The organism is Ectobacillus polymachus (assembly GCF_048159605.1).
Classification (GTDB): domain Bacteria; phylum Bacillota; class Bacilli; order Bacillales; family Bacillaceae_G; genus Ectobacillus; species Ectobacillus polymachus.
The window spans coordinates 461371-519041 of record NZ_JBLREB010000002.1; the positions used below are offsets into that span (position 1 = coordinate 461371).

Annotated in this window: 53 protein-coding genes and 2 pseudogenes (2 of these 55 only partly in view); 45 read left to right on the forward strand and 10 right to left on the reverse strand. The window is 38.8% G+C overall.

Annotated features, from left to right (window positions below):
- The 8 genes in view from ACM5BR_RS12880 to ACM5BR_RS12915 are tightly spaced (at most 41 nt apart) and all read left to right on the forward strand, a layout consistent with a single transcriptional unit that may run on beyond the window.
- On the forward strand, window positions 1-1704 hold the 3' portion of the coding sequence (locus ACM5BR_RS12880; protein ID WP_416828365.1) for a hypothetical protein. Its footprint begins 249 nt before the window's first position; the window shows 1704 of its 1953 coding nt (coding positions 250-1953); its start codon lies beyond the left edge, outside the window; the stop codon is at window positions 1702-1704.
- 41 nt (window positions 1705-1745) lie between these two features.
- Window positions 1746-2909, forward strand: coding sequence for a carboxylate--amine ligase (locus ACM5BR_RS12885; RefSeq protein WP_416828366.1), 1164 nt, complete (start codon window positions 1746-1748; stop codon window positions 2907-2909).
- Window positions 2910-2921: 12 nt separating this feature from the next.
- The gene (locus tag ACM5BR_RS12890; protein ID WP_416828367.1) at window positions 2922-3770 is read left to right on the forward strand and encodes a polysaccharide deacetylase family protein; all 849 of its coding nucleotides are present in this window, start codon (window positions 2922-2924) and stop codon (window positions 3768-3770) included.
- Between the two features lie 16 nt (window positions 3771-3786).
- Entirely contained in the window at window positions 3787-5151 is a 1365-nt protein-coding gene (murJ, locus tag ACM5BR_RS12895; RefSeq protein ID WP_416828368.1) for a murein biosynthesis integral membrane protein MurJ, read from the forward strand.
- Window positions 5144-5872: a glycosyltransferase family 2 protein gene (locus ACM5BR_RS12900; RefSeq protein WP_416828369.1), complete on the forward strand. Its 729-nt coding sequence runs from the start codon at window positions 5144-5146 to the stop codon at window positions 5870-5872. The genes murJ and ACM5BR_RS12900 overlap by 8 nt, the downstream gene beginning before the upstream one ends.
- The gene (locus ACM5BR_RS12905; RefSeq protein ID WP_416828370.1) at window positions 5869-6234 is read left to right on the forward strand and encodes a DUF2304 domain-containing protein; all 366 of its coding nucleotides are present in this window, start codon (window positions 5869-5871) and stop codon (window positions 6232-6234) included. Before ACM5BR_RS12900 ends, ACM5BR_RS12905 begins: the two co-directional genes overlap by 4 nt.
- Window positions 6227-8086, forward strand: coding sequence for an HD-GYP domain-containing protein (locus ACM5BR_RS12910; RefSeq protein WP_416828371.1), 1860 nt, complete (start codon window positions 6227-6229; stop codon window positions 8084-8086). The genes ACM5BR_RS12905 and ACM5BR_RS12910 overlap by 8 nt, the downstream gene beginning before the upstream one ends.
- A complete protein-coding gene (locus ACM5BR_RS12915) occupies window positions 8086-8889 on the forward strand; it encodes a hypothetical protein (protein ID WP_416828372.1) in 804 nt (267 codons plus the stop codon). The genes ACM5BR_RS12910 and ACM5BR_RS12915 overlap by 1 nt, the downstream gene beginning before the upstream one ends.
- A gap of 107 nt (window positions 8890-8996) precedes the next feature.
- On the opposite strand, the gene ACM5BR_RS12920 is transcribed toward ACM5BR_RS12915, so the two are convergent.
- Both ACM5BR_RS12920 and ACM5BR_RS12925 read right to left on the reverse strand, forming a co-directional pair.
- A complete protein-coding gene (locus ACM5BR_RS12920) occupies window positions 8997-10187 on the reverse strand; it encodes a hypothetical protein (RefSeq protein ID WP_416828373.1) in 1191 nt (396 codons plus the stop codon).
- A 296-nt stretch (window positions 10188-10483) separates the two neighbouring features.
- Entirely contained in the window at window positions 10484-12406 is a 1923-nt protein-coding gene (locus ACM5BR_RS12925) for an LTA synthase family protein (RefSeq protein WP_416828374.1), read from the reverse strand.
- A gap of 380 nt (window positions 12407-12786) precedes the next feature.
- On the opposite strand from ACM5BR_RS12925, the gene ACM5BR_RS12930 reads away from it, so the two are divergent.
- From ACM5BR_RS12930 to ACM5BR_RS12950, 5 genes are all read left to right on the forward strand, one after another.
- Complete coding sequence (locus tag ACM5BR_RS12930) at window positions 12787-13029, forward strand: hypothetical protein (protein ID WP_416828375.1); 243 nt, start codon at window positions 12787-12789, stop codon at window positions 13027-13029.
- A gap of 93 nt (window positions 13030-13122) precedes the next feature.
- Window positions 13123-13608 carry a metal-binding protein gene (locus tag ACM5BR_RS12935; protein ID WP_416828376.1) on the forward strand — a complete coding sequence of 162 codons (486 nt, stop codon included), beginning with the start codon at window positions 13123-13125 and terminating at the stop codon, window positions 13606-13608.
- 62 nt (window positions 13609-13670) lie between these two features.
- Window positions 13671-14096, forward strand: a complete 426-nt coding sequence (locus ACM5BR_RS12940; protein WP_416828377.1) for a hypothetical protein — start codon at window positions 13671-13673, stop codon at window positions 14094-14096.
- A 262-nt stretch (window positions 14097-14358) separates the two neighbouring features.
- The gene (locus tag ACM5BR_RS12945; protein WP_416828378.1) at window positions 14359-14832 is read left to right on the forward strand and encodes a MarR family transcriptional regulator; all 474 of its coding nucleotides are present in this window, start codon (window positions 14359-14361) and stop codon (window positions 14830-14832) included.
- Window positions 14833-14937: 105 nt separating this feature from the next.
- On the forward strand, window positions 14938-16518 hold the full coding sequence (locus ACM5BR_RS12950; protein ID WP_416828379.1) for an MFS transporter: 1581 nt from the start codon (window positions 14938-14940) through the stop codon (window positions 16516-16518).
- Between the two features lie 42 nt (window positions 16519-16560).
- On the opposite strand, the gene ACM5BR_RS12955 is transcribed toward ACM5BR_RS12950, so the two are convergent.
- Complete coding sequence (locus tag ACM5BR_RS12955; RefSeq protein WP_416828380.1) at window positions 16561-17586, reverse strand: cytochrome d ubiquinol oxidase subunit II; 1026 nt, start codon at window positions 17584-17586, stop codon at window positions 16561-16563.
- The gene (locus tag ACM5BR_RS12960) at window positions 17583-18929 is read right to left on the reverse strand and encodes a cytochrome ubiquinol oxidase subunit I (protein WP_416828381.1); all 1347 of its coding nucleotides are present in this window, start codon (window positions 18927-18929) and stop codon (window positions 17583-17585) included. The genes ACM5BR_RS12955 and ACM5BR_RS12960 overlap by 4 nt, the downstream gene beginning before the upstream one ends.
- A gap of 227 nt (window positions 18930-19156) precedes the next feature.
- Between ACM5BR_RS12960 and ACM5BR_RS12965 the strand changes: the two genes are divergently transcribed.
- A complete protein-coding gene (locus ACM5BR_RS12965; protein ID WP_416828382.1) occupies window positions 19157-19312 on the forward strand; it encodes a hypothetical protein in 156 nt (51 codons plus the stop codon).
- A 113-nt stretch (window positions 19313-19425) separates the two neighbouring features.
- Here ACM5BR_RS12965 and ACM5BR_RS12970 read toward each other — a convergent pair whose 3' ends face one another.
- From ACM5BR_RS12970 to ACM5BR_RS12980, 3 genes are all read right to left on the reverse strand, one after another.
- The gene (locus tag ACM5BR_RS12970; protein ID WP_416828383.1) at window positions 19426-20589 is read right to left on the reverse strand and encodes an acyltransferase; all 1164 of its coding nucleotides are present in this window, start codon (window positions 20587-20589) and stop codon (window positions 19426-19428) included.
- Window positions 20590-20801: 212 nt separating this feature from the next.
- A complete protein-coding gene (locus tag ACM5BR_RS12975) occupies window positions 20802-21560 on the reverse strand; it encodes a polysaccharide deacetylase family protein (RefSeq protein ID WP_416828384.1) in 759 nt (252 codons plus the stop codon).
- A gap of 153 nt (window positions 21561-21713) precedes the next feature.
- Window positions 21714-22781, reverse strand: a complete 1068-nt coding sequence (locus ACM5BR_RS12980; protein WP_416828385.1) for a glycosyltransferase family 4 protein — start codon at window positions 22779-22781, stop codon at window positions 21714-21716.
- Between the two features lie 669 nt (window positions 22782-23450).
- On the opposite strand from ACM5BR_RS12980, the gene galU reads away from it, so the two are divergent.
- The 7 genes from galU (at window position 23451) to ACM5BR_RS13015 (ending at window position 30041) form a co-directional block, all read left to right on the forward strand.
- Window positions 23451-24329, forward strand: a complete 879-nt coding sequence (galU, locus tag ACM5BR_RS12985) for a UTP--glucose-1-phosphate uridylyltransferase GalU (RefSeq protein WP_416828386.1) — start codon at window positions 23451-23453, stop codon at window positions 24327-24329.
- A gap of 132 nt (window positions 24330-24461) precedes the next feature.
- On the forward strand, window positions 24462-25706 hold the full coding sequence (locus ACM5BR_RS12990; protein WP_416828387.1) for a flippase: 1245 nt from the start codon (window positions 24462-24464) through the stop codon (window positions 25704-25706).
- Between the two features lie 16 nt (window positions 25707-25722).
- Entirely contained in the window at window positions 25723-26805 is a 1083-nt protein-coding gene (locus ACM5BR_RS12995; RefSeq protein ID WP_416828388.1) for a glycosyltransferase family 4 protein, read from the forward strand.
- 249 nt (window positions 26806-27054) lie between these two features.
- Window positions 27055-28377 (forward strand): UDP-glucose dehydrogenase family protein, encoded by a 1323-nt coding sequence (locus tag ACM5BR_RS13000; protein WP_416828389.1) that lies wholly within the window; start codon window positions 27055-27057, stop codon window positions 28375-28377.
- Between the two features lie 122 nt (window positions 28378-28499).
- On the forward strand, window positions 28500-29615 hold the full coding sequence (gene wecB / locus ACM5BR_RS13005; protein ID WP_416828390.1) for a non-hydrolyzing UDP-N-acetylglucosamine 2-epimerase: 1116 nt from the start codon (window positions 28500-28502) through the stop codon (window positions 29613-29615).
- The gene (locus ACM5BR_RS13010) at window positions 29605-29856 is read left to right on the forward strand and encodes a hypothetical protein (RefSeq protein WP_416828391.1); all 252 of its coding nucleotides are present in this window, start codon (window positions 29605-29607) and stop codon (window positions 29854-29856) included. The genes wecB and ACM5BR_RS13010 overlap by 11 nt, the downstream gene beginning before the upstream one ends.
- Before the next feature lie 2 nt (window positions 29857-29858).
- Window positions 29859-30041, forward strand: coding sequence for a hypothetical protein (locus tag ACM5BR_RS13015; RefSeq protein WP_416828392.1), 183 nt, complete (start codon window positions 29859-29861; stop codon window positions 30039-30041).
- A gap of 144 nt (window positions 30042-30185) precedes the next feature.
- On the opposite strand, the gene ACM5BR_RS13020 is transcribed toward ACM5BR_RS13015, so the two are convergent.
- Together ACM5BR_RS13020 and ACM5BR_RS13025 are read right to left on the reverse strand one after the other, a co-directional pair.
- On the reverse strand, window positions 30186-31133 hold the full coding sequence (locus tag ACM5BR_RS13020) for an LCP family protein (RefSeq protein WP_416828601.1): 948 nt from the start codon (window positions 31131-31133) through the stop codon (window positions 30186-30188).
- A gap of 47 nt (window positions 31134-31180) precedes the next feature.
- On the reverse strand, window positions 31181-31819 hold the full coding sequence (locus ACM5BR_RS13025) for a YigZ family protein (RefSeq protein ID WP_416828393.1): 639 nt from the start codon (window positions 31817-31819) through the stop codon (window positions 31181-31183).
- Window positions 31820-32031: 212 nt separating this feature from the next.
- Between ACM5BR_RS13025 and ACM5BR_RS13030 the strand changes: the two genes are divergently transcribed.
- The 17 genes from ACM5BR_RS13030 (at window position 32032) to ACM5BR_RS13110 (ending at window position 51566) form a co-directional block, all read left to right on the forward strand.
- On the forward strand, window positions 32032-32874 hold the full coding sequence (locus tag ACM5BR_RS13030) for a DegV family protein (protein WP_416828602.1): 843 nt from the start codon (window positions 32032-32034) through the stop codon (window positions 32872-32874).
- A gap of 128 nt (window positions 32875-33002) precedes the next feature.
- On the forward strand, window positions 33003-33317 hold the full coding sequence (locus ACM5BR_RS13035; protein ID WP_416828394.1) for a winged helix-turn-helix transcriptional regulator: 315 nt from the start codon (window positions 33003-33005) through the stop codon (window positions 33315-33317).
- A 277-nt stretch (window positions 33318-33594) separates the two neighbouring features.
- On the forward strand, window positions 33595-34746 hold the full coding sequence (locus tag ACM5BR_RS13040; RefSeq protein ID WP_416828395.1) for a C40 family peptidase: 1152 nt from the start codon (window positions 33595-33597) through the stop codon (window positions 34744-34746).
- 135 nt (window positions 34747-34881) lie between these two features.
- Window positions 34882-36249 (forward strand): ATP-dependent helicase ComFA, encoded by a 1368-nt coding sequence (locus tag ACM5BR_RS13045; RefSeq protein WP_416828396.1) that lies wholly within the window; start codon window positions 34882-34884, stop codon window positions 36247-36249.
- Window positions 36249-36959: a ComF family protein gene (locus tag ACM5BR_RS13050; protein ID WP_416828397.1), complete on the forward strand. Its 711-nt coding sequence runs from the start codon at window positions 36249-36251 to the stop codon at window positions 36957-36959. The genes ACM5BR_RS13045 and ACM5BR_RS13050 overlap by 1 nt, the downstream gene beginning before the upstream one ends.
- Before the next feature lie 99 nt (window positions 36960-37058).
- Window positions 37059-37256, forward strand: coding sequence for a cold-shock protein CspD (cspD, locus tag ACM5BR_RS13055; protein WP_416828398.1), 198 nt, complete (start codon window positions 37059-37061; stop codon window positions 37254-37256).
- 283 nt (window positions 37257-37539) lie between these two features.
- Window positions 37540-38082, forward strand: coding sequence for a ribosome hibernation-promoting factor, HPF/YfiA family (hpf, locus tag ACM5BR_RS13060; RefSeq protein WP_416828399.1), 543 nt, complete (start codon window positions 37540-37542; stop codon window positions 38080-38082).
- A 426-nt stretch (window positions 38083-38508) separates the two neighbouring features.
- Window positions 38509-41025: a preprotein translocase subunit SecA gene (gene secA / locus ACM5BR_RS13065; protein ID WP_416828400.1), complete on the forward strand. Its 2517-nt coding sequence runs from the start codon at window positions 38509-38511 to the stop codon at window positions 41023-41025.
- Between the two features lie 95 nt (window positions 41026-41120).
- Window positions 41121-42222, forward strand: a protein-coding gene (gene prfB / locus ACM5BR_RS13070) for a peptide chain release factor 2 (RefSeq protein ID WP_416828401.1) whose coding sequence is annotated in 2 segments (ribosomal slippage) — window positions 41121-41192 and window positions 41194-42222 — 1101 coding nt in all. Because the reading frame shifts where the segments join, the coding sequence is not laid out codon by codon here.
- Window positions 42223-42496: 274 nt separating this feature from the next.
- Entirely contained in the window at window positions 42497-43363 is an 867-nt protein-coding gene (locus tag ACM5BR_RS13075; protein ID WP_416828402.1) for a YitT family protein, read from the forward strand.
- 91 nt (window positions 43364-43454) lie between these two features.
- Window positions 43455-43787 carry a cytochrome c551 gene (gene cccB / locus ACM5BR_RS13080; protein WP_416828403.1) on the forward strand — a complete coding sequence of 111 codons (333 nt, stop codon included), beginning with the start codon at window positions 43455-43457 and terminating at the stop codon, window positions 43785-43787.
- 281 nt (window positions 43788-44068) lie between these two features.
- Entirely contained in the window at window positions 44069-44755 is a 687-nt protein-coding gene (gene ftsE, locus ACM5BR_RS13085; RefSeq protein ID WP_416828404.1) for a cell division ATP-binding protein FtsE, read from the forward strand.
- Window positions 44745-45638, forward strand: coding sequence for a permease-like cell division protein FtsX (gene ftsX, locus ACM5BR_RS13090; RefSeq protein WP_416828405.1), 894 nt, complete (start codon window positions 44745-44747; stop codon window positions 45636-45638). Before ftsE ends, ftsX begins: the two co-directional genes overlap by 11 nt.
- Before the next feature lie 122 nt (window positions 45639-45760).
- Window positions 45761-47194, forward strand: coding sequence for a S41 family peptidase (locus ACM5BR_RS13095; RefSeq protein WP_465245458.1), 1434 nt, complete (start codon window positions 45761-45763; stop codon window positions 47192-47194).
- Window positions 47195-47328: 134 nt separating this feature from the next.
- On the forward strand, window positions 47329-48519 hold the full coding sequence (locus ACM5BR_RS13100) for a PDZ domain-containing protein (RefSeq protein ID WP_416828406.1): 1191 nt from the start codon (window positions 47329-47331) through the stop codon (window positions 48517-48519).
- A 275-nt stretch (window positions 48520-48794) separates the two neighbouring features.
- Window positions 48795-49181 carry an ArsR/SmtB family transcription factor gene (locus ACM5BR_RS13105; protein ID WP_416828407.1) on the forward strand — a complete coding sequence of 129 codons (387 nt, stop codon included), beginning with the start codon at window positions 48795-48797 and terminating at the stop codon, window positions 49179-49181.
- 27 nt (window positions 49182-49208) lie between these two features.
- The gene (locus ACM5BR_RS13110) at window positions 49209-51566 is read left to right on the forward strand and encodes a heavy metal translocating P-type ATPase (RefSeq protein ID WP_416828605.1); all 2358 of its coding nucleotides are present in this window, start codon (window positions 49209-49211) and stop codon (window positions 51564-51566) included.
- A 138-nt stretch (window positions 51567-51704) separates the two neighbouring features.
- Here ACM5BR_RS13110 and ACM5BR_RS13115 read toward each other — a convergent pair.
- Window positions 51705-51997: pseudogene (locus ACM5BR_RS13115) on the reverse strand (ApeI family dehydratase); the annotation flags it as partial.
- 138 nt (window positions 51998-52135) lie between these two features.
- Between ACM5BR_RS13115 and ACM5BR_RS13120 the strand changes: the two are divergent.
- From ACM5BR_RS13120 to ACM5BR_RS13150, 7 genes and pseudogenes are all read left to right on the forward strand, one after another.
- A pseudogene (locus ACM5BR_RS13120) lies at window positions 52136-52293 on the forward strand (IS1595 family transposase); the annotation flags it as partial.
- Between the two features lie 10 nt (window positions 52294-52303).
- The gene (locus ACM5BR_RS13125; RefSeq protein WP_416828408.1) at window positions 52304-52549 is read left to right on the forward strand and encodes a hypothetical protein; all 246 of its coding nucleotides are present in this window, start codon (window positions 52304-52306) and stop codon (window positions 52547-52549) included.
- A 93-nt stretch (window positions 52550-52642) separates the two neighbouring features.
- Window positions 52643-53863, forward strand: coding sequence for an ROK family protein (locus ACM5BR_RS13130; protein WP_416828409.1), 1221 nt, complete (start codon window positions 52643-52645; stop codon window positions 53861-53863).
- Window positions 53864-53878: 15 nt separating this feature from the next.
- Complete coding sequence (locus ACM5BR_RS13135) at window positions 53879-54754, forward strand: carbohydrate ABC transporter permease (protein WP_416828410.1); 876 nt, start codon at window positions 53879-53881, stop codon at window positions 54752-54754.
- Window positions 54755-54790: 36 nt separating this feature from the next.
- The gene (locus ACM5BR_RS13140; RefSeq protein ID WP_416828606.1) at window positions 54791-55609 is read left to right on the forward strand and encodes a carbohydrate ABC transporter permease; all 819 of its coding nucleotides are present in this window, start codon (window positions 54791-54793) and stop codon (window positions 55607-55609) included.
- A 25-nt stretch (window positions 55610-55634) separates the two neighbouring features.
- The gene (locus ACM5BR_RS13145) at window positions 55635-56906 is read left to right on the forward strand and encodes an ABC transporter substrate-binding protein (RefSeq protein WP_416828411.1); all 1272 of its coding nucleotides are present in this window, start codon (window positions 55635-55637) and stop codon (window positions 56904-56906) included.
- Between the two features lie 80 nt (window positions 56907-56986).
- A protein-coding gene (locus ACM5BR_RS13150; protein WP_416828412.1) for a glycoside hydrolase family 31 protein crosses the window boundary here: on the forward strand, window positions 56987-57671 show its 5' end (the start). It continues 2669 nt past the right edge of the window; 685 of the gene's 3354 nt are visible here — the first part of the coding sequence; its start codon is at window positions 56987-56989; its stop codon lies beyond the right edge, outside the window.

The following is a 57671-nucleotide window of genomic DNA, read 5'->3' on the forward strand; positions in this document are numbered from 1 at the left end:
CATAAGAAACAAAGAGAGGGCAAGGAAGCAACGAAGGTTATGAGCTATTATTTGAAAAAGCTGTTTGATTTTTTAGATGGGCTCGTGAAATTTAACCGAAGTGTATGTATGAAAGCTGTAAAGAGCAAGTTCGAAGAATATCGTTTTAAAATACAAGAAAGTTTTAGTTGGTCAGGGGTATTGGAAGGATTAGCACTTATAATTATTATAGGTGTGTCTTCCTATCTACGATTTTATGATACATTTGCCCATGCGGCACCGCCTATGTCAGATAGCTATGTTACGCTGGCATGGATGAAATATATTGATTCACGCAGTCTTTTCCATGATGGGATTTACCCGCAAGGTTTTCATATTTATTTAGATACGTTATTTAAATATGCAGCGATTGATCCATTATTTATCCTTCGATATACGGGCCCATTAAATTCTATATTTACGATGTTAGGATTTTATTTCATCGTTCGAAAACTAACGAAAAATGGTATCGGTGCTTTACTAGCAGCATGGCTGTATGGAATATTTTATGTTATTCTCCCTTTTTCTGACGTTGAAAGACAAGCGGCAACGAATTCACAAGAATTTGCGTTTGTATTTGTCTTTCCAGCTATATATTTTTTACTTAACTATTTGATAAGGAAAAGGAAAGAGGATCTGATTGTCGGTTTGGCCTGCCTTACCATATTAGGATTGGTGCATACCTTGGCATTAGCACTTGCTGGTATATTACTAGCTGTCATGATTGTTTGTGCACTCGTAACGCTGAAAAACCGTCTGAAAGAGGTATTACATATCTGTCTTGGAGCAATGATATCGGTTGTCCTATCACTCCTTCCTATCGGTGCAGGTTTCTTGCTTGGGAAGGATGTCAACGCTTCATCTGCTGATTATTTAGTGTCTAAAAACGTATTCAGTTATCCAAAGTTAACGGAGTTAGACTATGTTTCACTTGGATTAATTGCTTGCCTTCTTTTCATGCTAGTAAGGAAAGGGATAGCAAGAGAAGTTCGGTTTATCGCGCTGTTTACTCTATTAGCTGGAGGTAGTATTTTCTTTCTTTATTATGCAGGCGGAGTTGTTACGCAAAGTACAGTGATTGCGTCACGGTCCGTAGATTTATGGGGATTAACGATCCCGTTTTGTGTTGGAGTCTCCTGCTCGTATCTTCTTAAAAGCAAGAACCGATACTGGAATGTCTCTCTTTCGATTTTATCGATACTATCTTTGCTTGTTACGCTATTCCTATACAAGCCCGTGCCAATCATTCCTTACAAATTAGAGCATGATGCGAATATTGAACAATATTTACGTATAAGGAATACATTTGGACCTAAGACATGGATGATGGTTTCGCAGGAGGAAGGATATTCAGTCGCGCTTGGTGCTGGGTACCATATGCATTTAGGAGACTTTCTTAAAACCTATGATCCAAAAGGAGAATCGTTAACGAAAATAAGTGATGGTAAGATTGATAAAAATATATCTCCTAATATATTCATTTTTCAGGAGAAAAATATTTTTGAGGTATCGAAGACAAATGGTATTTATTCGATAGAAGAACCAATCTATCAAAGAAGAATGACAGAATATAAACAATTGACGGAGTGGATCAACATACACAAAGATGCCGGATTTAAGGTGGAGACCTATTATGAAGATCAAAATATAATTGTGTATTATCTACACGCAAAAGTGGATTATTAAGATATTCAAATTAATTCTTGCAAGTGGATTGGGGGTAGCTTATGGATTTGGTTTTTGTTACAGACGGATTATTAAGAAAATCATTGTCAGCCACAAGATCATTAGGGAAAAAAGGGATAAAAACAATAGTTGGGGAAAAAACTTGGTTCTCTCCAAGTGGTTTTTCAAGGTACTGTACGAAACGAGTAAAATATCCTGATCCTGTGACAAATCCGCGTCGTTTCCTAGAATGGCTATTTCAAGCATTAAGGAAGCATCACAATCCCATATTCCTTCCCATGGATGATGCAATAATGGACATTGTGATGGAACATGTAGAAGACATTAAGAAAATTAGCAAGTGTATCCTGCCATCTAAATATGCATATGATATAGCTTCTAATAAATATGAAACGATGAAACTTGCAGAAGAGAGTAAGATTAACCACCCTATCACTTATTCTGTCAATAGTAAGGATGATTTACAGAAAATCGTTAATCCTCAGTTTCCGTTGATTATTAAACCGTGCAAAAGCAGCGGCTCGCGAGGAATTCGCAAGGTGAATAATCAGGAAGAATTGATGCAAACCGTACAAGAAATTCAGCAAGAATATTCGAATTTACTTATTCAGGAGTTTATTCCTCTTGGAGACCGCTATGATGTCTGTTTGCTTTATAACACAAATCATGAAGTAAAAGCGACCTTTGTTCAAAAAGAGCTTCGGCATTTTCCAATTAAAATGGGGCCTAGTACGGTTCAGGAAAGTGTCCAATATGATGAATTAATTGATGTGAGTATACAGTTATTAAGGCCATTAAACTGGAGTGGAATTGTTGAGGTGGAATTTATGGTGGATTCCAGAACGAATCGGCCGGTATTAATGGAAATTAATCCTCGTTTTTGGAATTCATTGGATTTGGCAGTAACGAGTGGAACGGATTTTCCTTATATGCTCTATCAATTATGTGCAGGTCAGGATATTCGTTATGAAAAGAAGTATGAAATAGGGAGAAGAAGCAGATGGTTTTTTCCAGGTGATCTTCTTCACTTTGTATGTAATCCAAATCGATTTTCTATGAATCCACCTTTATTCGCTAGTAAAAAACATCGAATACACGATGATACGTTTATCTTGTCCGATCCAGTTCCAGGGTTAATCCTACTATTAACTGTATTCCGTTTCGTTTTTTCGATTCATGCATGGAAAATGTTCTTTTTAAGATAGGAGATGGTTATGATGTTGAACGCATTAACGGTTGATGTTGAAGATTGGTATCATACGAATGGTTTGAATATACCAAAGAGTAAATGGAATGATCTGTCTCCGACAGTTTACCAGAATACATTAAAATTATTGGATTTATTTGATGAATATAAAGTGAAAGCAACCTTTTTCATCCTTGGTGATGTAGCAAAAAAAAATCCTTCCCTTGTGAAAGAGATTGATAGAAGAGGTCACGAGATTGGTTCTCATGGAATGTATCATCAACTCATCCATCAACAATCAATGGAAGAATTTAAACGTGACTTTCTTGAGTCGATTGAAATACTTGAACAATTAACCGAGAAAAAAATAAGGTTGTACCGTGCACCATCTTGGTCGATTTCAAAAGACAAGTTAGACGTGCTTTTGTTTTTGGAAGAAAGTGGTATCGTGTATGATTCGAGCTTGCAGCCTTTCCAAACGCCACTGTCAGGCATCAATGGAATACCTACGGAACCATTTCAGCCTATTTTAAAGAATAAGCAGCTGCATTTAGTTGAATATCCTCCGACTGTAATGGAACTTGCCAAAGGACTTACCTTTCCTTTTTCCGGAGGTTTCTATTTACGATTTTTCCCAGTTTCCATCATTTCCTATTTGCTAGGAAGAGTAAATAAGAAAAGACCGGGGATGGTTTACGTGCATCCTTGGGAAATAGATCCAAATATTCCGAAATGGAAGACAAGCTGGTTAATTAAAATTATTCAATATTATCGGTTACAATCTACAGAACGTAAGCTAAGAAGGTTATTCAAACAGTTTCATTTTGCCCCAATTGGCGAAGTGATGAAACAGTATAAAGTTATACAAAGAGAGATTTAGAAGGGTGAGAAGGAAGTTGGAGGAGTTTTCTAAAAAACAAAAGCTATTCAATACAGTGCAACTTCTTATTTTCTTTAACTTATTACTTGCCTTAATTGCCTTTATTAAAGATATTGTTTTAGCTTCTTACTTTGGGACGAGTGAGACTGCGGATGCCTTTAGCCTTGCATTCTTTCTTCCGGATATGTTAGGGAATAATCTGATTGGTGCTGCTGTAGCCGTATCCTCTATTCCTGTTTTTACGAAACTAGCTTTACTAGGCGATCGATTTCATTATGATGAAATCTTACAAAAGCTGGGGGCTATGCTGCTTACAGGGACATTGATTCTATTTATTTTCTTGCTTTTACTTGCTGACCCTTTTTTTCACTTTTTTCATTTTAATACGGATAGCACGATTTCAACTGTCATTCCATATTTCTATATCATGGCTCCCATTGTTTTGATTGCACCGCTATGGTTAATGGGATCATCTGTATTGCAGGCTTCCAGCAAATTTGTTGTACCAGCCCTTACACCAATCGTGTTCAATTGTATTCTGCTTCTTTCTTTATTGTGGTGCCAATGGGCGGGTATTCCGCAAAAACTTGGGGGGGAAATATTCTCCTTCGTAACTACATTTGCTACTTTATGTGCATGTATCATCACTTGGTATTATGTGATGAAACGACAGAAAATAAAATGGTCGTTTCAGTCTTTGCAAATGACAAAGAATAAAGAAATACAAAAATTAGCATCTGTATTTGGGGCTTACTCCCTCATCTTGCTATTTAGCCAAGCTTCACTTTTTGCGGAAAGATTGTTTGCCAGCTCCCTTGAAACGGGCAGTATTGCTGCATTGACCTACGCCTATCGTATCTCGCAGTTTCCTTTATGGGTATTCATTGCTGCCATTAATACCTTTATCTTACCAACGATAAGTGCTCATTTAGAAAAAAAAGATTTCTTTTCATTAAAACGGGATTTGTATATGTCATCTTTTTTTGTCATTGGAACAGCTATCCTGATTTCACTCGTTTTGGTAATTTTTTCAAAGCCTTTATTAAGTATCATTCTAGCAAGAGGTTCTTTTACCCTGCATTCCGTCCAATTAACGAGTGATATATTAAAAGGCTATGGATTATCCATAGTCGGACAAAGTTTATTTGTATTTTGTACAAGGTACTATATTGCTAAGGGTAGGATGATGCCTCCGCTTCTTATTGGAATGCTAGGAAGCTGTGTAAATATTGCGCTATTATTCTTTTTTGTACCAAGATTTGGGTTAATCGGAATCGGTTATGCCGTTACGGTAGCGTCCTCCCTGAGCGGCGGATGGTTACTTATTCATTTTATTAAGAGTCTATTTTCAGTAGAAAAACGAGGTGTATCCTTTGAATGATTTCTTAGTTGTTGTCCCAGCATTTAACGAAGAACAGAATCTTAAGCAAGTGATACCATTATTAAAACGGCTGCAAATGCCGATGGACATTGTCATTATTAATGATGGTTCGAGTGATAAGACCGAGCAAACTGCGAGAGAATTGGGTGCTCGTGTAGTTAGCCATCCAACAAATTTAGGATATATGGCTGCTGTTCAGACAGGATTTAAATATGCAAAGAAGCAGCATTATCCCTATATCCTCTTCTTTGATGGAGATGGCCAACATGATCCGAACTGTATTAAGGATATGATGAAAGCAATACAACAAGAAGATGTAGATGTTGTAATTGGGTCAAGATTTCTTCAAAAGAGTGATATGGAGATTGGGGTTTTAAAATTAGCAGCCGTTCAATTTTTTCGATTTATTATTTTCCAGATTACGAAGAAACGAATAACGGATCCTACCTCAGGTTTTAAAGCATATAAAGCGAAAGCATACAGTCGATTTACGAATACCAATACTTTTAATTATGACTTGCCTGATAGTAATTTTATTATTGATATTTTGCTTCAAAACTTGAAGATTTTAGAGATACCAGTAAACATGTATGATCGGCAGCATGGAGAAAGTAAAATTCATCAAACTGGTTTGAAGCCACTTATTTATATTTCTCAAGTTTTATTAAGTATTCTTATTGTCACGATTAAGAATAAAGTAAAAGGAGGGAAAACAAGATGAATGGTATCCTACAAATCTTTGTGTTCGTATGTGCGTTGGTGTTTTCCTTTGTTGTCATACGATTATTGTTAAAAAACAGAATAAGTGAAAGAAATTCTGTTATTTGGCTTGGGGGAGCTATTGCGATTTTGCTTATCTCAGGTAATGCAGCTTTCGTAGATCATGCAGCGAGATGGTTAGGAATTGATTATCCTCCTACGCTATTATTCTTACTTTCTACCCTTGTCTTATTATTATTTAGCCTTTACCAAACGATACAAATTACAAAGCTGTCTAGTAAAATTAAAGATATTTCACAATATTTAGCTCTTCATCCAATAGACGAAAAACAAGATGCACAGGTGGGAAAAGAACATGAATGAAATGATGAACCGTTATGGACCTATTTTTCTAATCTTGGCACTACTGTTTGCTGTCTTCGCTTGTATTTTATTGATTGTTGTTCGCTTGAATAAGAAGAAGCATAAAGCGCAAATGAACCTATTGCAGTCATTAATCTTTCATATAAAGCCAGCGCTAGGTACGGAGAGAAATCTAGATTTCATTCTTCTTAAATTGCAAGCTTTGGTGGAAGCTCCAAATTACGCTTTTTATATTTATAATGCTACGAATCAGCATTACACATTAAAGGCTGTGAGGCAATTAACAAGTGACATGAAAATTGCCCCATCTTATAGTGGACTATTACCCTATGAGAAGGAAACATTTGAACCTCCTCTTGAATTACAGGTTGATCGCTTTCCGTCTAAATCAGCAATTGTGACGGTAGGAGAAGTACCCGTATTAGCTATTCCGATAAAAGGTGAAAAAGGGTTAATTCATATTGGCCCAATCAAAACACTTTCTAAAAAACAGATGAAACTCTTAGATGAACTAGGGATGTTATTAGACGTTCCGTTAGCAAATCTACTAGAAGAAGAAGCGCAAAAAAGGAATTACGAGGTACTCGAAACATCTGCAAAAGCAGTGAAATGGATTACTCGTTTATTTGTTCATGAAGTAGAATATTTAAAATTATTAATCCAAAATTGTACAAATACGATACATCCTTTGTCCTGTTTATTATTTCAAACGAGCGCAAGCCTTTCACAAGTAGCATATGCCAAGGGCATTAGTCAACAAAGCATTCAAACGATAAACAAAAATTCAGAACGTCTTACGAGTGTAATAAAGATGCTAGGTGAAAAACCATATACTATTGTTTCAAGTTCAAGTCCTATTCATAGTCAGCTTAAGGATATGTTGAACATACATGTCGGCCAGTATATGGGAATCGCACAATTTATGTTGCTGGAGAAGCGGTATGTATTACTGTTTTCTTTTGACCCTGGTTCGGAGAAAATGGAAAAAGATAGAAATCAGCATATAAAAACGTTAATGAATCATATCCAGCAGTTTATTAAAATAAAACAAACGACAAAACAAGTTTCTCTCTCTTACATTGAGTTATTAAAAAGCTTAGCAGATATGATGGATCAAATGTCACCATATACAGTAGGATATTCGAAATTGATGTCACGTTATAGCATCGCGATTGCTAGACAAATGGGACTAAGTGAATTTCATGTGCAAAGTGTTGGTTTAGCAGCCTATTTAAGCAATATTGGGACGATCGGATTATCTGACGGGTTATTAAATAAAGAAGGAAAGTACTCGGATGAAGAGTATGAACAAATGAAGCTTCATAGTGAAGTTGGTGCAGCAATCATTGAGAATACAATTGCTCAGGAAGAAGTAGCTCTTTATGTGAAATATCACCATGAACGAATGGATGGAAATGGTTATCCTTCCAGGTTAGTAGGAGAGGAAATCCCTGTTGGTGCTCGGATTCTAGCAGTTGTTCAAACCTTTCTTGCTAAAATAAAAGGGCGTTCGTACCGAGACCCTTTGCCATTTGATGATGCACTGGAGCTGCTGCAAAAGTCAGCTGGTTCCCAGTTAGATTCTGAAATTGTTTCTACCTTTATTCATTGGTATACACGTAAACGAGTCCAGCTGGAGAATAGGAATAAAGCCCTAGGAAATTGCTGGGAGCTGTGTTGTACACCGTCTTTTATTTGTTCGCAGTGTCCTGCATATGGAAACAGGAATATAAACTGCTGGGAATCAGAAAGCAATAACTGCCGAGCTCACGGTAAAACGTGTCAAACTTGTTTTGTATATACAGAAGCAATGGGTAGAGTAAAGAAAGATAAAGAGGTTGTAAATCAGTAATGACGGAGATGTTTAGAAGTTTTCGAAAAGATCGGCTGCTATTAGCGAAAAACTATTGCTTATACGATGGAACGGGAAACATAGAAGAACTTGCGCGCTATGATGTGATGATTGTAGAACCAAAGATGTTACGTATCGGTGAAGTAAAGCAAGTAAAGGCTCGGAATACGGTAGTGCTAACGTATTTAAGTGTAGCCATGGTTCATCCGACTGAAGCGATTTTTCAAGAATTATCAGCAGAGGACTTCTTATTTGTAGAGGGAAAACCAGTTATAAATGAACGCTTCGGTACCTACTTAGTAAATTTACAATCCAAAAAATGGGTGGATTATGTATTAAAGGAAGTTCATCGGCATCTTCTCGTTTTAGATAGTGATGGTTTATTTTTTGATACATTGGGGGATCTTGAACTTACTACGATACCGTTATCCTTACGAGATAAGCAACTAGAGGCTGCAGGTAACTTATTGTCCGTTTTAAAGCTGCTATACCCTCAATATGTAATAATTCAAAACAATGGTTTAAAGAGAGTATGCTTGCATACGGCTCCCTATATAGACGGAATATGCTGGGAAAATCCGTCCCTTTCTGTACCTGACGATAAAGAATCTGTAGAAGCCATTACGCACAGATTGCGGGCGTTAGGGAAACAATATGAATTAAAAATCTTTCTTCTGTTAGAGGAGAATACAGAAAAAAGCCCAAATCCCTATACAGCAGCTAAGAAATTTGCTCGAGAACAAAATTTTCTATTATACTATGCTCCCAGCAATACGATTACGAGAGTTCACTCGTATCGATAAAAAGGCTAGGCGTGTAATGTTAAGAGAAAGCCAGGCATAAAAAAACTACACCTCCAATTGTTAGTTGTGTCTAACAATTGGAGTGCAGTTCAGAGAGAAGTTTCACTTTATTTATTTGCTTCGTTTATGGCGCTAAGCGAATTGTCAAGTGAAGTTTTGCACTTGCTGGCATCAGGGTTTTTTGAGCGAACATCTGCTAATACAATGTCAATCGTTCCATCAATTTTTTTCCATGTTTTGTTATCAATTTTTCTAAGTTTAGACGCCGATTTGTCCCATTCATGTTCCAAATCGTTAGCCCCTTGTTTCGCCGAAGTAAAGTCATTTGAGTTTACTTGGTTTAGCATATCACTTTCGATTTTAGCAAAATCTGTTAATTGTCCTGATAATGTAGTTTGTGCAGTTTGCGGTGCTATATTATTACTGCACCAACCATAACCGCCTATACCAACAACTAAGAAAATGCACAATACCACAATGGTTTGTATCAAAACATTTTTCTTACTTCCATTTGTTTCTGCTGTTTCACTTTTTGCCTTTGTATCAATTTTTGTAACAGCAAGAAAAACAATGATTGCTAGAATAGCTATAAGAAAAATTACACTAGTAACGGTTGTCCCCAAACCTAACCCGCCATTATTTGTTGGTTGAGATAGGTAATCTCCTAATGATGCCCCGAGTGGACGAGTAAGAATATACGCAATCCAAAACGCTAATACCGCATCCAGTTTCAAAAATTTATGTGCCAAATATACACAAGCTATGATAATAACGACTGTTATTCCGGTATTAAAATAACCAAGACCAAGTTGTTCGGAATATAAATCGCCTACTGCTGTTCCAAGTGCAAATGTGAAAAGAATGGTAAGCCAATAGAAAACCTCTCTTTTTCTTGTATAAATTGAGTGTATCGAAAGTGTTTTTTCACTAAGATACCAAAAAAGAAAAGTTAAACCTAGCAGCACGGAGAAAACTACCGTACTAACCTCAAGAGGTACTCCCAAATTGTCTGACAAATTATCAGTTACCAACGTTCCAAATACACTTATAAGAACAACGGTTAGCCAATAAATGCTTGGAATATATTTACTTGCTCTGAATTGAAAATACAATACAATGAAAAACGCTATTCCCATAATTACTGTAGTGAGAGTTAAACCAAGTCCAAGGTTGAGATTTATGAAATCAGCAAATGTTTCACCGACAGTCGTACATAAAACTTTGATTATCCAGAAGAAAATAGTGACTTCTGGTACTTTGCTAAGTAAAAATTCCGTTTTATTTTGGTTCGCTTGCATATATAACTTCCTTCCTCATAGTGGTGTGTGTAGATATCAAGGAATTATAAAGTTATGTTCTTAATTATTTATTAAAAACCTATTAATAATTTGTAAAAATTCTGTTGGTTTTTTGTTAATTTTATTAGAATATTCTGCTTCTGAAAGGTTTTGGATTGTTTCGGTTTAGGGTGATTAAACTGATCCATTTCCCGAATTTCAATAAGCAATATATATAAAAAGTGCTCAGAACTTTATTATTCTGGCACTTTTTTTAAAAATCGAACCCGTTCAACTTATCATGTGGGGTTTCTTTGTCATTCATTGTTATTTTCTTTAATCACCGTTTTTACCGTTCCGGTTTTGATTTTATTTCCATCATAGAAGCGGAGCAGGTCGCCTTCGATGATTTTGTCAGACATACGTAATTCATTTTGGGCTTTATCGGTTAATTCTTTTGCTTCGTTTGCTGGCGGGGTTACTTGTTCACCCGTTAAGCGGTCATAGAAAATATTATTGTAGTAGAAATATTTATCTGTAACAAAGCTACCATCTCGTTCGACGACGAATGGTTTGCGGTCTGGTGAGAATAGGTCATGACCAAATTCGATGTCGTTCGCTGTATTGACTCCTAGTAAGTGGAGTACAGTTGGTTTGATGTCCATTTCACCAGCAGGTTTAGATATCGTTTTTCCTTCTTTTTGTCCAGGCAAATGAATGAACAGTGGTGTACGCTGTAAGTTCATTTGGTCATACGGTGTTATTTCTGATTTTCCTAAAAACTGAGCCATTGCTTTGTTGTGGTTGTCAGAAATGCCGTAGTGATCGCCGTAGAAGATAATAACGGAATTATCGTAAATACCTGTATCCTTTAAACGTTGAATGAAGGTTTTTAATGCTTCGTCTTCATAGCGTGCTGTTACGAAATAATTGTCCACTGTTTCATCGCCAGAGTTAAATGGCTCAATCATTTTGATGCTATCGTCATAGGAGAATGGATAATGATTGGTTAAGGTAATAAAGCGTGTATAGAACGGTTGCTTAATGGATTGCATCATGTTAACGGATTGCTCGAAGTAGTCTTTATCCTTTAAGCCCCAGCCGAGTTTATTATCCGATGTAATATTATAATCTAATTCATTATAGAACCGATCGTAGCCAAGTGCCGGATACATCATATTGCGGTTCCAGAAGGTAGCATTGTTTGCGTGGAACACAGCTGTGTAATATCCTTTCTGGCGTAGAATTTCGGGTGTTGCTACATACTCATTCTGTGCTTGCGTAAAGAAAACGGCACCGCGGTCTAATGGATACAAAGAATTATCAATCATAAACTCTGCATCAGACGTTTTCCCTTGTCCCGTTTGATGGAAGAAATTATCAAAATAATAGCTTTCCTTCGTAAATTGGTTTAGGAATGGTGTCACTTCCTGACCGTTTACTTTTGAACCGATTAAGAATTGCTGTGTGGATTCCAAGGAAACAATGATGACATTTTTCCCCTTTGCCGAGCCGTATAGTTTTGAATCGGGTTTCGTTTCATTCGATTTTATATAGTTTTGCGCTTCCTGTAGTTTATTTCCATCGGCAAATACCTTTTGCGAGTTGGCCTTTGCTTGCAGCGAAATATCGTATACTTGGTGTACATACAGACCTAGGTTTTTCACGATCATTACGCGGTCAAAGGAACGTGTGAGTAATTCAGGACGCTCTATTTCAGCCAGTCCTAAATTGACAAAGAACACGACCGCTCCTATGAGAAAATATAAGGATTTAACAGGGATCGAAATTCGTTCTGTTTTTGCAAAGCTTTTTTTCTTCCGAGCGATGTACAAAAGTACGATGAAATCAGCAAATATTGCTAGTACTTGAAAGCTAAGTAAATGCCGTGCACTAGAGCCGAGATCGCCGAAATTCGAGGTTTGCATTAAAACAGGTAAGGTAACAAAATCATTAAAGAAGCCATAGAAGGCGACATTTCCGACTAATATAATCGTTAAGATAAAATCAATGAGAATGGCAATATAGTTGCGCTTTGCACCTTTTGCAAATAACGCAAGTCCAACTAGCAATAAGGAAGATGCTAACGGGCTGATAAATAGAATAATCTCTTGAAACATAGAATCAATTTTTAAATCGAAGCTTACACGTGTCACAATGTATGTTTTTAACCATACGAGTATGGCGACGAGCAACGTAAATCGTACATTCTGAAATTGCTTTCGCAAGGATTCCTTCATCCAGTTTCACCCTTTCTCTCTACAGACAAAAAAGGAGCCGTGCATACAAAAAAACATAGCATAAGAACATGGACGATTGTCATGCTCTGTTCGTAACTATGTGTGTCCGTCATGTATATTTATCTAATAGTTTGCTCCTAAAACATTGGAATCGTATACACGTATCAAAAGAATCGATTATGTATAGTATTCGCAATGAACCATGTATCATTCGTCTTTATACTCATAAACTTTTTTACATAAGAACAATATACTAAAATGTTAAGTAAAAATAAAGGAATTGTAAATTTTTCATAAAGTTTTTTGCATATCTTTTCATAATCCAACATTTTCAAAGATTTCGCGAAGTCTGCTATAATCTACCAAAAAGGGGAATGGATATGGAACAGAAGTTTTCGAAGGAGGCATTTTGGACAAAGGTGAAGCATGCAGCCAAGAAAGCAGGTGCGTTCGTTATCTACTCCTTCCCTATTGATTCCAAAATGAATGTATTATCGAAACCAGCTTGTTTATTATCGAAAATAACAATTTACCATTTTTCAACGTATCTCGCACATACTTCATCCGAAACAATCGGATTACCACAAAATTCCCCTTTTGAGATATCCTCTTTTTTGCTATGAAAAAGTAGATTAGCCGAAGCAAATAGGTTGCAGCGAAGCAGAAAAACTGCGAAAATTGTTTCCTTACTATATATAGGAAAGGATTTTTCTAGAATGCCATCAGGAAAAACACATACGAAGCTGAACATCGTTTCACTTCCCATTTTGCTCTTTTTATTTGTTACATACGGAATGACAAATTCTACTGCTCTACTTGCATTTGCAGTTGGATTTTTACTTGGAACCTATTTTCTAAGTCCAGATTTAGATACGAAAAGCGGACCTTACCGAAAATGGGGGTTACTGCGAGTTTTTTGGTATCCGTATCAAAAACTTATGCCGCATCGTTCTGTCCTGACACATTCGTTTATTATTGGAGACCTGATTCGCCTTGCTTATTTAGTTGCAATTGTTTCGCTTGTTTTTTCTGTTATCCATAAGCAATGGCTGGATAAGCTTTGGTTTGCAGCCGATGCACATATTCCGTTTCTTGTCATCGTCATTATCGGAATTATGTCCGCAAGCGCTCTTCACATTGCTGCTGACTTCCTTAATACGAAGCGGAAACGTCTCATGCACCGTAAGCGAAGAAGAAGATAGCTGCTAGCTTATATGATTAAACACCATCTTTATTTCCTATAATAGGAAATAGAGGTGGTGTTATGAAACGGATCGTTTGCAGTATTTTTATCGTAATCTTGTTTGCTGGATGTAATGTCATATCAGATGAGCCTGTCTTTTCTCTCTCTTCTGAGGATTTGTTTCAAAAGGCAGAGGATGGTTGGCGTGAAGCAGGGTACGCACTTATGCAAAAGGCGGAGCCCTCGCCCATTGCCCTTGCCACGCCGGAACGATATTATGATGCCCCGAATGGGGATACTCTTGCAATATATGTATTTCCTACTGGTTTAGAGGCGTCTGAAGCAAAGATACAATTGCAAAGTCATGCGCTCAAATGGGATGTAGTTCCTGTTTATGGGTTAAAGGGGAATGTGCTGTTTATTTATTTTACCTCTGTAACGAATGCTAAGCTGATTTTATCGGAGCAGGTGGAAAAGGTTGTTTCGAGTATTAATTTTAGTAAATGAGAGGTTTATCCCGCTATTTAAGGGCAGTAAGACCCCCACTTCAAAACTTAGAGAAATCAGAGAAGGATAAGTGGGGGACAGCTGCCCGTAAAAGTCCGAATTGGGCGGGCTAACCTTCGGTGGGGGACGAGAAAACACCCCCCACCGAGAGAAGTTTCACTTTATCATTTCGTTCACGATAGGTTTGCTTGAGTTTCCTGCTAGTAGAACATACAATATTTGTATAACACAAGTGTAGTAAAGATGAAGGAGATGCAGGGGAATGGGTGATTTTACTATAGATAACACGTCTCACCAGGAGTTAAGTGAACGTGACAAACGGCTGTGGCAGTTATATATGCATGTGGTACACGGAGCAGGTGTAGGAGATGTGGAAGCATGGATTCAGTTGGATGTAAGTATGACACAGTTGAAGGTACTTATGCTGTTAAATGCGCATGGAGAAATGTCAGTGAGCACGCTGGCTGAGTATATGAAAACGTCTTTGTCAAATATGACGGGTATTATTGACCGGCTGGAGGGACTTGATTTTGTACAGCGGATTCATGGCACAAATGATCGTCGTGCTGTTATTGTTTCGCTGACGAGTAAGGCGAGCACGCTGTTTCAAAATTTGACAAAGTCTGGTCATGAAAAACTGCAACGTGCGATGTCTTTCATGAATGAAGAGGAACGACGCACGGTAGAGGCGGGGCTTGAAATTCTTACACGATCCTTGCACAAAGCAGGAAAATAAGTGATTTAATAAATTGACATCTGCATATAAAAAGTTCATTATAATAAATAGTTGAGGTGAAATGAACTATTCATGTCAACAGAATGAAAATCGAGGTGATCGTATATGACAGATGCAAAGCAAAATCAGCGCTGGGCCATTATTCTATTTTCTATTGGAGTATTTATGGCTGCCCTCGACAACGGGATTATCAGCGCTGCGTTAACAACGATTAATCGAAGCTATAACGTATCTGCTTCTTGGGGAGCATGGGGGATTACCCTGTACACGCTCGGACTTTCTGTTAGTGTACCGATTATTGGGAAGCTCTCTGACCGTTATGGACGAAAAAAGCTGTTTATGGTAGAAGTATTTTTATTCGGACTTGGGTCGCTTTTAGTCGCATCTAGTTTCTCTTTTCCTATGTTTTTAGCATCACGTTTGGTTCAATCATTAGGCGGTGGCGGTATTTTTATTATTGGTAGCTCTCATATTTTAAGTACACTGCCTAAAGAGCAACAAGGGAAAGCACTTGGAGCACTAGGCGGTATGAATGGGATTGCATCCGTTCTTGGACCGAATATTGGTAGCTTCTTGCTTTTATGGACGGGAAATTGGCATTGGCTTTTCCTTATTAACCTTCCAATTGCCATTACACTTATCATTCTTGCAGCCCGTTTCATTACAGAGACGAAGGATCCGAAAAATGCACCTCTTGATTTAAAGGGGACTGTATTGTTAGCACTAGCTATTTTAAGTATTATGTACGGTATTACCAACTTAAATGGTACAGATGTATGGAAGAGCTTTATGAATCCATCATTCTTTGGTTTTATCTTAGTTGGTATTGGTTTATTTATCGCATTGTTACTATTTGAAAGCCGCTTGGAAAAACGCGGGGGAGATCCAGTTCTTCCATTCTCTTTATTACGTACTCCCGTTTATTTATGGACACTTGTAATTGGGGCATTTTCCGGAGCTCTTATTGCAGCAATTATTTTCGTTCCATCCTTTGTTGAACAATATTTAGGAATATCTGCTGCAGAGTCAGGCGTCTGGATGACTCCGCTTGCTATTGCTGCTGGTATTGGAGCTGGCCTTGGCGGTGCCTTCACAGATAAGAAGGGGCCTGTTGTTACAGTCGTTATATCTAGTATTGTAGCGTTTGTCGGCTTCTCTTTATTCCCATTTTGGGTAACGACAGCATGGCAATTTTTCATTGCAAGCTGCATAGCTGGCTTAGGCTTCGGTATGACGCTTGGTGCTCCTGTTAATGTGCTAGCAACAGAGGGTGCTGGTAGAGATAAAGGATCTGCACTTGGAACGTTGTCACTTTCTCGCCAAATCGGTCTTACCATTGCACCGACTATTTATGCAGGTTTCCTAACGAGAAACTTCCAAACCATTGGCGACCAAATTGTGACGAACTTACAAGCTGCAGGAGTGAATCCAAAAATGATTCCTTCAAGCCTCTTTAGCTCACTCTCGCAAAATGCCAGTGTGAACGATATCATTCAGAGTATCCAAAAAATTCCGGATCCAAAAATTAAAGAAATCATTACCTCTACGATTCATACCGTAGTAGGAAACGGATTCGGCGCACTCTTCTTATCTGCGGCTGTTATATCAGCTCTTATGTTGGTAGCTGTCTTTATCATCAGCCTATTACGCGGCAAAGAGAAGCACGTAACAAAAGCAGAAGAATAAGAAAACGAATAACAAAGAGGCTGCTCGTGGCAGCCTCTTTGTTTATTTTTCCTTCAAAAACGCACGATCCTTTAAAAAGAGATTCCAGAAGAAGATGAAACCGGGCAGAAGGATCGCAATACCCACCGCATATAGAATAAGCAGGGCGTAGAACGTTTCCTTCGTTGTAAAGCTTGTATCAACTGTCACGTTCGGATAGACGATGTACGGGAGATGTGCTTTGCCATAGGCGTAGCTAGCAAGTGCATATTGAACAATTGTAGCTAGAACCGCGATGCGCGGGAATCCGAATGTTGGATAGGAGCGGTTGTTCCACCAAAGTGATGAATAGCCGATGGCGAAAAAAATAAGTGATGCTACAAACCATGGGATTTCCTTTGCTAGGTTGGTGATGAGCCAGCTTGAAAGCGATTGGTTTGCAACAAGGGCAAGGATAGCCGTTAGTAAGGTTGCGGGTCCAAGCAGGATTGCAGCTCGCCGGTAGACCTGATAGGCATCCTCGGATCCTTGTTCCCGTGAATAATCTGCTAAAAACAAGGAGGATAGGAATAATTCAGATGTTAAACCGAATAGGATATATATGTATACGGCAGGATTCGATAAGAGCTTACCGTACATGAGCTTCTCTACCGGTCCTGAAAAATCGACTAAGGTTCCTTCTGTAACAGGCAGGACCGTAATAAGCAAGGCTGGAATAAGCAGCCCTGTAATGCCTGAAATAATGCGCATCATGTTTTGATAGCGAGGCAGAGAATAGGAGAATACCATGAACGAGCTGCGCACAGTAATGAGAACAAGAATGAGCGTGACGGGAACGAACATGACTGTGGCAAGGATGAAGGCTGCTTTCGGGAAAAGCCCGACAAACGCAACGACAACGAAAACGAGCACAGTATTCGTTAGCTCCCATGTTGGTGATAGGTAGCGATTGGCAATTTTACTTGCAAACGTACGATGGTTCGCGTAAACCATTGACCAAAACCCAGCACCAAAATCAATGCTGCCAAGTATGCTGTAAGCAAAGATTAGAGCCCATAAAATAAGAATCGCAATGCTTTGTTCGTTCATGATGGTTCTCCTCCGTATGGATCAAGTTCTGCTAGTAAAGGATTACGTCTGAAAAAGGTGCGCAGTACGATGACAGTTAGTGCTCCTAAAAAGAGATACAAGACGATAAAGAGCATGAATAAAGGTCCTATGAAATCAGCGTGCGTTGCTGCTTCCGTTGTTCTTTGAAATCCGTAAATGACCCAAGGCTGGCGGCCGCTGCAGCTGAAGATCCAGCCAAATTCAATTCCTAGCAGGCTGAAGGGACCGATGGCGACGATAAGCCATTTTAGCCAAGCTGGCAGCCCTCGCTGCCTTAGAAAAGACAGATACCATAGCAGCAGTGAAATCCCTGAAATGGCTGTTGTAAGAGCAGCCACTCCGACCATTAGATCAAAGAATACATGGGTGTAAAAAGGCGGCCATGTATCTTGCGGAAAGTCCTTTAATCCCTTTACAACGGTATTAGGAGAAAATCCTGCAAGTATACTGAGCGCCAATGGTACTTCGATGCCGTATTTAACCCGCTGCGCTCCGGGATCGACCACTCCGCCAATAACAAGCGGGGCATGGGACTTTGTGTCAAATAATCCTTCAGCTGCAGCAAGTTTTTCAGGTGATTGTTCATGCAAATTTACTGCCGAAGCATGACCGGATACCCACATGAATACACCGCATAGAAAAGTAACGAGAAGGCTAATACGCAATCCTTTTTTATGATAGGTCGTTTCACGATACTCGCTATTTTTTAAAAGCTTGTAGGCTGCTATAGATGCAACTACTCCCGCCCCTGCAGCAAACGCAGTAATGACCACATGCAGCGATCCGGTAAAAAAGCTAGGATTAAAAAAGGCTTCCCAAGGGCGCACATTATAAATCGTTCCATCTGCGCTCATAGAAAATCCCGCTGGTGTATTCATCCAGGTGTTGGCAGAGGTGATGAGTACTCCTGAAAGTGTGGCTCCTAGCATAACGATGAATAGGGACAGAATCCGCAAAAAGGGAGAAAGCTTGTCTGCTGCATATACGTAAATGGACATAAATAATGCTTCTAGGAAAAAGGCGAATATCTCAATTTGGAACGGTACAGCAATCACTTGTCCCAATACTTTTGCAAATCCCGGCCAAAGCAAGGAAATCTGGGTCCCGACAATCGTACCTGAAGGAATCGCTACACCAAGCAAAATGGCAAATACTTTGGTCCAGCGTTTTGCCATAATTGCATAGTCACTATCCTTTTTCCAATAATGCATCAATTCAAATAGTAAAATCATGAGAGACAGTCCGATACCGAGCGTAGCAAAAATAATATGAAAAGCAAGCGATGTACCAAAGAAGGCACGCGATAATTGAACAGAATTCATCAGCAATTTCCCTTTCTTTTTTCATTATTTTCCTTTAAAAATAGAAAAATATACAAAAAATGTACAAAAAACACATCAGATATATGGATTTATTTGTAATGAAATGTTAGAATATTAAAAAATAACTGTATATAAAAATGTTCAAATTGATTTTTGTCGAAAGCTGTTCTATAATGTAATACGAACAAAGGTTCCTAGTGTGTTTGTATTCGAAAAGGAGGCTTCCTATGTACCCTGAGGTTATTAATAAGATGGCGTTCTCTAAAGAGCACAAAGACTTATTATTAAAGCTGTACAATAAAGAGATTACGAGAAGAGAATATGATAAGTTGGTAAAAGGTCTATATCGTCCTAGCGCTGAACCAGTTGTAATCGAAAAATAAAGAATACGGATTGTTGTAATGAATTAGGGGATAAATAAAACAGCTTTTAATAGGAGTATATGGTATACATAAAATAAAGCCAAATGAATATTATTTCATTTGGCTTTTTGTGTTCATTTTTTTATTTTTTGCGCAAACGATGCGATACGCGGAATGGGTAGCTTAACCATCAATTTCACAGCAGGTCCGGTGATCATATGACCGAACGGAAAAAGACTGCATGCCACAATGGTTGTGAGAGATAAGAGAACCGTCATTGCAAACAACAGGAGGCTGAAAGTCAATGTATTGCTAGCAAGATGAAGCATAGCTAGCAATTTTGCACTGATTGATAGAAAGAATACATGGGCTAAATATGAGCCGTACGTAAACCGGCTAATAAAAGTAAGAATCGTATTGATGAACGAGCGAGTTTGGACAATCGTCATAGCAAGTGCAAAAAGTAGGAAAATTTCTACTGTAATATAGAGAAACATGGAAGGTTTCAAATAAGTAGAAACCTGAAGATGAATATCTTTTATACCGTCAAAGGATAAAAGCTCGTAGCCGACGATGACAAATAATACGAGAAACAAAAACGTATTTAGTGGAACGTTCTTTATAATGAATTTACGCCACGTTGGTAAGGTAACGGCGGCCACTCCTCCAAGCATGAAATAGAAGGAATAGAACAAAAAGGAACGATCCGTATATTTGAGAAATAAAGAACTCGTCAACGTAACCCCGTTGAAAATAAAATGAGAAGACACCCACATAAGCAAGAAATAGCCGATGCCAAACAGTGTCATAATGCGATATAAGCTTTGTTTAGAATGCACACGTTTGCGAACGGCATGAAACGTTAAGAACAATAACGGGAACAAAATATGGGCCTGAAACATCATGACTACGTACCATAAATGAGGGGCAGCTGTCCCCGTCAAAAGGGTTTGAAGTGTTTGCATAAATGTAATAGATGAATGCGCAGAAATGATGTAAATCATCGACCAAACAAAATAAGGAATAATAAGCATATTGAATTTTTCTTTAATATAAAGTTTATAATTCACCTGTGTTTCATGATGATAAAATAGAGAAAATCCAATTATAAAAATAAAGGCCGGAGCTGAAAATTTCGCAAAATTAAAAAACATACCAATCATAACAGCTTGTTCAGGAGCTAGATTAGGCTGCGTCATTGTATACATAAGAGAGCTTTGTAATACAACTGCTAAAAACGCAAGACTCTGTATAATATCTAACTCAGGAACTTTTCTTTTCGCCAATCGTGACGTCATTGTTAATCCTCTCCTTAGTGTACAATATTGATTATAATATTGTTTGTGACAAGAGCAAATGAAAAGATTGTGAAAACTATCACATAATTATACGTTAGCGTGAAATGGGAGCGTTTTATCAATGCTTATTTGAGTCGGAAGATGTAATGATATTTTTTACGTTTTGCGGACTTTAGCTCCCCACCTTTCCTTTGCTTAAAGGTGGGGAGAGGTTATAGTCTTACATCATGCCAAAAGTTTACTTCTACATGGGCAGATGGGCGGTAGGGAAGTAGGAGATATCCCTTGGAACGAAGGGTGGAAATAATTTGCGGCAAAGCTTCGACAGTGAGCTTACTATCGTGCATAAGAATGACTTCTATGTCCCGGTTTGACTGATTTGATATGCGCTGCAGTACCGAGTCTATACTGCTTATCGGTCGCCAATCGTATGTGTCAATCGTCCAATCCCAAAGTTTAAAATGGGAATTCACCAAGGCGTCACGATACGTTTGCGTAAGGAACGGTTTACTTCCGTATGGTACACGCACGAGCTGGGTATTTAAACCTGTTGCAGCCATAACAATGTTATGTGTTTCTTCCATTTCATGAACGAGTGCAGAAGGATCACTAGCATACAAGCGCTTTACATCGTGCGTCATACTATGGAGTCCTATATAATGTCCTTCTTCTAGCATTTGCTTTGTTATGTTAGGATCTTGTGCAACGCGAGTACCAATTACGAAGAAGGTAGCCCTTACTTGATTTGCGTGTAAAATAGTCAATATTTGCTGGGTGTATCGGTTTGGACCGTCATCGAATGTTAAATATGCAATCTTTCTTACTGATGGTTCGTGAGGAATAGAAGTCTTTGCTCCGCCAGGATATTCCTGATAACTTAGCTTTGAAGGTACAATTGCCCATGCATTTGAAGAGGATAAGAAAAGAAATACGAAAATCATCATACTAACTTGCATCCATTTGTTTACCATGCTGCTCACCTTGCACATAACAGAATCTTACCTTTAGGTTATTCTGTTTTGCCATCGTTAATCGAAGCATATTTTGGAAGTGAGAAAGGATTTTTTAGTAAAGGAAAACCCCCACAGATAACTGTGAGGGTTGCTTTTGGTTGTTCCGCTTTATTAAACGTTATTTTGACGTTTTTTCATTTTACGATACATATGAATGATTGGCTTATACCGTTCACTTACGATTCCTGTAATCTCCGCAAATATTTCAGTTACAATCGTTAGGACAACTAAAATGATGATAGAGGTCCAAAATGTTGAACTTGAAAACATAACTGCGCATATGCTAAAGAAAATACCGAATCCATAGATGATGAGCACGGTTGTTCGGTGAGAAAAGCCAAGTGCTAATAAACGATGGTGCAGATGTGATTTATCTGGAGCAGAAATCGGTTTTTTATTCGCAATTCTACGTATAATAGCAAAGGTTGTATCGAACACCGGTACGCCAAGAATAATAATCGGTACGATAAAACTGAATAAGGTTACACTTTTGTATAGTCCTAATAAAGATAGAACAGAAATGCAATAGCCGAGAAATAAAGCTCCCGTATCTCCCATGAAAATTTTCGCTGGGTGAAAATTATAAAACAAAAATCCGATTGTACTTGCAATAAGAATAACAGCGATTGTTAATATAAGAACCGTATTTTGATGAAATGCCATAAAAGCAATCGTTGCAAGAGCAATGGATGAAATTCCGGCAGACAGACCGTCTAATCCATCAATCAAATTCACAGCATTTGTAATTCCGATAATCCAAAGTATTGTGATTGGGTAGGAAAGAAAGCCGAGCCCAAAATCCCCTACAAAAGGAATATTCAGAATCCCTATCGTTAAACCGCTCTTTACAATAAGTAAAGCAGCTAGAAATTGACCAAAAAGTTTCCATTTTGGAGACAGCGTATAGATATCATCCAAAATTCCTACCATTACAATGATGATAGCTCCTACCATTATCGTAGTCATTCGCTCATGATATAAACCGGCAACAAAATATCCAACAATTGCTCCAATAAAAATCGCAAGTCCGCCAAGGCGAGGCGTAATTTTCGTATGGACCTTTCTAGCGTTAGGCTTGTCAACCGCTCCAATTTTAAAAGCAAGCTTGATTACGATAGGGGTTACAAGCAACACTGTAAGGAAAGATGCAATGCATGCATAAATCGTTTGCAAGCTCACTATTACCCCACCCTTAAAAATAGTTTCAAACATTTACATAAAACTATGTGCAGGTTTTTTCTGATTCTCAACTCATATGCTATCGTATCACAAACAAAAGAGAATTCAATCTTTTTTCTTGTAAATTTCATTACGAAACCGTGGAATTATGTTACATTATGTCATTATTTTTCTCTACAAATAATCTGGATATTCAGGCATAGCGCAGATTATAGGGAAATATGGTACAATGGGTGTGCTTTCAAGCAATCGAAAATAAGCTATAATGAGAATGAAATAAAACAGAATATATATGATAATTTCAGGTCGAACAATTTCTATAGGAAGTTTGCAAAACGGTTCACTTTTCTCTGGGAGATATCTAGTTCCCCGGTAAAGCAAGCCGATTCCACTTTTCTTTGGTGTCTAGTTCCCCCGGCTAGCTCCTTTCGGTCGGAAAACCCCACCCCATAAAGGCAAAAAGCACCTTTTTGGGGTGAGAACTTCCGCCCTCCGGAGCTGAGCGAGCCGGGTCCACTTTTCTCGGGTGGTGTCCAGTTCCATCGGCTAGCTCCTCCGGCCAGAGAACCCTCACTTTAGTAAGGTAAAAAGCACCTTACTAAGTGAGGAACCTCTGTCCTATGGAGCTGAGCGAGCCGATTCCACTTTTCTAATTAGGAGGATTTTATCTTGAAAAAAATTCGTAAGGCTATTATTCCTGCTGCTGGTTTAGGTACTCGTTTTTTACCTGCTACGAAGGCGATGCCTAAGGAAATGCTTCCGATTCTTGATAAACCGACGATTCAGTATATAGTAGAGGAAGCAATTGATTCCGGAATTGAAGATATTATTATCGTAACAGGCAAGGGAAAACGGGCGATTGAGGATCATTTTGACCATGTGTTTGATTTAGAGCAGAATTTACTGGACAAAGGGAAAATGGATTTGCTTGAGAAGGTGCAAAAGTCTTCCGAGCTTGCTAATATTCATTATATCCGCCAAAAGGAACCGAAGGGACTTGGACATGCAATTTGGTGTGCGAGACATTTTGTTGGTGATGAGCCGTTTGCTGTTCTTCTAGGTGACGATGTTGTCCGGGCAGAGCGTCCTTGTCTTCGTCAGTTGATTGATGAATATGAGCGTACATACTCCTCCGTAATCGGGGTTATGCATGTGGATGATGATCAGACGCATCGTTACGGCATCATTGATCCGATCGATCAAGTGGGAAGACGATATCAGGTACGGAAATTTGTAGAAAAGCCAGCGCCTGGTACTGCACCATCGAATCTTGCTATTATAGGAAGATATGTGTTAACACCTGAAATATTTATGTTTTTAGATAAGCAACAAATCGGAGCAGGCGGAGAAATTCAGCTAACAGACGCAATTGAAAGCTTGAATGGTATTCAACGTGTATTTGCATACGAATTTGAAGGGGATCGCTACGATGTAGGCGAAAAGCTTGGATATGTAGAAACAACGATTAAGTTTGCCCTTCAAAACGAAGAGCTTCGGGGTCCTGTTCTAGAGTTTATAACAGAACAAGTAAATCAATTCAAAAAGTAACGGGCAAAACCTGTGGAGTGGATACATCAAAAAGGGCACCCTGAGTATTGTGTCCTTTTTCTTATAGTAAAGCCTATCGTTCCAAGGTTATCATCCCGCTTTTCTTAAATTTTAGTAAAAAAGTGGTGGGTTATGTCAACAAAGCGAAAATTACTATCTAATTTTATGTCATTAACTATTTTACAACTTTTAAATTATGCACTTCCTCTTATTACCGTGCCGTACTTAACAAGAACGCTTGGCGGCGAAAATCAAGCGTTAATTTTCACCGGGCAAGCGATGAATGTTATCTTTGTTACGGTAACGGATTATGGTTTTAATTTACTGGCAACGAGACAAATTTCCATTGTCCGGGACGATAAGGAGAAGGTGCGCAAAATACACAGTACAGCATTAACGGTCAAATTAATGCTAATGATGCTAAGTTTTATCGTGCTGCTACTCATTTGTACATTCGTGCCAAAGTACCATGAATATTTTCTTTTCTATATCTTATTTTTCGGAATTACGGTAGGAACTGTACTCTTTCCGGTTTACTTCTTCCAAGGCATGGAGGAAATGAAGTATATTACGATTCTAAATGCCATTTCAAAAACGATTTTTACTTTAGGAATTTTTGTTTTTATTCATAGTCCGAAAGATGTGATGTTTTCTCCGATTCTATTGTCGGCAGGTTATATTGCAGTTGGGGTAATATCCCTGTTTATGATTCGGTTTAAATTTGGAATTCGCTGGATTACTCCGACATGGAGTGAAATTAAGGAGCAGTTTGTAGCGGGCTGGAGCATCTTTGTTTCGAATGCAGCTGTCAGTATATTTACAGCGGGAAATACGGTGGTGCTAGGCTTACTATCGAATAAAGCAAATGTATTTGCTTACGGCGGTGCCGAGAAGCTTATTAATGCAGCTGTCAGTGTAGTAAACCCAGTTGCTGGAACGCTGTATCCTCATATTAGCTCACTTGCAAATGAATCGCGAGAGAAGGCCATCCATTTTATACGGAAATCGATACCTGTATTGCTGCTTATAACGGTGCCTATAACGGTGATTACCTTTGTCTTTGCTGATTTGATCGTCACGATTTTCTTTGGACAACATTATGTAGATACGGTTATTGCGCTTCGTATCGTATCGGTACTGCCAATTATAATCGGCTTTAATAATTTGTTTGGTGTGCAAACCTTAGTTACATTTGGGTATGAAAGAGAATTCATGCGGATTATGCTTGTCACTACGTTTATTAACATCGGACTAGCACTTGTGCTCGTACCATTTTTCGGATATATCGGTACAGCAGTGACGGTAGTATTAACGGAGCTCAGCATTACCATACGTGAATATATCATTTTACGTAGAAGAGGCATTCGCATTCTGTAGAGAAGGGGACGTCAGGATGAAAATTTTACACGTTTCCGAAGCGCTTGATAAAGGCGGATTGGAAGAAGTTATATATAATTTAGTTAAAAATACGAACGAAAAACGGTTTGATGTACGAGTAGCATCCTTCCGAGGCGGAGAGGTCAGCAATCGACTAAGTAAGCAAGGCTATTTGTACTATGAAATTACTGCTGCTTCGAAGAAAGAACGGATTCAGGAGCTGAAGAATCTCATCAAGCGTGAGGGATTTGATGTTGTACAGGCGCATTTTTGCTTTGAAGCTATAACCGCAGCTAAGGCTTGTGGTGTAAAGGTCATTGAAACAGTTCATAATACGTACGGATTTTTCGTAAACCCCTGGGGGAAATTGAAATACAGCTATTATTTAAACCGTGCCGATGCCATTGTGACCGTTTCAGACGCGGTAAAATATTTCAATGAACAACATTTCTATGTGATGAAGCGGGAAAAATGTGTGTCGATTCGCAATTCTATAAATCCAGATCGGCTGCGCACCTCCTCTCGTTCTAACGAAGAAATAAAGCGAAGTCTAGGTATTCCAGAGAAGAGCCTTGTTATCAGTACGCTTTCTCGTCTCGATGTGCAAAAGGGACTTGAGTACTTTATTGACATGGCTAAGCTGCTAAATGAACAATTTGAACAGATTGCCTTTGTCATTCCTGGCGAAGGAAATGAAGCATATACAGCTGAGCTGAAAGAGCGGGCAAATGGAATCGATAACATCCATTTCATTGGTCATACACCGAATATCAATGACTTGTTTAAAATTATGGACATCTTTGTTCTCTCCTCCCTTTGGGAAGGCGGTCCGCTAACACTTTTAGAAGCAATGGCCTATGAAAAAGCCATCGTAGCAACGAAAGTAGGAAACACCGAAGAAGTGATACGTGATGGCTCCACGGGATTTTTAGTAGATAGCAAGGATGCTGCGGCGCTTGCAGAAAAAGTAGGTAATCTTATACAAGACGAAGTACTACGATCTAGGCTTGCAGAGAAAGCCCACGATGACTTCTACGTTCGGTTTAGCAATGATATTATGATACAAAAATATAAACAATTGTATGAAACATTAGCATAGGAATACATAAGAGGATGGTCGATTATACGAGGCATCCTCTTTTTCATTTGAACAAACGATTTGAACCGAAAGTTTACGAGTATAAAACAAGATAAGTAGTTTTTTATAATAGCTTTACAATGTGTTAAAGATTTAAAGTTATAATGAATACAAGAAGACAATATAGCTTTATATTGAATACATATAATTTGAAGTAGCTAATAAAATTTCGTAGAGTAGAAGCAAAATGATCTGTAGAAGAGGTGTCGTATGGAGATTACAGTTGTCGGAACGGGATACGTGGGCCTTGTAACAGGGGTAGGATTGGCTCATATTGGTCATACTGTTACGTGTTTAGATATAGATGAGGAGAAAATTGCAAAGCTGCAAGCTGGGAACGTACCAATTTACGAGCCTGGCTTAGCGGAAATGATGCAAGAGGCAACGTACGCAGGAAGATTAAAGTTTACTAGTGATCGGGAAGAGGCCTATTTTCATGCAGATGTTATTTTTCTTGCAGTCGGCACACCGCCTAATGAGGATGGATCTGCAAATTTAACATTTATTACAAAGGCATGCGAGGATATTGGGGACCTTATTCAAAAGGACGCCATAGTTGTAACTAAGAGTACAGTACCTGTCGGAACGAATGATTATCTAGAGGAGATTCTTACTAAGCGTTTATCTAAAGGGCTTACGGTTGAATTTGCCTCAAATCCTGAATTTTTACGTGAAGGATCTGGGGTATACGATTTCTTTCATGGCGATCGCATTATCGTTGGCGCCAATCGGGAAGAGGTTGCAAATGTACTCGAAGAGATTTACAAACCGCTTAAAATTCCGATGTTCAAGACGGATATTCGCAGTGCCGAAATGATTAAGTATGCATCCAATGCTTTTTTAGCTACGAAAATTAGTTTTATCAATGAAATCTCTAATATATGTGAAAAAACCAATGCGAACATTGAAGATGTAGCTTATGGCATGGGGCTTGATAAGCGGATTGGCGATAAATTTTTACATGCTGGCATCGGCTACGGCGGATCTTGTTTTCCAAAGGATACGAAAGCGCTTCTTCAAATTGCAGGTACGGTACGTCACGATTTTCAATTGCTAAAGGCTGTCATTGAAGTGAATAATAAGCAGCAAATTTCGTTAGTAAAACGTGCAAGCAGCATGATGGATTTACGAGGCAAACAGGTTGCACTTCTTGGTTTGTCCTTTAAACCGAATACAGATGATATGCGAGAAGCGCCTTCTATTGTGATTGCAGATTATCTGATCAACATGGGAGCAATTGTGAAAGCATATGATCCAAAGGCTATTGAAAATGCAATGCAGGTATTACCGAAAGAAGTTGTATTTGCAGAAAGCGTAGAGGAAGCCTTGCAGGATACAGAGGCAGCCTTTCTTGTTACGGAATGGAGCGAAATTAAAAGCATTCCGCTTGCAAATTATGTAACACTTATGAAACAGCCGCTTTTGTTTGATGGACGGAATTGCTATAGCTTAGAAGAGGCAAGCAACCATGAAATCGACTATTATTCTATCGGACGGCCCGCTGTGCTGCAAAAAAGCAACCACGAAGTATAACGTAGGACTTTCGTTCAAAGCGAGATAATCGACTACTATTCCATGCCTACCTACTATGTACTATAATGGGGGAAGTACATCATCTTTGTCCAAGCGATGATGAGAAAGAGAGTGGAAAATGTATGACACAACGTATTAAAGTAATGACGATATTTGGAACTCGACCAGAAGCGATTAAAATGGCTCCGTTAGTTCTTGAGTTACAAAAGCATCCAGAAACAATCGAACCGATTGTGACGGTAACTGCTCAGCATCGTCAAATGCTCGACCAGGTGCTGCACATTTTTGAAATTACACCCGATTATGACTTGAACATTATGAAAGACCGTCAAACCCTCATTGATATTACGACACGAGGATTGCAAGGATTAGATGAAATCATGAAGGAAGCAAAGCCTGACATCGTCCTTGTACACGGTGATACAACAACAACATTTATCGCAAGTCTTGCTGCATTTTATAATCAAATACCGGTTGGCCATGTGGAAGCAGGTCTTCGCACTTGGAATAAACGGTCTCCATACCCAGAGGAAATGAATCGTCAGTTAACAGGTGTTATGGCAGATTTGCATTTTTCACCAACGACAAAATCAGCTGACAACTTAAAGCGCGAAAATAAGAACCCGGAAACCATTTTCATTACGGGCAACACCGCAATTGATGCTTTAAAAACAACAGTAAAAGAATCGTATACGAATCCTGTGCTAGATCGTATTGGGAACGACCGTCTCGTATTAATGACAGCACATCGCCGTGAAAATTTAGGTGAACCAATGCGTAATATGTTCCGGGCGATTAAGAGACTCGTGGAAAAATACGATGACATTCAAGTCGTATATCCGGTACATATGAACCCAGTCGTGCGTGAAATTGCAAACGACATTTTAGGAAATGATGCACGCATTCATCTTATTGAACCGCTTGATGTCATTGACTTCCATAACTTTGCATCTCGCTCCTACTTAATCTTAACCGATTCAGGCGGCGTGCAAGAGGAAGCGCCTTCTCTTGGTGTTCCGGTACTTGTGCTTCGTGACACAACCGAACGTCCAGAAGGAATTGAAGCCGGTACATTAAAGCTTGCTGGCACCGATGAAGAAACGATCTTTAACCTCGCAGATGAATTGCTTGCCAATAAAGAAGCCCATGATAAAATGGCTCACGCTTCTAACCCGTACGGTGATGGTCATGCATCAGAACGCATTGTCGAAGCAATTTTAAATCATTTTGCTGAGTGAATCTAAAAAAGAACCGTTAGAAGGGAATCCTTCTAACGGTTCTTTTTTAGGTTTAACGGTGGAAGAAGAGAGTTTAACGGCGAAACGGGAGTATTTAACGGCGGAAGCAGGGAGTTTAACGGCGAAACCAGGGTATGTAACGGTGAACGAGAGTTTTAACGGTGAAAGCAGAGTATTTAACGGCGAAAAGAGAGGGTGTAACGGCGAAACCAGGGTATGTAACGGTGAACGAGAGTTTTAACGGTGAAAGTAGAGTATTTAACGGCGAAAGCAGAAAGTTTAATGGCGAAACCAGGGTATGTAACGGTGAACGAGAGTTTTAACGGTGAAAGTAGAGTATTTAACGGCGAAAGCAGAAAGTTTAACGGCGAAAAAGGAGGGTGTAACGGCGAAACCAGGGTATGTAACGGTGAACGAGAGTTTTAACGGCGAAAGTAGAGTATTTAACGGCGAAAGAAGATAGTTTAACGGCGAACCCAGCAAAATCGGGTTAGTAATGAATCCATACACAAAAAAAGGACCCCAAACGGAAGTCCTCTCTCAAAATAGGTCTCTTGAACTAAACTGTCTTCACTTCGCAGGCAGCTCTAAGCTCTGCGTCAATGTATTGTGTATTTGTGCTACACTTCCAGGATCCGGTGCATAGTAGTATGTACCGTTAATTGTTTCATCCTTACCTTCGAATGTAAGAGTGGTCATAGCAGCTGGATCAAATCCAGCGAATTTTTGGTAGAGTGCGATTCCGTCGTTAACGCTAATGTCCGTTTTTATGTTGTTGCCGATGGCTTTGGCAATATCATTTATTTTGAATACGGAGCTTGGTGAATTGAGTTTGGTTACGACGGCAGCGAGCATTTGTCGTTGGCGCTTGGTGCGGCCAAAGTCACCGGTTGGGTCCTCTTTTCGCATGCGTACGTAGGCGAGAGCTGCTTCGCCGTCTAGTGTTTGTGGTCCTTTTGTAAATTGGATTTCTTTGTACCAATTGACATCGGAGCGTTCTTTGAAATCAAAGGGTACGTCGACTGTTACGCCATCAACGGCACCTACGATTTCTTTGAATCCTTTGAAGTCAATTTTTACGTAATGATCGACAGGTACATGTAGAAATTGCTCAACGGTTTCGATTGCCATTTTTTCGCCGCCGTAGGCATTAGCAGCGTTTATTTTGTCTTTCGTGTTTCGACCAGCAAGGGTTACCCGAGAGTCACGAGGGATACTGACCATGCTAATTTGCTTTGTATTTGGATTAATAGTGAGATAGATTAGAGAATCGGTTCTTCCCTTTGCTCCGTTCGTAGCATAGTCTTCGATTCCCATTACAAGTACGCTAAATGGTTTTTTCGTTATTTCTACGCTTTCTGCACGTAGGGTTGATTTATCTCGTTTAAACCCGCTATATATATGGGATAGAGATGCGTAGGAGCTATAGGCGTAATAGCTGATAGACATGAAAAGGATCATGATAATGCTAACGAGTATGATTCGGCGTCTTCGCCGTTTTATATGTTTTCGCTGCATTAAGTATTCATAGCGATCCACCTGCACACCTCACTTTTCTAGAAATACTAATTATTAGTATCTTCTTCCAAATATAGCATATCCCCTTCTGCAATGCTCGCTCGTCCATTCGTAAGCTCTGTCATCCAATTTTGGAATGCTTGCTTCTGCTCTTCTTCTACGTAGGTTTCAACCATGACGTCCTCTATGTATTGAATGGCTTTCAACTTATAGGGGGATTTGCGTAGTTCGTTTTCTACTTTTCCAAGTAAGGTATAATCAATTCTAGTGTGCATGATGCGCATAAGAGTGCAATTGACGATGCCAGCCGCGTCGATTCCTTCACTAACACTTTTACCGTAGGCACGTATTAGACCGCCCCCGCCTAACTTAATTCCGCCAAAATAACGAGTCACGACAACTACAGTATCTTTCAAATTTTTCTTTTTTAATACCTCTAGCATGGGAACGCCAGCTGTACCGGATGGTTCCCCATCGTCATGGGCTTTTTGGATTTGATCCTGCTCGCCAATTAAATAAGCAGAGCAATTATGGGTTGCATTCCAATTTTTCTTTTTTATCGTTTGGATAAACATTAGCGCTTCTTCTTCTGTTGTTGCGCGGTCTATATAGCAAATAAATCTAGATTTTTGTATGATAATCTCATGTTCCTTGTATTCTTTTACTGTGCGATATTGGGAAAGCAATGACGATCGCTCCTATCTATAAAGATTTCTAGTATTTTAATGGGAATATGGTAAAATGAAATGTTGTTTTTATTTCCCTATTATGCACCATCTCTATTTTTCATGTACAATAATGGAATGCTGAAAAATAAAATGGGAATACATTTATTGTAACGGTAAGAGGACGGTTGGAAAAGGTTTTGGAAATCGATTTGTTAAAGGATGGTAAGGATATGAGAATAGCAATTGTCACGGATAGTACTGCTTATATTCCACTTCATGAACGTGAACAGTTTGATATACATATGATTCCGCTAAATGTGACTTTTGGAGATACCTCGTATCAGGAAGAAGTAGATATCCTGCCAGAGAAGTTTTATGCGATGGTTCGAGAGCAGGAAGAGCTTCCGAAAACGTCTCAGCCAGCGGTGGGTGCATTTATCGAATTGTTTGAACGGCTTGCGAAGGAATATGATGCCATTATTAGTATTCATTTATCTAGCGGCATTAGCGGAACGTATCAAACGGCAACAACGGTTGGTAGTATGTTAGAAGGTGCAAAGGTATACACCTTTGATTCAGAAATTAGCTGTTATGTACAGGGATTTTATGCGATTGAGGCAGCAATAATGGCAAGAAACGGTAAGACACCTGAGGAGATTTTGGCTCGTTTAGAAGAAATGAAACAGTCAGTCGATGCTTATTTTGTTGTAGATGATTTGAATCATTTACGTCGCGGCGGTCGATTAAACGGAGCAGCCGCTTTTATAGGAAGCTTACTACAGGTGAAGCCAATTTTATATTTCCGTGATAAAATCATTATTCCCTTTGATAAAATTCGGACACGTAAAAAAGCACGTAAGCGTATTATGGATCTGTTTGATGAGCAGGCAAGTCAAGGTGTACCGATGAGAGCAGTTGTGATTCATAGTAATTGCGAGGAAGAAGCAAAGGAATGGCAACAGCAAATTCAACAATCCTATCCAAATGTAGAGGTGAGTCTTGGTTACTTTGGGGCAGTAATAGGCACTCATTTAGGAGAAGGCGCAATTGGTTTTGGTTGGTATAAAAGATAATATTCCTGCTAGTGAGTAACGAAGAATTTGGCCCTAGGATAAAAATATTTACATTTTGTTAATAATGCTAATTATAGTACTTACTTTTTATAAGAGACTATATTATAATGTAAGAGAGGTGACGAAATATGGAGCACAATCCGTCGTTATGCCCAAAATTTGAATCTGCGTTTACCCTTCTTAGTAAGAAGTGGACAGGATTAATTATCCAAACGCTAATGCAAGGACCCCAGCGTTTTCGAGAAATAGCTGATATTATACCAAATATGAGTGACCGTATGTTATCAGAACGTTTAAAGGAATTAGAAAGCGAAGGGATCGTCATACGAAATGTTTATCCAGAAGTACCTGTTCGCATTGAATATACGCTAACACAGAAAGGGAAATCACTGGATCGTGTGATGCAAGAAGTACAAACATGGGCGGATGAATGGGTGAAATAAGAACATGATTCTACTCATGCCCGTATAAAAGCCAATTTCTTCTTATTGTCAAGAGGAAGTTGGCTTTTTCTGTTTTTTTTATCATGAAAATGACAATAATTTGTCGAAAATCCATTCATTTCAACGTAGTAATATACAGATTTCTACAGTCTTCGTAAGAGTTCAACAAAGTTTTTGTGCAAAGTGTTACATTTATTTTACAAGTATGTAACAACAATAAAAGCGTATGCAATTTATGTTTTAATTAAATGGGAATAAGGAAGGTGTGAAAAGGAAAATGAAAAAGGTGAAAGCTGTCACATGTGCGCTTGCAGCAGGCTTAATGGTATTTTCAACAGCGGGTTTAAAAGTATACGCAGAACCAAGTGCTTCTGATATTCAAGCGACTTTACATACGCAAGAACAACAAAGCGCGGATCTTCAAAAACAAATGGACGACCTTAAGAAAACCGTTGAAGACTTGCAAAATTCTATTCAAGACAATGAAAAGAAGCTTACAGATACAAAAAACAATATTACTGACACAGAAAAACAAATTCAAGATTTAACAATTAAGATTAACCAATTAGAAGATATTATTCAAAAGCGTGAAGTGATTATTAAGAATCGTCTGAAGGCTATGCAAGAACAACCTACTTCCAACATGGTAACCGATGTAATTGTTAATGCTAAGAGTTTTGCTGATCTAATGGATCGTATTAGTAATGTTAATTTAGTTCTGCAATCTGATAAAGATTTATTTGATGCACAACAACGTGATCAAGATCAAGTAAAAGCGCAACGCGAAGAATTAGTGAAGAAAAACGACCAATTGCGTGCATATATGGCAGACCTTGAAAAGACAAATCAACAGCTTTCGGATGAACGTTCAAAGAAACAACAAGCTTGGGACGATTTGAATAGTAAATTCGAAAAGCTTGTGAATGATATTTCAAGTTCTAAAACACAATTATCAGATGCGCAAAAAGCGTCATTTGAGAAATCATCATTATTTTTACAGCGTACATCAGAAGATCCAACACCTCAACCTACTCCTTCTAAATCAGCAGGTTCAAACGGTTCAAATGGGTCAAATAGTGGCGTTGTAGGAAAAGCAATGCAATATATAGGCGTACCTTATGTATGGGGCGGTAAGTCTCCAAGTGGATTTGATTGCAGTGGCTTTGTTTCCTACGTTTTGGGAGGCGGATATCAAACAGCAGATGGATTTTGGCATAGTGTATCCCATATTGATAAAGGTAGCTTGCAACCTGGAGATCTCGTGTTCTTACAAAAAACATATCCACCATGTGGCCCTGGTTTTGCTTCTCATATTGGTATTTATATTGGCAACGGTCAAATGGTTCATGCAGGAGATTCAGGAGTTCAAGTTTCAAGTATAAATAGCGGATGGGTCCATGATCATGAGTTGGGATACGGTAGACCTTAAAATTTAATCTTTCACCTTTTAAAAATTTGAGACAAAGTCGATAGCTTACGATTTTCTAAGTAAGTTATCGGCTTTTTATGCATTTTACGGCAAATTTTGCAGGAGATATACTGGGGTAAAAAAGGGGTGATTACTATGAAGAACCACGAGATTTCGCTCCAGCTTGCAGGGAGGCGATTGCTGCTGACAGAGCTGCCTGTTTCTGAGGAAATGATTGAGACAAATGCCCCGCAATTACGGATTGAACCAGCACTTCGTCGTCAAGGTAAGGCATATGAGTGCATTCGCTGTGGTAACAGGTCAGCTCATTTGTTTGCTTCTACTCCGTGTGTACGCTGCGGGAAACATTGCATGTACTGCCGAAACTGTGTAGGTATGGGAAGAATGTGCGAGTGTTCGAAGCTAGTAAGCTGGTCTGGATCGATTGTGAGACACACGTATTCGTCTTCCTTGCTTAATTGGGAAGGAACACTCTCAGAGGGGCAAGCTCTCGCCTCTACCGCAGTGATAGATGCAATTGCAAGAAAGGAAAATCATCTTATCTGGGCTGTATGCGGTGCAGGAAAAACGGAAGTACTGTTTGCTGGTATTGATGCTGCCCTGCAGCGAGGAGACCGCGTCTGCATCGCTACTCCTCGAACCGATGTTGTACTCGAACTCGCTCCTCGTCTGAAAAAGGTATTTCCGTCCATTTCGGTTCTAGCATTATATGGAGGAAGTCACGATCTTGGAAAATCATCTCCCCTTATTATTTCTACTACTCATCAGCTTCTTCGTTATTACCGCGCCTTTGATACGATCATCCTTGACGAGGTGGATGCATTTCCTTATTCTGTTGATTGCTCTCTTCAGTATGCGGTGATGCAGGCAAAGACGGAGAATGGTTCCCTTATTTATTTAACGGCAACGCCCAGTGCAGCAATGAAAAAGAAGGTTCAAGCAGGTAAGCTAAAGGCTACTATGATCCCGGCGCGCTATCACCAATATCCTTTGCCTGTACCAATATTTTCTTGGTGTGGAAATTGGCGCAGTAAGATAAAACGAAACAAGCTTCCTTCTATCATATGGGACTGGATTGTTTCTCACCTCCGTGCCTCGCGTCCTGTGTTTCTTTTTATACCTCGCATTTCCTATATTGCTCCTCTCACCAGCGCATTGAAGACGCTGGATGCACGTATTACAGGTGTTCATGCAGAGGATCGTGATCGTAAGGAGAAAGTAGCATCCTTTCGCAATGGTGACATTCCGCTTCTTGTTACCTCTACTATTTTAGAAAGAGGTGTTACGGTTCGAAATCTGCAAGTGGCGGTCTTAGGGGCAGAGGAGGACGTTTTTACAGAATCTGCACTTGTTCAAATTGCCGGCAGAGTCGGGCGTAATCGTGATTTTCCCTCAGGGGATGTCATCTTCTTTCACTTCGGAAAAACGGAAGCAATGGTGGATGCTAGAATGCACATCGTTAAGATGAATAAACGAGCAAAGAAGATGGGATGGACAATATGATGCATTGCCTCATTTGTCATTGCCAACTTTCAACTGGTGATAGCTGGTTTTCTTTTTTCTTTCCTAAGCTGCAGTCGCTATTATGTGAAGAATGCAGCGGGAAATTGGAACCGATTCAAGGAGAGGTCTGTATGCAGTGTGGCCGGCCGATGGCAGGATTACCACATGCTTATAAGCTTGGCGACCAATGTTTGGATTGCAGCAAATGGCAGGAGAACGGTGAGGTGCTAGATTGCAATTGCTCGGTATATGTATACAATGATTTCATGAAGGAGATCATGACCTTATTTAAATTCCGCGGTGATGTAGCACTCGCTAAAGCCTTTGCGTCCCCTTTGAAAGCAATCTTTTCACGTCAATTCTCCTCCTGCGCGGTTGTCCCTATTCCGCTAAGTCAAGACCGACTCGTAGAGCGAGGATTTAATCAAGCCGAGGTGTTAGCTTCTTTACTTGGTGTGAAGATATATGAAGATGCTCTCAAACGAACCCATGCTAAGAAGCAAAGTAAGAAATCAAGGCGGGAGCGTATGATGTCAGAATCTCCGTTTGAAATTTTGGCCCTCCCTTCCCAGCGTATTCTCCTTATTGATGATATATATACAACGGGTACGACTGTACGGCAAGCTGCTGCGCTTTTTCGGCAAAAGGGAGCGACCTTTGTAGCTTCGCTTACGTTGGTACGGTCGGTTGGAGATATGTCGAAACATTAATAAAAAAGACGACAAATCTTCTTTGACTTTTTCTATTTTTATCCGTTATATTCAGATTATGGGCATACCATAAGTTTATGATTGAAGGGAATGGAATGAATGGAAGGAAAAGTAAAATGGTTTAATGCTGAAAAAGGCTTTGGTTTCATTGAACGTGAAGATGGAGATGACGTGTTTGTTCACTTTTCAGCGATACAACAAGACGGCTACAAATCATTAGAAGAAGGACAAGCTGTTAAATTTGAAATCGTAGAAGGCACTCGCGGACCACAGGCTGCTAACGTAACAAAGCTATAATTTACGATTCGTTCGGATCGCTTCTTATATAGCAAGTAAATAATCATAGCCCCTGACTTATGTCAGGGGTTTTTTAAAATGGAAAGCTGTAACAAAGTATTCATATCTAGGTAATGTTTTTAAGGTGAATCTAGTGTAAACTAAGTCTATAAAGAAAGCGATTTCTTTCTACAAAATCCGATAAAAAAATTTAAAAATTTTCATTTTTTTCGTCGATTTCGGAAGGAAACTGCATTCTTTGTGCAGAATATATGGTACATAGTTTTGAAAGGAGGAATTCACTATGAGATTTAGTATTCGTGGTGAAAATATTGAAGTAACTCCAGCTCTAAAGGAATATGTTGAAAAGAAACTAGGTAAGCTAGAACGTTACTTTGATACAATTCCAGAAATAAAAGTGAATTTGCGAGTTTATTCTGATAAGCAACGCGTGGAAGTAACCATTCCATTTCCTGATTTAATGCTTCGCGCAGAAGAAACTCATAATGATATGTATGCTTCCATTGATTTAGTAGTAGATAAATTAGAAAGACAAATTCGTAAGCACAAAACGAAAGTAAATCGTAAACTTCGTGAAAAAGCTGCTGCTTTTACAGCTACAGCTGCTGCTCCTGCTATGACTCATGCGGCAGATGAGATTGAAGATGACATCGAACTTGTACGCACAAAGCGTTTTGATTTAAAACCAATGGATACCGAAGAAGCCATTCTACAAATGAACATGCTTGGTCATAACTTCTTCGTATTCACGAACGCTGATACAAACGAAACAAACGTTGTGTATACACGCCGTGATGGTAAGTATGGCTTAATTGAAACGAAATAATAAACGAAGAAAGAAACGGGCGTCCCAAAGAAAATGGGGCGCCCGTTTTTTATCCCGCTTTAACGGGCAGTAAGACCCCCACTTCCAGGCTTAGTAATCGGAGAAGACTAAGTGGGGGACAACTGCCCGTAAAAGTCCGAATTGGGCGGGCTAACCCTAGGTGGGGGATGAGAGAAAACCCCCACCTAGGGAAGTTTCACTTTATAGAAATTAGAAAGGTTATTACAAAAACTTCTGGATAAAGTGGGAGTTTTTGTGTTTTCTAAGTCTCTCAAGATCAGATTTTTACCTAGATTGACGCAGACGGATGTATTGTTGTCATAGTTATAGCCTTAGTGTTACAATTATAAATAAGTCTGTTCCAATATATGAATTCACTGTATCTTACGAGTTTCTATATATCTATACAAAGAGGAGCGTATCGCCATGATTGGTATTTTAAAAAAGGTGTTTGATGGGAATCAACGCCAAATAAACCGTATGCAAAAGACGGTGGATCAGGTAGAAGCGTTAAGTGAGCAAATGGCTTCTTTAACGAATGAGCAACTGCAAGCGAAAACGCCTGAATTCAAAGAGCGCCTTGAAAAAGGAGAAACGTTAGACGATTTGCTTCCAGAAGCATTTGCGGTTGTACGTGAAGCAGCAACGCGCGTTCTTGGATTGCGTCCGTATCCGGTGCAAATTATGGGTGGTATTGCACTCCATGAGGGTAACATTTCAGAGATGAAAACAGGGGAAGGGAAAACATTAACTTCCACGATGCCAGTTTACTTAAATGCATTAACGGGAAAAGGCGTCCATGTTGTAACGGTCAATGAATACTTGGCACAGCGTGATGCGAAGGAAATGGGACAGCTTCATGAATTTCTTGGGCTAACCGTAGGCTTGAATTTAAATAGCATGACGCGTGAAGAAAAACAAGAAGCGTATGCAACAGATATTACGTACAGCACGAACAATGAATTGGGCTTTGACTATTTACGTGACAATATGGTGCTATACAAGGAACAATGTGTGCAGCGCCCTCTTTTTTATGCCGTAATCGATGAAGTCGACAGTATTTTAGTCGATGAAGCCCGAACACCTCTGATTATTTCTGGACAAGCGAAAAAATCAGCTGATTTGTATAAGTTTGCAAATGCCTTTGTTCGCACGCTGCGAAATGAATCGGATTACACATTCGATGTGAAAACAAAGAATGTTATGCTAACGGAAGAAGGAATAAACAAGGCAGAAAAAGCATTTCACATAGATAATTTATTTGATTTAAAGCACGTGACTCTTTTACACCATGTCAACCAAGCATTGCGAGCTCATGTTGTTATGCATCTTGATATTGATTATGTCGTGCAAGAGGGCGAGATTGTAATCGTTGACCAATTTACCGGTCGTCTTATGAAAGGCCGTCGCTATAGCGAAGGGCTGCACCAAGCCATTGAAGCGAAGGAAGGCGTTGAAATTCAAAATGAAAGCATGACGCTGGCAACGATTACGTTCCAAAACTATTTCCGTATGTATGCAAAGCTATCTGGTATGACTGGTACTGCAAAAACGGAAGAAGAAGAATTTCGAAATATTTATAATATGAATGTTCTTGTCATTCCAACTAACCAACCGATTGCCCGTGATGATCGGCCGGATTTGATTTTCAAAACGATGGAAGGAAAGTTTAATGCTGTAGTAAATGACATTGTTGAACGCTATAATAACGGGCAGCCTGTTCTCGTTGGTACTGTAGCCATTGAAACGTCAGAGCTTATTTCAAGAATGCTGATTCGCAAGGGCGTTAAGCATAATGTATTGAACGCCAAGAATCATGCTCGCGAAGCAGAAATCATTGCAGATGCTGGTCAGAAGGGTGCCGTTACGATTGCGACAAACATGGCTGGTCGTGGTACAGATATTAAGCTTGGCGAAGGAGTAACAGCCGTTGGCGGGTTAGCTGTTATCGGTACGGAACGTCATGAAAGCAGACGGATTGATAACCAGCTCCGTGGACGTTCTGGTCGTCAAGGGGATCCAGGGATCACGCAGTTTTATCTTTCAATGGAAGATGAATTAATGCGCCGCTTCGGTTCGGATAATATGAAATCGATGATGGATCGTCTTGGTATGGACGATACACAGCCAATTGAAAGCAAAATGGTCTCTCGCGCCGTAGAATCTGCACAAAAACGTGTAGAAGGTAATAACTATGACGCTCGTAAGCAATTGCTTCAATATGATGATGTTCTTCGTCAGCAACGTGAGGTTATTTACAAACAACGTCAAGATGTATTAGAAGCAGATAATCTACGCAGCATTATTGAAGGAATGATTCAAGGCTCTGTAACGCGTGCCGTAGCTGCTCATACGAATAATGAGCTAGAAGAAGATTGGAATATCAAAGAATTAATCGACTATTTAGCATCCTCCGTTTTAGAGGAACACGATGTAACGGAAGAAGAGCTGCGCCGTTTAGCACCAGAAGAAATGTCAGAGCTAATTTTGGCTAAAGTAAAAGAGCATTATGATGAGAAAGAAAAGCAGCTTCCAGATGAACAAATGCGTGAATTCGAGAAGGTAGTCGTGCTTCGCGTCGTAGATTCGAAATGGATGGAGCATATCGATGCAATGGAACGTCTGCGCGAAGGAATTCACCTCCGTGCATATGGACAAATTGATCCGCTTCGTGAATATCAAATGGAAGGCTTCGCAATGTTTGAGGCAATGATTACTTCGATTGAGGAAGAGATTTCTCGTTACATTATGAAGGCACAAATTGAAACCAATTTACAACGGGAAGAAGTTCTTCAAGGCGAGGCGGTACGTCCAGCAAATAGTGATGGGGACAATGAGCTTAAGCGTAAGCCGATTGTTAAGGGTGAACAAGTAGGCCGTAATGATCCATGTCCATGTGGAAGCGGCAAAAAGTATAAAAACTGTCATGGAGCTCTGCAATAACCATTTAGTAAAACAAACAAGCACTACCATGCACTCTCTTCGGCAAATAGGCGGAGAGAGTTTGCATTGTTTACATTAGAATAGGAGTGAAGACAATGGAATTAACGGAAATTAGACAAGAACTTGAAAAAACAGCTAAGCGTTTAGCGGACTTTAGGGGGTCTCTTTGACCTCGCTCATAAACAAGTTCGTATTACAGAGCTAGAAGAAACGATGGGAGATCCTACGTTCTGGGATGATCAAAACGCAGCGCAAACAATTATTAATGAATTAAATGAAATACGAGATATGGTTAATACGTATACAGATTTAAGCGAAACCTATGAAAATCTTGAACTTACTTACGAGCTTGTAAAGGAAGAATACGACGAGGAATTGAAAGATGAGCTTGAAAAGGAAGTACAGGAATTAGTAGAGCAAATGAATACATTTGAGCTTCAACTGCTTTTGAACGGACCGTATGATAAAAATAATGCTATTCTGGAATTGCATCCAGGCGCAGGCGGAACCGAGTCTCAGGATTGGGGTTCCATGCTGCTTCGCATGTATACACGCTGGGCTGAGAAAAAAGGATTTAAAGTCGAAACGCTTGACTATCTTCCTGGAGATGAAGCAGGAATTAAAAGTGTAACATTGCTTATTAAAGGACACAATGCATACGGCTATTTACGAGCAGAAAAGGGAATTCACCGTCTCGTTCGGATTTCACCTTTCGATTCAGCAGGTCGTCGCCATACGTCCTTCGTTTCCTGTGAAGTGATGCCAGAAATGGATGGGGACATCGATATCGAGATTCGAACTGAAGATTTGAAAGTAGATACGTACCGATCTTCTGGTGCCGGCGGACAGCACGTCAATACAACGGATTCAGCGATTCGTATTACCCACCTTCCAACCAATACGGTTGTAACGTGTCAAGCGGAACGTTCGCAAATTAAAAACCGTGAAAAAGCGATGAATATGCTAAAAGCAAAGCTTTATCAACTGAAATTAGAGGAACAACAGCAAGCACTAAATGAAATTCGCGGTGAACAGAAGGAAATCGGTTGGGGTAGCCAAATTCGCTCCTACGTCTTTCATCCTTATTCTATGGTTAAGGACCACCGGACCAATACAGAAACAGGAAATGTACAAGCGGTTATGGACGGTAGCATTGACCTCTTTATCGATGCTTATTTACGTTCTCGCATTTCCTAAAAAAAAGAAGCCGAAAATCGGCTTACCATACACATGGCGGCAGGAAAGAGGAAATGATTCCGCCAGCTACAGAAAAAAAGGGGAGAGAAGCTTTAGTTTGTATGCTTCTCTTTTTTTGTAGGAGACGGTCTTATCTTATCGAATGATGTATGAACCGTAAAAACAAGAAAATAGCAAAATATTGAGAACAAATTTTGACAGCTGCTCTAGAAACCATAGGAATCGTAAAAATTAAAAACAATTTTACTCAAAAATAATTATACTAGGAGGAACCATGGAAGCTCAGCATATCGTAAAACAATCAGACTCCATTTCGCATGGAATTATCGAATACGTATACATCCTCATCGGCTCCGCTTTGATCGCCTTAGCATTTAACCTATTTTTATTACCGAATCATATTGCATCTGGAGGTGTGAGTGGTATTAGCACCATTTTAAAGTCCACACTCGGATGGGAGCCGGCCTACGTGCAATGGGCATGTAACATCCCGCTTTTTATCGCAGGTGTACTCCTACTCGGAAAGCAGTTCGGCGTGAAGACATTAGTTGGAACGATTTTTCTTCCACTTGTCGTATTTGCATCGAAGGACTTAGAGCCTGCTACTCACAATCAGCTTCTTGGGGCCCTCTTTGGCGGAATAGGTGTCGGCCTAGGCCTTGGCATTGTCTTTCGCGGAAAGGCCTCTACAGGAGGGACTGATCTAGCAGCCCAAATTATTCATAAATATACTGGACTTACGCTCGGAATGTGCGTAGCAATCATCGATGGAATGATTGTCATCACGTCAGCCATTGTGTTTAACCTAGAAAGCGGCATGTATGCACTTATCGGCTTATACATCACAAGCAAGACCATTGACCTCGTGCAAGTAGGAATGGGCCGATCTAAAATGGCTATCATCATAACCAATGAAGAAGAAAGAGTACGACAAGTGATTCTGCAGCAGGTAGACCGCGGCGTAACGAGAATACCCGGATTTGGCGGCTATACAAATGATGAGCGCCACGTTCTTATGTGTGTCGTGCAGCAGACGGAATTTATCAAGCTGAAAGAATTGGTGAAGCAGGTCGATCCATCAGCCTTCGTCATCGTAACTGACGCCTCCGAGGTATTAGGACAAGGATTCAAACCGGCATGAAAAGGTTTAAATCCTTTAAACGAGAAAATCTTCCAGTTATAATATATTAATAGATACAGCTTGTTTACCTTACCCAAGAAGGAGGATACACATGAAGAGAAAACTTCTGATTGGTATGACTGGAATGGCTCTTATTGCAGGATTAAGTGCGTGTGGAACGAAGGAAGAGAGCCAGTCATCGAATTCAACAAAACAACCTGCTAGCACGGACAGTGCTGAAGCAATCTACCAGCAAAGCTGTGCAAGCTGTCACGGAACAAACCAAGAAGGAAGACGAGGACCTAATTTGCAAAAGGTGGGCGATGAATTTAGCCAAGCACAAATCGAAAAGATTATTGCAAATGGACGCGGTCCAATGCCAGCCGGCCTTATACCTAAAGAAGATGCTACGAAAGTAGCAGAATGGCTTTCTCAGAAAAAATAAAGGCAGCACCTTTTCTCCTTCGGTAGTGAACCGTAGGAGTTTTTCTTACTATTTATTCCACAAATCCCCCTACCTCTTTTCCTTTGGTTATAACAATCTTAATATAATTTATGAACTTCTGTAACAGAACTGTAATGGAAATGTAGCGGCAAATGAAAAACAATGATGATACAATGTAGAACGGAATTGAATCATTGAAAATTAGTAGAAATTTGTAAGATAGAGATATATTTTAGGTAAAAATGTCGATTCAGACAAATTCATTAATTGGGTGATACATTATGATAACAATGAACAATGTGTATAAAACGTACCCGAACGGCGTGGAAGCTGTAAGCGGTATTACGGTTAAAATTAAGCAAGGTGAATTTGTATATGTGGTTGGTCCGAGTGGTGCTGGTAAGTCGACGTTTATTAAAATGATGTACAGAGAAATAAAACCAACACAAGGTAATATCAATGTAAATGGAATTCCGTTGGAGAGCTTGCATAACAACGATGTTCCATATTTTCGTCGTCAAATTGGTGTTATTTTCCAAAACTTCCGTCTACTTCCGAAATTGACCGTTCGTGAAAATGTTGCGTTTGCGCTAGAAGTAATTGAAGAGGAACGCGAAGTGATCGAAGAACGTGTTATGGAAATGTTAAAGCTCGTTGGACTTGAGGATAAGGCTGATTCCTTGCCAAACCAACTTTCCGGTGGGGAGCAGCAACGTGTGGCTATTGCTCGTGCCATTGTAAATAAGCCAAAGGTTGTCATTGCCGATGAACCGACTGGAAACCTAGATATCGATACAGCTTGGGAAATCATGGATATCTTTAAAGCGATCAATAACCAAGGAACTACGATTATAATGGCTACACATAATGCTGAAATTGTGGATACGATACGCCATCGTGTCATTGCAATTGAAGGCGGAAAAATAATACGAGATGAAATGCAGGGAGGATACGGCTATGAAAGCTAAAACCTTTGCTCGCCATTTACGTGAAGGCAGTAAAAGTTTAACGCGTAACGGTTGGATGACATTTGCCTCCGTTAGTGCTGTTACGATTACATTATTGCTAGTTGGTGTATTTTTAGCGGTTATTATGAATTTAAATCACTTTGCTTCAAAAGTAGAAAAAGACGTAGAAATTCGTGTTCATATCGATCCTGCTGCTTCTAAGGATAATCAAGCAGCATTAAAAGCGGATATTCAAAAAATACCGCAAATTGAATCTATTACGTTCTCTTCTAAAGATGAAGAATTACAACGTGTGATTAAAAGCTTCGGAGATAGCGGGAAATCATTCCAATTATTTGAACAGGACAATCCACTTAAGGATGTTTACGTTGTAAAAACGAAAAATCCTACAGATACAGGTCCAGTAGCATCGCAAATTGAAAAAATGCAATACGTAAGTAGTGTACAATACGGCAAAGGCGATGTTGAAAAGCTATTCAACACCGTGAAAGTTGGTCGTAATATTGGGGTTGTTTTAATTGCCGGCTTACTATTTACAGCCATGTTCTTAATCTCCAATACGATTAAAATTACCATTTATGCTAGAAGTACAGAAATCGGAATTATGAAGCTTGTTGGTGCAACTGATTGGTTTATTCGTTGGCCGTTCCTACTAGAAGGCCTATTTCTTGGGGTGTTAGGATCCTTAATTCCTATTATTCTGATTGTATCTGCATACGGTTCGGTACAGACTATGCTTCAAACAAAGCTAGTTGGTACCATCTTTGAATTACTACCAGCTAGTCCGTTTGTATGGCAATTATCTGGTGTACTCATTCTAATCGGTTCTCTCATTGGAATGTGGGGAAGCGTTATGTCAATCCGTAAATTCTTACGCGTATAAGAATAAAAAGTTGAAACATAATACGTACAAGCATATCATATAGTAGAAGTAAGTAAGGCATCACACAGAAAGTGTGATGCCTTTTCAATACATAGTTATCATTTCGAAAGGAGCATTCTCCATTGAAACGTAAAATAGCGATAATATGGATGGTAGTAGCGTTTTTAGTGGGCGCTGGAGTGATGTATGCAGGTATGCAATACAGCTATAACAAGTCATATGCTGGCATACTTTCGAGCAAATCCAATTCACCAACCAAAGAAGCAGATTTACAAAAAATCAGGCAGGCTTACGATTTAATCGATTCGAGATATGTTAGCAATGTTGATGACACGAAGCTTGTTGAAGGTGCCATTCAAGGAATGATCTCTACACTAAAGGATCCATATTCGACCTATATGGATAAAGCCACCTCCCAGCAATTTGTTCAGTCTTTAGACTCCTCAATGGATGGTATTGGTGCTGAAATCAATAAGGTCGATAATAAACTCATTATCGTATCGCCGATTAAGGATTCACCAGCAGAAAAAGCAGGAATAAAACCAAATGATGAAATAATATCGGTGAACGGAGAAAGTGTAAAGGATAAAACACGAGAAGAAGCAGTACTCAAGATACGCGGGAAAAAAGGGACGGTTGTGACATTAGAAGTCAAACGTCCGAATGTAGATACACCTCTTACCTTTAAGATTACACGGGATACGATTCCGCTCTATACGGTTTCTAGCTCCGTCAAGACAGAAAATGGGAAAAATATTGGCTATCTTCAAATCTCATCTTTTTCTGAGAATACAGCAAAGGAATTTAAAGATAAGCTCACAGAATTAGAAAAGAAAAATATAAATGGTCTTGTCATCGACGTCCGCGGCAATCCAGGAGGTTATTTAAATAGTGTAGAAGACATCTTAAAGCTATTTATAACCGATAATAAACCAATGGTACAAGTAGAGGATCGGAATGGAAAAATTCAAAAAACGTATTCACCTCTAAAGGAACGTAAGCCTTATCCAATTGATGTCTTAGTTGATAATGGCAGTGCATCCGCTTCTGAAATTCTGGCAGGGGCCATGAAGGAAGCAGGAGGCTATCCGATAGTTGGCGTGAAATCATTTGGCAAAGGAACTGTACAGCAGGCTGTTCCGCTTCCAGATGGCAGCACTATTAAGCTTACGATGTTCAAATGGCTTACACCAGATGGAAATTGGATTCATACAAAGGGAATTGATCCAACTGTTGAGGTAAAACAGCCAGACTACTATTACGCAACGCCAATCCAATTTCAGAATTCCTTATCTTATAACATGAACAATGATCAAGTGAAAAACGCACAGTTATTATTAAAGGATCTTGGATTTGAACCAGGACGTACAGATGGCTACTTCAGCAAGGAAACCGAAACGGCTGTCAAGGCGTTCCAGCAAAGCAGCAACATGGATCAAACCGGTATTATTGATCAAAAGACTGCGGATGCGCTTCAAAACAAAATCATAGACAAAATACGATCCGGCGAAAACGACATACAGCTGCAAACAGCATTGAAATTAGTAGCGAAATAAAGGAATTTACAAGTAATTGTAGAAGGTACCTTAGTACATTCTGCAATTACTTTTTTTTTCGGTCAGAAAAAAATGAATATGATAAAATGAAATGGAGCTACGGCTCTATTTTTATGAAATAGGGAGGTGACACATTGGAATCATGGCTTTTTGAAATCTTACAAGGCATCGAAAAATTTTTTCTTAATCCAGTTTTATACATAATTATTCTTAGTAATCTACTAGTTGGATATTGGCGTGTACGGCAAGAGAGGAAACAATTTTCCTTTAAAATTTACAATCCTTCCTTCGAAATAAGGACTACTCTTTTCACAGGATTTGCGATTGGAATGTCTCTTTCTGTCTTGTTCGTGGGGATTGGTCTTGTTGTATCGAAAGTAAGTCTAGTTCTAATCGGATTGTGGTCAATTTTGTTTGCGGTTACTTTGCAATATCGATACTTGTCACCTGCTTATAGTGTAGGAATTGCAATGGTACTTTTGCTATTTCCAAGCTTGCCAAAGACAATTGGCTCATTCGCTCCGTTTATTGCGGATACGACGGGTACCTATTTGCCTTGTTTGGCAGTTCTTCTTGCACTCTTACTTTTTACAGAAGGCTATCTGATTTTAAAGTCTGCTATGCGTTCTACACCACGACTTGTCAAAGGAAAACGTGGATTATGGATCGGCATGCATGTATGCAAGCGATTATGGGTGGTGCCAGTATTTATGCTCATTCCAGGAGACGGATTGCAGTCGATGTTTTCATGGTGGCCAGTCATTTCCATTGATTCGCACACATTTTCGCTCATACTTGTTCCCTTTGCAATTGGTTTTTCCAAGCGTATGAGGGGAAACTTGCCAAGTCTAGCCATTACGTATACAGGAAGACGTATTCAGTTGCTTAGTTTTATCGTCCTAGCACTTGCTATAACTAGCTTCTTTCTCCCTGGAATCGCATTAGCTGCAGCAGGAATTGCTATACTCGGACGCGTTACTATTACAATCCGTGAACGAATCGAGGACGAAAAACAGCCACCTTATTTTTCTATTACAAAGGACGGATTAATGATCTTAGATATCTTACCAGACTCTGTCGGCGTCGAAATGGGTCTGAAGTCAGGAGAAATCATTACAAAGGTGAACGGCACAAATCCCACTTCCTTAGGCGAATTTTACAGTGCCCTTCAACGCAACACAGCTGGAGCCTTTTGCAAAATGGAAGTCATCGACACAAACGGAGAACTTCGTTTCGTGCAGCACGCCATGTTTGAAGGTGACCATCACGAGCTCGGTATTCTATTTGTACAGCGTGAACCGGATTGGGATAGTGAGGTAGGGTAATTTGGAGTTTTCATAATTTCTTGCACAAGAAAAAAGAGGATAGATTAGATTTAGGCAAGCTCGACTTAAACATAAAGTCGAGCTTGTTTTTCATTTGTAGTTGAAAATAATGGTAATCATTATAAATCAACTGAATATATCCTTCATGGTTTCCTTCCGTTTGATATACGTTTGAGAAGATTTTTATTGACACATTTGAGAAAAGATACATATAATAAAATCAAAATAATACATGAATGTTTGTTCATATGTTCAATGATAGAGAGGGTGTAATCATGCAAGCAAAAGAAGAAGGTATCGACGTATGCGAAGAGACGTGTAGTCAAACCATTATTCATGAAGATATTATTCAAAAGGTTAAACGTACTTTACCAAATGAAAATAGTTTAAGTGAAGTAGCTGAATTATTTAAAATTCTAGGGGATCGCACAAGAACTAGAATTCTTCATACATTGTTTGAATCAGAGATGTGCGTGTGTGATATTGCATATTTACTAGGTATGACGCAATCTTCTATTTCTCATCAATTAAGGGTACTGAAGCAAGCCAAGCTTGTGAAAAATCGAAAAGAAGGAAAAGTCGTGTATTATTCACTTGCTGATAGTCACGTTATCGAGATTTTTGATCAAGCATTCCAACACGTCAATGAAGAGAAAGAATAAAGAGGAAGAGGGACGAAACGGATGGAAGTGCATAAACAGAAGATAAAGCGGGAATTTACGTTAGAAGGATTGGATTGTGCGAATTGCGCCATGAAAATTGAAAATGGTGTAAAAGGGATATCAAGCGTTTCAGATTGTTCGGTTAATTTTGTAACCAAGACACTCACGTTAGAAACAGAACAGACACAAGAGGAACTAGCTGTGTCCGAGGCAAAGAAAAAAGTAAAAATGTTAGAACCGCATATTAACATACAAGAAAAAGGAAACGTAAAAAAAGGATCTTCTACTCGTACTTTATACTTAAAAGGATTAGATTGTGCGAATTGTGCTGCAAAGATTGAACAGAACGTGGGACGTCTGGAGGGAGTTACATCTTCTACCGTCGATTTTGTCTCCAAAAAGTTGATTATGGAAACTGCTAATCCGGGTGACATGGATCGATTAGAATCAGAAGCAACGAAGATTATTAAGCAATTAGAACCGGAAGTAGAAGTTGTGTCAGAATCGCATGACCATGATCATGACCACGGAAGTGAAAATACAAAAAAAATGTTGGTTCGATTAGGGATTGGTGCCATTATAGCGGGTATCGGGATGTTTGTACCTGTTTCTGGTATGGTAGAGCTAGGCTTGTTCCTTATTGCCTATATTATTATAGGTGGAGACATCGTTCTGCGAGCTGTCAAAAATATTCTAAGAGGGCAAGTTTTTGATGAGCACTTTTTAATGTCCCTTGCGACGATTGGTGCATTTGCTGTGAAACAGTATCCCGAAGGTGTAGCTGTTATGCTGTTCTATCAATTGGGGGAAGTATTCCAAGACATTGCAGTCAATCGTTCTCGTAAGTCTATTGGTGAGTTGATGGACATTCGCCCAGACTATGCCAATATAAAAGTGGGAAATGATACAAAACGGGTATTACCAGAACAAGTAAAAATTGGTGATATCATCATAGTAAAGCCAGGTGAAAAAGTACCGCTAGACGGGAAGGTTATAGAAGGTAGTTCGATGGTCGATACCTCTGCCTTAACAGGAGAATCCGTACCACGGGAAGTGGAAACGGGAAGTGATGTGTTAAGTGGATTCATTAACAAAAATGGGGTTTTAACGGTAGAAGTCAAAAAAGGATTTGGAGAATCAACTGTATCTAAGATTTTAGATCTTGTTCAAAATGCAAGTAGTCGAAAAGCTCCTACGGAAAACTTCATTACTAAATTTGCTCGGTATTATACGCCGGTAGTGGTAATTGTTGCAGCGGCGTTAGCATTTATACCGCCTTTATTGATAAGTGGAGCGACATTTTCTGATTGGATTTATCGTGCATTAGTGTTCTTGGTTATTTCTTGTCCGTGTGCGCTTGTAGTTTCCATTCCACTTGGATTCTTTGGCGGGATTGGTGCTGCTTCAAAAATGGGTATCCTTATAAAGGGTAGTAACTACTTAGAAGCCTTAAATGATGTGAAATACGTTGTATTTGATAAAACAGGTACGCTAACCAAAGGTGTATTTGAAGTAACTAGTATTCAACCAGCGAGTACGATGTCTAAAGAAGAATTGTTGAAATATGCAGCGTTTGCAGAGGTCCATTCTAACCATCCAATAGCACAGTCTATTCGGAAGGCATTTGGGAAAGAAATTAAGGAAGAGGCAATACAAGGATATAATGAAATCTCTGGTCATGGCATTCAGGTTACAGTGTATGGCAAAGAGCTTCTAGTTGGAAATGCTAAACTTATGAACAGAGAGCAAATTACATTTCGGCAACCAAATGAAATTGGAACAATTGTTCATATTGCCGTAGATAAACAATATGCGGGATACATTGTTATTTCTGATGAGGTAAAAGATGACTCTGCACAGGCAATTCGTTCCTTAAAAGAACTAGGCATTAAAAAGACAGTGATGTTGACTGGAGATGCGAAAGCAGTTGGAGATGCGATAGGGAAACAGCTAGGAATAGATGAAGTACATGCCGAGTTGCTGCCACAACATAAGGTAGAAGAAATTGAAAAATTAGATACACAAAAAAAACTAAAAGAAAAACTTGTGTTTGTAGGTGACGGTATTAACGATACACCTGTTCTGGCTCGAGCAGATGTAGGAATTGCAATGGGAGGATTAGGCTCTGATGCAGCCATTGAGGCAGCAGACATCGTTATAATGACAGATGAACCTTCTAAAATCTCAACGGCCATTGGCATCGCAAAACATACCCGCCGTATTGTATGGCAAAATATTGTGTTCGCTTTAGGAATCAAAGGTATTTTCCTCATTTTAGGGGCATTTGGTATTGCAACCATGTGGGAAGCAGTTTTTTCAGATGTTGGAGTTACCCTCCTCGCAGTTCTCAATGCAATGCGAGTACTGCAAGTGAAAAACATATAATCTTATAAAAACCAATCATGTCTGAGTGTATCAGTATGATTGGTTTTTTTGTTAAGGAAAGAAATGAGGGTAGGTCGCTTCAGGTCGTCCCATCCCTCCAAAAGCAGGGCGGCCGATATAAAAAAAACTAAGAAATTTTCAACCTCTACCTCTTTCCTTATTGTTGTAAAGAGCAAATGTAACTTCTGCTTCACAAGCGATTTCTCCATCTACTGTAGCAACAGCATTTGTTTTTGCGATTAAACCACGAACTCTTGTTATTTCTACTTCTAAACGTAACTGATCTCCAGGGTGGAATTGTTTCTTGAAACGACAATGGTCAATGCCAGAAAACCACCTAATCTTTCCTCGATTTTCCTCTTTCATTAACAAATAACTGCACTTACTTGTACTAACGCTTCTACAATTAGAACGCCCGGCATTACTAGAAATTATCATTTAGTTAACCAGTGATTTGATGAACAGGGATGTCCTTATAGAAATACTGCTTTTCTTATTCATTTCGATAGAGGAACTTAATACTCTTAAATTTTTTCTGTGAAGAAAAGATTCTACTTAAAGTAACGAGCAATATCTATCACAGCCGATTAAAAGGTTGAATTCAACGATTTAATGGTTTGGCTACAAAATACCTCGACCATTATTTGAGTTGGTTTTAATCCTTGATATTGTAAAACATAGAAGCGATGATGCTTCTATAAGTAAAATGCTTGTAGAATGGTTATAGGAGTGGAAAGGTGAAAATCAGACTGTTAAATTCATTAGATGCAGAAAATTATCGTAACATTAGACTTGAATCCTTGCGAAATAGTCCTGAAGCATTCGCTTCCAGTTATGAAGATGAGAAAGATAAGTCAATTGAAGAGCTCAAGAATAAGTTCCAATTGAAAGGCTCTTTTACTTTTAGGGCTTTTGAAAAGGGAGAACTTGTTGGACCATTACTTTATTCAAAGAAAAGTCACATTAAGCTAGTTGATAATTGATAACGTCTCCAGTATACTAATAATATACTTAATTCGTTCAATGAAAGAAGTAAGTATAAAGCAGTTAATTTAGCATAGAGTGAGGTGTGGTATATGCGTGTCTTAAGAAATGGAAGTAAGGAACTTATAAAAGATATTAATCGATTTAAAGTGTTAAATATTATACGTGAGCAACATCCAATTAGTAGAATTGAAATTTCAAAACAAAGTGAATTAGGAGTTTCAACTCTTACTTACATCATAGAAGATTTAATGAATCAAGGTTTGATTCAAGAGGTAGGAGAATCTTCTTCTACGGGTGGGAGAAGAGCAAGGCTCATTAAATTCAATAAAGATTTCGGATCTGCTATAAGCGTGAAAATAGAAGAGGAACAGCTTTTGATTGCACTTACAAATATGGATGCTGAAATTGTTGATATCAAAAAAATACCATTTAAAAGATACTCTTCTCCTGAGATTGTAGTAAATATTATTGAAGAACAAATACCAAAAATTCTTGTAGAAAATAAAAAAGAGCTATCGAACTTACTTGGAATTGGTATTCTATCTTCGGGTTTAATAAATCGGCATAAGGGAATTATTATTAGATCTTCAATGTTAAATTGGGAAAACGTACCAATAGCCGAAATGTTAAAAGAAAAATTAAAAGATATTCCAATATTTGTTGATAAAAATATTAATGGATATGCTCTTGCAGAATTATGGAAAGGGGAAGGATTAGAAAGTAATGATTTTCTGGTAGTTTCAGTAGGAGCAGGATTAGGACTATCAATTGTAATTAGTAGAAAAATTAATTATGGCTCAATAGGTGGAGCCGGTGAGTTCGGACATACAACAATAGAAGTTAACGGATATTCGTGCCACTGTGGACAATTTGGTTGTTTAGAAATGTATGCATCAGAATTCTATTTTGAAAATAAAGGAAGAGAATTACTATCTCAATTTCCAAATACAACTTTAAAGAATTTCACTTTTGCTGAAGTAGCAAAACAAGCAGATCTTAAAGATGAGCTTGCTAACCAACTTCTAAAAGGAATGAGCCTTTATCTTGGATATGGTATTCGAAATCTCATTAATACTCTAAATCCCGATAAAATTGTGATGGCTGGAGAAGGAATGAAGTATTGTCATTTGTTTATAGACAAAGTAAATGATATTTCTCAAGATAATTTCTTCTCAAGGGCTGATATCCCAACTAATATTGTTCCATCAAAATTAAAGGATGACGCATGGTTAATAGGAGGAGCTTTACTGGCCATCAATCATATATTCCAAGTGCCAATATATGAAGGAATGGAAGTAAATTTATTATAGGAGGTGTGCGACATTATGGTTGGTATGACAAAAAAGAGAACCTTGTTTTGGTTATGTATATTTTTATTACCTAATTTACTTGGCTTTTTAATCTTCATAGCTATTCCTATATTATCGTCATTAGCAATCAGTTTTACAGATTGGAATCTAGTGGGATCAATCCATTTTATAGGCGCAAATAACTACATTAGGTTATTAAAAGATCCTGATTTTTGGCTATCATTTAAAAATACATTTTTATTTATAATAGGATATCTTCCGTTAGTAATGATTCTTGGTTTAGGTTGTGCATTATTACTAAATCAAAAAATGAGGCTCACTGCATTTTTTCGGGCAACTTACTTCTTACCGGTAGTAACGAGCTGGGTTGCTGTATCTCTTGTTTGGAAATGGCTTTACAATCCTAACTACGGTTTAATTAACTATTTATTATCTCTAGTGGGTATAACTGGGCCGCATTGGCTAACCGATCCCAAAACTGCGATGCTAGGAATCATATTTACAAGTGCTTGGAAAGATATAGGTTTCGTGATGGTTTTGTTCCTTGGTGGTTTACAAAACATCTCACCATCATACTATGAAGCTGCTTCGATAGACGGAGCAAGTAAAATACGTATGTTTTGGAGCATTACATTACCACTTCTAGCGCCTACAACTTTCTTTGTTACAATCATTTCCTTAATTAATTCGTTCCAAGTATTTGATCAAGTAATGATAATGACTGAAGGTGGACCTGGCGGTGCCACTACAGTATTAGTGCAAAACATTTACAATCATGCTTTTCGTTATTTTGAAATGGGATATGCATCCGCAATGAGTTGGGTTCTCTTTATTGTAATATTCATTTTCACATTGATACAAATGAAGTTCCAAAACAAGGGGGTAAATTAAGTGAGTGGCTTAAGAAACATTAAAGGCAACAAGTCCTTGGACAGTATAAAAAAAATAATTTTTTATTTAGTCTTGTTTGCAGGCGCTTTCATAATGCTACTACCTTTTTTATGGATGGTTTCAACATCCTTTAAAACAAGTAGTGCTACAATGCTCCTTCCACCTGAATTTATTCCGAAAAATCCAACAATAGATAATTATCAACAAGTTACAGAGATGTTCCCGATGATGCGTTTTTTAGAAAACTCCTTATTGGTTGCAGTCCTTACAACTTTAGGACAAATCGTTTTTAGTACGATGGCAGGCTATGCGTTTGCAAGAATGCAATTTAAAGGAAGAGATAAATTATTTTTGCTATATCTTGCAACAATGATGGTTCCATCTCAGGTAACCATGATTCCTCAGTTCATATTAATGAAAGACTTTGGATGGTTAAATACTTATCAAGCATTAATTATTCCAGGAATGTTTGGAGTATTTGGTACGTTTTTAATGCGTCAAGCGATGTTAAGTATTCCAAAAGAATTAGAGGAAGCAGCTTTCATGGATGGAGCAAACCATTTTATAGTATTTTTCAAAGTTTGCTTACCATTGGTAAAACCAGCCATTGCTACATTAGGGATTTTTACTTTTATGGCTTCATGGAACAACTTTTTGTGGCCGTTGATTGTTACTAGTTCAAGAGATTTAGCGACTTTACCACTTGGTTTATCACTCCTGCAAGGACGCTGGGGGACAAACTGGAGTTTGATGATGGCAGGAGTCGTAATTAGTGTTATTCCAATTTTAGCGGTTTACCTATTCGCTCAAAAATACTTTATCCAAGGTATGACAATGAGTGGAATGAAAGAATAATAAAAAAAAGATAGGAGAGGTTAAAATGAAGTTAAAAAGATTATTAGCTTTATCAGTTATTGCTTTAATGGTTTTTGCAGTAACAGGCTGTTCTTCTTCGAGTAAAGGAAATCAAGGTGCAGCAGGTGGAAAAACGGTAATTAATTATTTCAGCTTCTCTGCAACACCTGATCATGAAAAACAGCTAGATCAAATGATTCAGGCTTTTGAAAAGAAAAATCCTAACATTAAGGTCAATTCCGAATTAGTAAGTTACAATGATTACTTTACAAAATTACAAACCCGTATAGCGGGTGGGCAAGCACCGGATGTGTTTGAACTAAATTATGAAAACTTTGTACAGTATGCATCAAAAGGGACGCTAGCAGATTTATCTGGATTTATAAATAATGACAAAGAATTTAAGCCTGATCAATTTAATCAGCAGGCATATAAAGCTTTTCAGTATAATGGAAAACAATATGGAATGGTTGAAAGCTTTTCAAATGTATTAACATTCTATAACAAAGATTTATTTGATAAAGCGGGAGTTTCATATCCAACAGCTGATTGGACATGGAATGATGAAGTTGCAGCAGCAAAAAAATTAACAGATTCTAAAAATAAAGTATGGGGAACGTATGCTCCAGTTACAATGAATGAATTTTATAAAGTTGCAGCACAAAATGGAGGTCAAATTTTTGATAAAAATGGAGATGTAACCATAAACAGTCCTCAAAACTTAGAGGCACTTACTTACATGGTTGATAAAGTTAATAAATATAAAATATCTCCATCACCAGCTGATTTATCTGGACAAACACCAGAGGATTTATTCAAGAACGGTAAATTAGCAATTCTTCATACAGGTATTTGGGAGTTTGACGCATTCAAGGATGTTCCATTTAAATGGGATGTTCAACTAGAAGCAAGTAATACACAAAAAGCACATAATTTCTTTGCTAACGGTCTCGTAGTTTCAAAAGATTCTAAAGTCCAAGAGGCAGCATATAAATTTGCAGAATTTATGAGTGCAAGTGAAGACGTAGCTAAAACTCGTATAGATTCTTCTTGGGAATTACCAGCCATTACAAATAATGATATTTTGAAACCATACTTTGAAAAAACACCACCAGCTAATAAAAAAGCTGTTTTTGAAGCATTAAATTCTCTAGTTTTACCTCCGGTCGTCGAAAACTGGAGTAAGATTAGTGATGCAACAGATAAAGAATTTCAAAAAGCATTAAATGGTGAGGAAACATCTAAACAAGCCTTAGAAACTTTAAATTCTGAGTATAAGGGACTACTTAATAAATAACCATACACTCTATAAAAATGAAAAAAGGATATAGGTGGGTTCTCGGCGCTTATATCCTTTTCCATGAGAGGGAGTTCAGAATGACACAAGTGAATTACTTTACAAAATTACTTAACGCATACCTTGAGCAACTAAAGGGGAACCATGTGGAAGTAGAAAAATTACTATTAAGTAAGCAACCTAATATAAAACAAGACTCTTTTTTCAACATAGCAACATGGGTATGGATTCTACAAAAACAAATTTCTTTACAACCATATACCTCCCAATTAACTAAAATTGATTATATTCCCTTCATTGATTATCTAGTAGAGGAATGGTCGATGCCTCATCAAAGAATATGGGGAGATGAAAGATCAGATATCTATCTTTCAAATCTAGCAATGTCATATGCTGCTTTGCTTGAAACAAAGAATGTCAGAAATCATTTTTCTGTACAGAAAACAATGACGAAGATTAGGGATTATGTTTTCGATAATTTACTTTCGGGCGGTTGTGTATTAAATGGTGTGAATGAGCGAAGTATAGCCGTAGATGAACTACTATCAGTCATTCCTTATGGACTATTTTCTCCTGAAGACTTGATTATAGTTGAGGCGGTACAGAAAATGTCAGTTCAATTAGACAATGGAAAAGGCTTGTTGCCATTTGTAGGTGCGAAAACTATATCTCCCGCCGCAGCCGCTATGTTTGCACTTTATTACTTAGAAAAATCGGATCGTGATAAAGCATTTCATTATTCGGAATTAGCACGTGAAAGTAGCG

Coding starts and splice junctions, on each gene's coding strand:
- ACM5BR_RS12935 (WP_416828376.1), top strand. CDS start 13,123: ATGCCATCAGGAAAAACACATACGAAGCTGAACATCGTTTCACTTCCC.
- ACM5BR_RS12950 (WP_416828379.1), top strand. CDS start 14,938: ATGACAGATGCAAAGCAAAATCAGCGCTGGGCCATTATTCTATTTTCT.
- ACM5BR_RS13145 (WP_416828411.1), top strand. CDS start 55,635: ATGAAGTTAAAAAGATTATTAGCTTTATCAGTTATTGCTTTAATGGTT.
- ACM5BR_RS13020 (WP_416828601.1), bottom strand. CDS start 31,133: ATGCAGCGAAAACATATAAAACGGCGAAGACGCCGAATCATACTCGTT.
- ACM5BR_RS12965 (WP_416828382.1), top strand. CDS start 19,157: ATGTACCCTGAGGTTATTAATAAGATGGCGTTCTCTAAAGAGCACAAA.
- ACM5BR_RS12920 (WP_416828373.1), bottom strand. CDS start 10,187: ATGCAAGCGAACCAAAATAAAACGGAATTTTTACTTAGCAAAGTACCA.
- ACM5BR_RS13050 (WP_416828397.1), top strand. CDS start 36,249: ATGCATTGCCTCATTTGTCATTGCCAACTTTCAACTGGTGATAGCTGG.
- ACM5BR_RS12990 (WP_416828387.1), top strand. CDS start 24,462: ATGTCAACAAAGCGAAAATTACTATCTAATTTTATGTCATTAACTATT.
- ACM5BR_RS12890 (WP_416828367.1), top strand. CDS start 2,922: ATGTTGAACGCATTAACGGTTGATGTTGAAGATTGGTATCATACGAAT.
- wecB (WP_416828390.1), top strand. CDS start 28,500: ATGACACAACGTATTAAAGTAATGACGATATTTGGAACTCGACCAGAA.
- ACM5BR_RS13045 (WP_416828396.1), top strand. CDS start 34,882: ATGAAGAACCACGAGATTTCGCTCCAGCTTGCAGGGAGGCGATTGCTG.
- ACM5BR_RS12975 (WP_416828384.1), bottom strand. CDS start 21,560: ATGGTAAACAAATGGATGCAAGTTAGTATGATGATTTTCGTATTTCTT.
- ACM5BR_RS12930 (WP_416828375.1), top strand. CDS start 12,787: ATGGAACAGAAGTTTTCGAAGGAGGCATTTTGGACAAAGGTGAAGCAT.
- ACM5BR_RS13035 (WP_416828394.1), top strand. CDS start 33,003: ATGGAGCACAATCCGTCGTTATGCCCAAAATTTGAATCTGCGTTTACC.
- ACM5BR_RS13040 (WP_416828395.1), top strand. CDS start 33,595: ATGAAAAAGGTGAAAGCTGTCACATGTGCGCTTGCAGCAGGCTTAATG.
- ACM5BR_RS12885 (WP_416828366.1), top strand. CDS start 1,746: ATGGATTTGGTTTTTGTTACAGACGGATTATTAAGAAAATCATTGTCA.
- ACM5BR_RS13075 (WP_416828402.1), top strand. CDS start 42,497: ATGGAAGCTCAGCATATCGTAAAACAATCAGACTCCATTTCGCATGGA.
- ACM5BR_RS12955 (WP_416828380.1), bottom strand. CDS start 17,586: ATGAACGAACAAAGCATTGCGATTCTTATTTTATGGGCTCTAATCTTT.
- ACM5BR_RS13030 (WP_416828602.1), top strand. CDS start 32,032: ATGAGAATAGCAATTGTCACGGATAGTACTGCTTATATTCCACTTCAT.
- ACM5BR_RS12995 (WP_416828388.1), top strand. CDS start 25,723: ATGAAAATTTTACACGTTTCCGAAGCGCTTGATAAAGGCGGATTGGAA.
- ftsX (WP_416828405.1), top strand. CDS start 44,745: ATGAAAGCTAAAACCTTTGCTCGCCATTTACGTGAAGGCAGTAAAAGT.
- ACM5BR_RS12970 (WP_416828383.1), bottom strand. CDS start 20,589: ATGACGTCACGATTGGCGAAAAGAAAAGTTCCTGAGTTAGATATTATA.
- ACM5BR_RS12925 (WP_416828374.1), bottom strand. CDS start 12,406: ATGAAGGAATCCTTGCGAAAGCAATTTCAGAATGTACGATTTACGTTG.
- ACM5BR_RS13000 (WP_416828389.1), top strand. CDS start 27,055: ATGGAGATTACAGTTGTCGGAACGGGATACGTGGGCCTTGTAACAGGG.
- ACM5BR_RS12905 (WP_416828370.1), top strand. CDS start 5,869: ATGAATGGTATCCTACAAATCTTTGTGTTCGTATGTGCGTTGGTGTTT.
- secA (WP_416828400.1), top strand. CDS start 38,509: ATGATTGGTATTTTAAAAAAGGTGTTTGATGGGAATCAACGCCAAATA.
- ACM5BR_RS13135 (WP_416828410.1), top strand. CDS start 53,879: ATGGTTGGTATGACAAAAAAGAGAACCTTGTTTTGGTTATGTATATTT.
- ACM5BR_RS13130 (WP_416828409.1), top strand. CDS start 52,643: ATGCGTGTCTTAAGAAATGGAAGTAAGGAACTTATAAAAGATATTAAT.
- ACM5BR_RS12910 (WP_416828371.1), top strand. CDS start 6,227: ATGAATGAAATGATGAACCGTTATGGACCTATTTTTCTAATCTTGGCA.
- ACM5BR_RS12915 (WP_416828372.1), top strand. CDS start 8,086: ATGACGGAGATGTTTAGAAGTTTTCGAAAAGATCGGCTGCTATTAGCG.
- ACM5BR_RS13105 (WP_416828407.1), top strand. CDS start 48,795: ATGCAAGCAAAAGAAGAAGGTATCGACGTATGCGAAGAGACGTGTAGT.
- ftsE (WP_416828404.1), top strand. CDS start 44,069: ATGATAACAATGAACAATGTGTATAAAACGTACCCGAACGGCGTGGAA.
- cccB (WP_416828403.1), top strand. CDS start 43,455: ATGAAGAGAAAACTTCTGATTGGTATGACTGGAATGGCTCTTATTGCA.
- cspD (WP_416828398.1), top strand. CDS start 37,059: ATGGAAGGAAAAGTAAAATGGTTTAATGCTGAAAAAGGCTTTGGTTTC.
- ACM5BR_RS12960 (WP_416828381.1), bottom strand. CDS start 18,929: ATGAATTCTGTTCAATTATCGCGTGCCTTCTTTGGTACATCGCTTGCT.
- ACM5BR_RS12940 (WP_416828377.1), top strand. CDS start 13,671: ATGAAACGGATCGTTTGCAGTATTTTTATCGTAATCTTGTTTGCTGGA.
- hpf (WP_416828399.1), top strand. CDS start 37,540: ATGAGATTTAGTATTCGTGGTGAAAATATTGAAGTAACTCCAGCTCTA.
- ACM5BR_RS12945 (WP_416828378.1), top strand. CDS start 14,359: ATGGGTGATTTTACTATAGATAACACGTCTCACCAGGAGTTAAGTGAA.